Source organism: Pseudarthrobacter sp. NPDC080039, assembly GCF_040702335.1.
GTDB lineage: Bacteria > Actinomycetota > Actinomycetes > Actinomycetales > Micrococcaceae > Arthrobacter > Arthrobacter enclensis_A.
This window is the reverse complement of the sequence record NZ_JBFBKY010000020.1, coordinates 1-57,671: the sequence shown is the minus strand read 5'-3', so window position 1 is coordinate 57,671 and position 57,671 is coordinate 1. Positions and strand designations below refer to the sequence as shown.

Annotated in this window: 45 protein-coding genes and 6 pseudogenes; 41 read left to right on the top strand and 10 right to left on the bottom strand. The window is 62.7% G+C overall.

Annotated features, from left to right (window positions below; all coding sequences use genetic code 11):
- Positions 1-56: 56 nt before the first annotated feature.
- Positions 57-2,033: an amino acid transporter gene (locus tag AB0313_RS17415; RefSeq protein ID WP_366307092.1), complete on the bottom strand. Its 1,977-nt coding sequence runs from the start codon at positions 2,031-2,033 to the stop codon at positions 57-59.
- 396 nt (positions 2,034-2,429) lie between these two features.
- On the opposite strand from AB0313_RS17415, the gene AB0313_RS17410 reads away from it, so the two are divergent.
- The 7 genes from AB0313_RS17410 to AB0313_RS17380 all read left to right on the top strand — a co-directional run bounded on the left by AB0313_RS17410 (position 2,430) and on the right by AB0313_RS17380 (position 8,925).
- The gene (locus tag AB0313_RS17410) at positions 2,430-2,810 is read left to right on the top strand and encodes a nuclear transport factor 2 family protein (protein ID WP_366307090.1); all 381 of its coding nucleotides are present in this window, start codon (positions 2,430-2,432) and stop codon (positions 2,808-2,810) included.
- A gap of 371 nt (positions 2,811-3,181) precedes the next feature.
- Positions 3,182-4,006 (top strand): hypothetical protein, encoded by an 825-nt coding sequence (locus tag AB0313_RS17405; RefSeq protein WP_366307088.1) that lies wholly within the window; start codon positions 3,182-3,184, stop codon positions 4,004-4,006.
- Positions 4,007-4,241: 235 nt separating this feature from the next.
- Positions 4,242-4,505 (top strand): hypothetical protein, encoded by a 264-nt coding sequence (locus tag AB0313_RS17400; protein WP_366307086.1) that lies wholly within the window; start codon positions 4,242-4,244, stop codon positions 4,503-4,505.
- A 431-nt stretch (positions 4,506-4,936) separates the two neighbouring features.
- Positions 4,937-6,340 (top strand): FAD-binding oxidoreductase, encoded by a 1,404-nt coding sequence (locus AB0313_RS17395; RefSeq protein WP_366307084.1) that lies wholly within the window; start codon positions 4,937-4,939, stop codon positions 6,338-6,340.
- Between the two features lie 536 nt (positions 6,341-6,876).
- On the top strand, positions 6,877-7,053 hold the full coding sequence (locus AB0313_RS17390; RefSeq protein WP_366307082.1) for a DUF1059 domain-containing protein: 177 nt from the start codon (positions 6,877-6,879) through the stop codon (positions 7,051-7,053).
- 2 nt (positions 7,054-7,055) lie between these two features.
- Complete coding sequence (locus AB0313_RS17385) at positions 7,056-8,222, top strand: EAL domain-containing protein (protein WP_366307080.1); 1,167 nt, start codon at positions 7,056-7,058, stop codon at positions 8,220-8,222.
- A gap of 388 nt (positions 8,223-8,610) precedes the next feature.
- Positions 8,611-8,925 carry a response regulator gene (locus AB0313_RS17380; RefSeq protein ID WP_366307078.1) on the top strand — a complete coding sequence of 105 codons (315 nt, stop codon included), beginning with the start codon at positions 8,611-8,613 and terminating at the stop codon, positions 8,923-8,925.
- 604 nt (positions 8,926-9,529) lie between these two features.
- Here AB0313_RS17380 and AB0313_RS17375 read toward each other — a convergent pair.
- Genes AB0313_RS17375 through AB0313_RS17365 form a run of 3 tightly spaced genes read right to left on the bottom strand, consistent with a single transcriptional unit; the run spans position 9,530 to position 12,246 of the window.
- Positions 9,530-9,742, bottom strand: a complete 213-nt coding sequence (locus tag AB0313_RS17375; RefSeq protein ID WP_366307076.1) for a hypothetical protein — start codon at positions 9,740-9,742, stop codon at positions 9,530-9,532.
- A gap of 45 nt (positions 9,743-9,787) precedes the next feature.
- A complete protein-coding gene (gene uxaC / locus AB0313_RS17370) occupies positions 9,788-11,203 on the bottom strand; it encodes a glucuronate isomerase (RefSeq protein ID WP_366307074.1) in 1,416 nt (471 codons plus the stop codon).
- Positions 11,200-12,246 (bottom strand): LacI family DNA-binding transcriptional regulator, encoded by a 1,047-nt coding sequence (locus tag AB0313_RS17365; RefSeq protein ID WP_366307072.1) that lies wholly within the window; start codon positions 12,244-12,246, stop codon positions 11,200-11,202. The genes uxaC and AB0313_RS17365 overlap by 4 nt, the downstream gene beginning before the upstream one ends.
- Positions 12,247-12,433: 187 nt before the next feature.
- Here AB0313_RS17365 and AB0313_RS17360 point away from each other — a divergent pair, with 187 nt between their 5' ends.
- The 22 genes and pseudogenes from AB0313_RS17360 to AB0313_RS17255 all read left to right on the top strand — a co-directional run bounded on the left by AB0313_RS17360 (position 12,434) and on the right by AB0313_RS17255 (position 37,596).
- Positions 12,434-13,798, top strand: a complete 1,365-nt coding sequence (locus AB0313_RS17360) for an extracellular solute-binding protein (RefSeq protein ID WP_366307070.1) — start codon at positions 12,434-12,436, stop codon at positions 13,796-13,798.
- A gap of 5 nt (positions 13,799-13,803) precedes the next feature.
- Positions 13,804-14,757: a sugar ABC transporter permease gene (locus tag AB0313_RS17355; protein ID WP_366307068.1), complete on the top strand. Its 954-nt coding sequence runs from the start codon at positions 13,804-13,806 to the stop codon at positions 14,755-14,757.
- Positions 14,758-14,906: 149 nt separating this feature from the next.
- A complete protein-coding gene (locus AB0313_RS17350) occupies positions 14,907-15,695 on the top strand; it encodes a carbohydrate ABC transporter permease (protein WP_366307102.1) in 789 nt (262 codons plus the stop codon).
- Between the two features lie 29 nt (positions 15,696-15,724).
- Positions 15,725-16,570 (top strand): sugar phosphate isomerase/epimerase family protein, encoded by an 846-nt coding sequence (locus tag AB0313_RS17345; protein ID WP_366307066.1) that lies wholly within the window; start codon positions 15,725-15,727, stop codon positions 16,568-16,570.
- Positions 16,567-17,766, top strand: a complete 1,200-nt coding sequence (locus AB0313_RS17340) for a Gfo/Idh/MocA family oxidoreductase (protein ID WP_366307064.1) — start codon at positions 16,567-16,569, stop codon at positions 17,764-17,766. Before AB0313_RS17345 ends, AB0313_RS17340 begins: the two co-directional genes overlap by 4 nt.
- A gap of 9 nt (positions 17,767-17,775) precedes the next feature.
- On the top strand, positions 17,776-19,197 hold the full coding sequence (locus AB0313_RS17335; protein WP_366307062.1) for a mannitol dehydrogenase family protein: 1,422 nt from the start codon (positions 17,776-17,778) through the stop codon (positions 19,195-19,197).
- Positions 19,194-20,423 (top strand): D-mannonate dehydratase ManD, encoded by a 1,230-nt coding sequence (gene manD / locus AB0313_RS17330; protein ID WP_366307060.1) that lies wholly within the window; start codon positions 19,194-19,196, stop codon positions 20,421-20,423. The genes AB0313_RS17335 and manD overlap by 4 nt, the downstream gene beginning before the upstream one ends.
- A 51-nt stretch (positions 20,424-20,474) precedes the next feature.
- Positions 20,475-21,065, top strand: a complete 591-nt coding sequence (locus AB0313_RS17325; RefSeq protein ID WP_366307058.1) for a gluconokinase — start codon at positions 20,475-20,477, stop codon at positions 21,063-21,065.
- 315 nt (positions 21,066-21,380) lie between these two features.
- Positions 21,381-23,267: a glycogen debranching N-terminal domain-containing protein gene (locus tag AB0313_RS17320; RefSeq protein WP_366307056.1), complete on the top strand. Its 1,887-nt coding sequence runs from the start codon at positions 21,381-21,383 to the stop codon at positions 23,265-23,267.
- 11 nt (positions 23,268-23,278) lie between these two features.
- The gene (locus AB0313_RS17315) at positions 23,279-24,211 is read left to right on the top strand and encodes a polysaccharide deacetylase family protein (protein ID WP_366307054.1); all 933 of its coding nucleotides are present in this window, start codon (positions 23,279-23,281) and stop codon (positions 24,209-24,211) included.
- A gap of 187 nt (positions 24,212-24,398) precedes the next feature.
- Entirely contained in the window at positions 24,399-25,142 is a 744-nt protein-coding gene (locus AB0313_RS17310; protein WP_366307052.1) for an HAD-IA family hydrolase, read from the top strand.
- A 197-nt stretch (positions 25,143-25,339) separates the two neighbouring features.
- Entirely contained in the window at positions 25,340-25,906 is a 567-nt protein-coding gene (locus tag AB0313_RS17305) for a recombinase family protein (protein WP_366307050.1), read from the top strand.
- A gap of 380 nt (positions 25,907-26,286) precedes the next feature.
- The gene (locus AB0313_RS17300; RefSeq protein ID WP_366307048.1) at positions 26,287-27,312 is read left to right on the top strand and encodes a substrate-binding domain-containing protein; all 1,026 of its coding nucleotides are present in this window, start codon (positions 26,287-26,289) and stop codon (positions 27,310-27,312) included.
- A 48-nt stretch (positions 27,313-27,360) separates the two neighbouring features.
- Positions 27,361-28,446: a galactitol-1-phosphate 5-dehydrogenase gene (locus AB0313_RS17295; RefSeq protein WP_366307046.1), complete on the top strand. Its 1,086-nt coding sequence runs from the start codon at positions 27,361-27,363 to the stop codon at positions 28,444-28,446.
- A gap of 7 nt (positions 28,447-28,453) precedes the next feature.
- Positions 28,454-29,977: an FGGY family carbohydrate kinase gene (locus AB0313_RS17290; RefSeq protein ID WP_366307044.1), complete on the top strand. Its 1,524-nt coding sequence runs from the start codon at positions 28,454-28,456 to the stop codon at positions 29,975-29,977.
- Between the two features lie 5 nt (positions 29,978-29,982).
- A complete protein-coding gene (locus AB0313_RS17285; RefSeq protein WP_366307100.1) occupies positions 29,983-30,921 on the top strand; it encodes a sugar-binding transcriptional regulator in 939 nt (312 codons plus the stop codon).
- A 1-nt stretch (position 30,922) separates the two neighbouring features.
- Positions 30,923-32,413, top strand: a complete 1,491-nt coding sequence (locus AB0313_RS17280; RefSeq protein WP_366307042.1) for a sugar ABC transporter ATP-binding protein — start codon at positions 30,923-30,925, stop codon at positions 32,411-32,413.
- Positions 32,406-33,398 (top strand): ABC transporter permease, encoded by a 993-nt coding sequence (locus tag AB0313_RS17275; RefSeq protein ID WP_366307040.1) that lies wholly within the window; start codon positions 32,406-32,408, stop codon positions 33,396-33,398. Before AB0313_RS17280 ends, AB0313_RS17275 begins: the two co-directional genes overlap by 8 nt.
- Entirely contained in the window at positions 33,395-34,393 is a 999-nt protein-coding gene (gene deoC / locus AB0313_RS17270) for a deoxyribose-phosphate aldolase (RefSeq protein ID WP_366307038.1), read from the top strand. The genes AB0313_RS17275 and deoC overlap by 4 nt, the downstream gene beginning before the upstream one ends.
- A gap of 16 nt (positions 34,394-34,409) precedes the next feature.
- Positions 34,410-35,861 (top strand): aldehyde dehydrogenase family protein, encoded by a 1,452-nt coding sequence (locus tag AB0313_RS17265; protein WP_366307036.1) that lies wholly within the window; start codon positions 34,410-34,412, stop codon positions 35,859-35,861.
- Positions 35,858-36,745: an aldehyde dehydrogenase family protein gene (locus AB0313_RS17260; RefSeq protein WP_366307034.1), complete on the top strand. Its 888-nt coding sequence runs from the start codon at positions 35,858-35,860 to the stop codon at positions 36,743-36,745. The genes AB0313_RS17265 and AB0313_RS17260 overlap by 4 nt, the downstream gene beginning before the upstream one ends.
- A 230-nt stretch (positions 36,746-36,975) precedes the next feature.
- A pseudogene (locus AB0313_RS17255) lies at positions 36,976-37,596 on the top strand (recombinase family protein).
- Positions 37,597-37,809: 213 nt separating this feature from the next.
- Here the strand turns inward: AB0313_RS17255 and AB0313_RS17250 are convergent.
- Both AB0313_RS17250 and AB0313_RS17245 read right to left on the bottom strand, forming a co-directional pair.
- Positions 37,810-38,514 (bottom strand): FadR/GntR family transcriptional regulator, encoded by a 705-nt coding sequence (locus AB0313_RS17250; protein ID WP_366307032.1) that lies wholly within the window; start codon positions 38,512-38,514, stop codon positions 37,810-37,812.
- Positions 38,515-38,582: 68 nt separating this feature from the next.
- Positions 38,583-40,367: an IlvD/Edd family dehydratase gene (locus tag AB0313_RS17245; protein ID WP_366307030.1), complete on the bottom strand. Its 1,785-nt coding sequence runs from the start codon at positions 40,365-40,367 to the stop codon at positions 38,583-38,585.
- Between the two features lie 192 nt (positions 40,368-40,559).
- Between AB0313_RS17245 and AB0313_RS17240 the strand changes: the two genes are divergently transcribed.
- From AB0313_RS17240 to AB0313_RS17220, 5 genes and pseudogenes are all read left to right on the top strand, one after another.
- The gene (locus tag AB0313_RS17240; RefSeq protein WP_366307028.1) at positions 40,560-41,873 is read left to right on the top strand and encodes an MFS transporter; all 1,314 of its coding nucleotides are present in this window, start codon (positions 40,560-40,562) and stop codon (positions 41,871-41,873) included.
- 41 nt (positions 41,874-41,914) lie between these two features.
- Complete coding sequence (locus AB0313_RS17235; protein WP_366307026.1) at positions 41,915-42,853, top strand: acetaldehyde dehydrogenase (acetylating); 939 nt, start codon at positions 41,915-41,917, stop codon at positions 42,851-42,853.
- Between the two features lie 2 nt (positions 42,854-42,855).
- Positions 42,856-43,887, top strand: coding sequence for a 4-hydroxy-2-oxovalerate aldolase (gene dmpG / locus AB0313_RS17230; protein WP_366307024.1), 1,032 nt, complete (start codon positions 42,856-42,858; stop codon positions 43,885-43,887).
- A 192-nt stretch (positions 43,888-44,079) separates the two neighbouring features.
- Positions 44,080-44,247 carry a hypothetical protein gene (locus AB0313_RS17225; protein ID WP_366307022.1) on the top strand — a complete coding sequence of 56 codons (168 nt, stop codon included), beginning with the start codon at positions 44,080-44,082 and terminating at the stop codon, positions 44,245-44,247.
- Positions 44,248-44,786: 539 nt separating this feature from the next.
- Positions 44,787-45,065, top strand: a pseudogene (locus tag AB0313_RS17220) (transposase); the annotation flags it as partial.
- 20 nt (positions 45,066-45,085) lie between these two features.
- On the opposite strand, the gene AB0313_RS17215 reads toward AB0313_RS17220, so the two are convergent.
- A complete protein-coding gene (locus AB0313_RS17215; protein WP_366307020.1) occupies positions 45,086-46,135 on the bottom strand; it encodes an IS110 family transposase in 1,050 nt (349 codons plus the stop codon).
- A 265-nt stretch (positions 46,136-46,400) separates the two neighbouring features.
- Between AB0313_RS17215 and AB0313_RS17210 the strand changes: the two are divergent.
- The 4 genes and pseudogenes from AB0313_RS17210 to AB0313_RS17195 all read left to right on the top strand — a co-directional run.
- Positions 46,401-47,261, top strand: a pseudogene (locus tag AB0313_RS17210) (IS3 family transposase); the annotation flags it as partial.
- Between the two features lie 332 nt (positions 47,262-47,593).
- Positions 47,594-48,193 carry a PepSY domain-containing protein gene (locus AB0313_RS17205; RefSeq protein WP_366307018.1) on the top strand — a complete coding sequence of 200 codons (600 nt, stop codon included), beginning with the start codon at positions 47,594-47,596 and terminating at the stop codon, positions 48,191-48,193.
- 425 nt (positions 48,194-48,618) lie between these two features.
- A complete protein-coding gene (locus AB0313_RS17200; RefSeq protein ID WP_366307017.1) occupies positions 48,619-49,524 on the top strand; it encodes an Abi family protein in 906 nt (301 codons plus the stop codon).
- 409 nt (positions 49,525-49,933) lie between these two features.
- Entirely contained in the window at positions 49,934-50,080 is a 147-nt protein-coding gene (locus AB0313_RS17195; protein ID WP_366307015.1) for a hypothetical protein, read from the top strand.
- Positions 50,081-50,342: 262 nt separating this feature from the next.
- On the opposite strand, the gene AB0313_RS17190 is transcribed toward AB0313_RS17195, so the two are convergent.
- Positions 50,343-52,985: an AMP-binding protein gene (locus AB0313_RS17190; protein WP_366307013.1), complete on the bottom strand. Its 2,643-nt coding sequence runs from the start codon at positions 52,983-52,985 to the stop codon at positions 50,343-50,345.
- 96 nt (positions 52,986-53,081) lie between these two features.
- Positions 53,082-53,375 (bottom strand): annotated as a pseudogene (locus AB0313_RS17185) (multicopper oxidase domain-containing protein); the annotation flags it as partial.
- Between the two features lie 192 nt (positions 53,376-53,567).
- Here AB0313_RS17185 and AB0313_RS17180 point away from each other — a divergent pair.
- Both AB0313_RS17180 and AB0313_RS17175 read left to right on the top strand, forming a co-directional pair.
- Complete coding sequence (locus AB0313_RS17180) at positions 53,568-55,094, top strand: HD domain-containing phosphohydrolase (RefSeq protein WP_366307011.1); 1,527 nt, start codon at positions 53,568-53,570, stop codon at positions 55,092-55,094.
- Between the two features lie 89 nt (positions 55,095-55,183).
- Positions 55,184-56,011, top strand: coding sequence for an alpha/beta hydrolase (locus AB0313_RS17175; protein WP_366307009.1), 828 nt, complete (start codon positions 55,184-55,186; stop codon positions 56,009-56,011).
- 32 nt (positions 56,012-56,043) lie between these two features.
- Here AB0313_RS17175 and AB0313_RS17170 read toward each other — a convergent pair.
- A pseudogene (locus tag AB0313_RS17170) lies at positions 56,044-56,255 on the bottom strand (recombinase family protein); the annotation flags it as partial.
- A 985-nt stretch (positions 56,256-57,240) separates the two neighbouring features.
- Here AB0313_RS17170 and AB0313_RS17165 point away from each other — a divergent pair.
- Positions 57,241-57,671: pseudogene (locus AB0313_RS17165) on the top strand (hypothetical protein); the annotation flags it as partial.

Here is a 57,671-nt window from a genome sequence, read left to right as displayed (position 1 = left end):
TCCCGGTCCCACCCGGGTGACCGCCGGGTTCCGCGGGCCATGGTCAGGGGAAAGGGTCAGCCGACGTGGACCCAGGGTCGCCTGGTGACGTCCGGTTCGGCTTCGCGGAGCACCTCCCGGGTCACAGGGGCGATTTCGCCTTCACCAAGGAACAGGAAGCGAAGCAGGTTAGTGACGGGGTTCCCTTCAGTCCAGCGGAAGTAGATGTGAGGCATCAGGCCGGTGACGTCCCGGATGTGCAGGAGTACCGAGGCGATGGTGTTCGGCACCACCGGTCCGTGGACTTCCAGGATCCGGTACCCGTGCCGGACCACACCTCTGATTTCGAGGGCGGTTTCGAAGTCAGACGAGTCATCGACGATGACTTCCAGGAACAGGGCCTGCTGGTCCAGGGGCAGGTGGCTGACCTCGATCGCCGAGGTCAGCTTCTCCCGGTACGCCGCCTCGCTGAGCCGGAGCGGTTCGTGGGAAATGATGGCCAGCGGCCCGTCCAGGACCTCCGACATGAATTCGAGCGCTTCACGGTCCATATGGACATGGGTCGCGTGCAGTTCAAAGGACCGCCGGACCCGGGAGAGCAGGGAAATGACGATGATGCCCAGGATGAAGATGGCCGCGATCCGGATGCCTTCGGGACGTTCAAAGATATTCGCGACCGTCGTGTAGATGAAAACCACAGCGATGACCCCAAACCCGATGGTGCGTTTGGCCTGCCTCGCACGCCGGGCCGAGAGCGTCACCGCGACCGCTGCAGAGGTCATCAGGACCAACACACCGGTCGCGTACGCACCGCCCTGGGCATCGACGTCAGCGTTGAAAAGGAACGTGATCAAAAAACCGATCACGGTGAAGACCAGAACCAGCGGACGTACGGCCTTCGCCCACGCGGGTGCCATCCCATAACGGGGCAGGTAGCGGGGCACCAGGTTCAACAGGCCCGCCATCGCGGAGGCACCGGCGAACCAAAGGATCGCGATCGTGCTGATGTCGTACACGGTGCCGAAACCCACACCAAGGTACTCGTGGGCCAGGAACGCCAGGGCACGCCCGTCAGCCTGGCCGCCGGGCTGAAATTCCTGCTCCGGGATCAGGACCACGGTGATGAAGCTCGTCGTAATCAGGAAAGCGCTCATGATCACCGCCGCCGTTGTCAGGAGCCTGCGGGCGCCCTTGATCCGGCCGGCCGGATTCTCCTCGGTATCGCCGGCGGCGCCGCGGATCTGCGGCATGACCGCGACGCCGGTTTCGAAACCTGACAGTCCCAGGGCGAGTTTAGGGAAGACAAGCAGGGCAATCCCGATCACCATGAACGGGTTCCCGTGCGAGGTCGAGAGGGCGTGCCACCACTGGCCGACGGCAACGGTATGGGTAAACACCTCCGACAGGGTCACGACCACGACCACGGCATTGAGGCCCAGGTAGAGGGCGACCAGGGCGACGGCGACGCCGATGGCCTCCTTGAACCCGCGCAGGAACACCGCGGCCAGCAACGCCAGCAAAAACAAGGTGATCGCGATGTTCTGCCCCTGCAACCAGCCCGGAGCGATCGGGTTCTGAATCAGGTGCGCGGCCGCGTCGGCGGCGGAGAGGGTCATGGTGATCATGAAGTCCGTCGCGGCGAAGCCCAACAGGACCAGGACAAAGAGCTTCCCACCCCACCGCGGCATCAGCCGCTCCAGCATCGCGATCGAGCCCTCACCCCGATGACTTTCCCCCGCAACCCGGCGGTACACAGGGAGCGCACCGAGCAGGGTGACGGCGACCAGCACAATCGTGGCCAGCGGGGAGATCACCCCGGCCGCGAGGGCCGCGATCGCCGGCTGATAACCCAGGGTCGAAAAGTAATCCACACCCGTCAGGCACATCACCTGCCACCACGAATGCTTCTTCACGTGGGAGTCACCGACCGCGCCCGGCCCCTGATGGCTGCCCTTGCTATCCTGGAGTCCAAACAGCAACCAGCTCTTCAATGCCGCCCTCGCACCGCGCCTGGGAGCCGAAGGGTCCACCGGGGGCCTGCTCAACGTCGTCATGTAATCCTTTCCGCCCGACACACCGCACCGGGACCACAGCCGAACATAACACCCGCCACGCGCGGTTCCCCCCGATCCCCACCGATATTTGCGAATCCTTAACACCGGCCCCCAACAACCAGGCGAAGCGGACACGGCGGGGTCTACAAGACCTGGCTTGCGCCGCCCGGCCGGACTATGGAAATAACGACGGGGTCGAGGCCCGGATACACCGTTATTTCCACAATCCCCAAACCCTCATGGCACCAATGCCACACCGCAAAACCGGTCCGATGCCATTGACGACAACAAGGAGACCGGCAATGCTGACTACCACCCACGGGTGGTCCCATACTCCTGGCACCACAGTGGTCCCTGATCGCTGGCAAGCGACTGAACAATTGAAAGGAATGGACGATGGAGAACAAGGACGTCATACGCAGGGTGTATGACCTCTTCCCCGAAGGGAAGCTGGCCGAGATCATCGATCTCTTCGCCCCGGACGCAGTGTGGAGCATTCCCGGTCAGAACACGGTCACGGGCCAGTGGCAGGGAAAGGACGCCATCGCGAACGAACTCCTGCCCAAGCTCGCCACGTGCTCGACCTTCCAAGCAAGCCTCATCGACGTCGCTGACGGCGGCGAGCACACCTTCGCGCTCCGGCGCAACCAGGCCGAACGCGCGGGCCAATCCATCGACTACCTCGTCTGCGACGTCCTTAAAATCCAGGACGGCCTCATCCATGCGATCCACACCTACCCCTGGGACGCGCGCGCCGTAGACGCCTTCTGGCGCTGAAGACACGGCCCTTGGAAAGACGCCCCCGCCGGCACCAACGGCCGCCACCGCAGCGCGGCTCCGCGAAACCCCACCAGCCACAGCCAAGGGCGCGTCCTGGAAAACGTTCCGGGCCTGATGCGCACCGGAACCTGATAAACCACCTGCCGTGGCCTCTAGCTTGAATTCCAGAGGTGGTTGCAACACCCCTGGAATTCACGCGAAAGCCAATCGGTTTTGCCGACTCCCGTCAGTTCAGAGTTGCCACTTACAGGCAGGCGAGCCGCCCCGTACCGCGGGCACTATAGATGACTCTCATCAAGTTCTTGCCAGAGATACGGCAGGGGAGCATACTGGCCGAAGCCAGCGGCATGCCGCTCTAAGGAGGGATCATGCCAGAGGACGCTCCGCCGGCCGGGACGGCCACCCCAGCCCTGAAAGGGCCTCGGGCCGCCATCATTATTTCTGCCCTGATTTCCCTCGCACTGATCTACTCGAACATTCGTTCATTCATGGGCCCACCAACCACCATGATCAACGTCGATGTTCCCTGGCTCGGCCTCACCGAAGCAGGCACCATACTTCTAGTCATGCGGCCCGCCTGGAGGGGCCAGCTCTGGGCTGTCACAGTCCAGGCGGCAGTCCTTCTCCTGGTAGCCCTCCATTCCTACTGGCTCCTGAGTACCGACCGCTGGATGAGCGGCGGCGGTAACTTTGTCGACGGCAACGCCGCCCTCTGGAGGACCGGCTTCGGCGAAGCCTACCTTGTCGTCATGCTGCCGTATTTCTTCGTGATTGTGTCCGAGGCAACGTTTATCATCCGCCAGCTCACGGGCCGGAAGCGCACCCCGACCAGGACCCCCATATGGTTACGGGTCACCGTAGCAATCACCGGCCTCATTGCCGTCGACATGATCGGGCTGCTGATCGGCCCATTTTGGCAAGGTTTTCCCGAAGGCGTTGTCCTGCTCGCTCTACTGTGGCCCGCGTGGAACGGCCGGCTCTGGGCCGTCTCAGCCCAGGCGGCCGTGCTGCTCATCTCAGTCTTCCACTCCTACGCCTATTACTCGCAGCTGAACCCCTTGTCAGATCCGGCGGGCCACCGCCTCGTCTTCCTGGCACCAGTATTGTTCATCCTGATTCTGTTCGACGCCATCTTCGTCCTCCCCCAACTGCAAAGCAAACGGCTGCCAACACACCGCACGGTCACCCACTAACCACCGCGACCATGGCAGCAACTCGCCGACACCGAGGGTCACCCCACGCCGTATGGGCTGAACGCACTGCCTCGTGGCAGGTTTCAGGCGTAATTGGAACCCCATCCGCCAGCAGGTCCGTCCGGTTCCGGAATTCTGGATCACGGCGCAGTCGCAGACTCCGGACCCCAGGCTTCCGCTTCCCCCTGAAAACCCCGTCCAGGCCGAGTGCAGGCCGAAGGTCTGCACTCCGTTAATGCCCGACTTGAATTCCTGGCCGACCCGCCGCCTCCTATCGACCGCAGCCACCCTGGTCGAGCATTCCTCGAATAAGAAACTGGCCGGCGCCGGACCCACCCACGCCGGAGTGATAGCCCTCGATGTTCTATCCACACCCGAGGAGCCCATGAGCACCATGGCCGTCTGCCAAAGCCGTGACCCCGGACCAGGCCGGGAGTACTACCTGGAGAAAACCGTCGAAGGAAAAACACCCCGCGAAGCCCGCAGGGCACTCAAATGACGCCTCTTCAATGTCCTCTACAGGCGGATCCTGCACGACCACCATCAGGCCCAAAAACTGGCTGCTTGACACACAGAGGCGCTATGCGGTCACGTCCGCCCGGGCCGACCAACCCCAAACGAGTGCGACCCCGGCACGCGCCGACCCGTCGCTGTCAGGACAATGCCCGAGAGCACGTCAGTTAATCAGCAAGTCAGACCCGCCCGGAGCCGCAACTCCATCTTCATTGTTATTCAGACAGCCCCGCCAGGTACGCCGATGGTCACTCACCCGAGGGCGTTGTTCCCCTTATGGTGGATCTCTCCCCGTGTCAGGGCTCAGGAGCGGCCGCGTCGGGTCGGTCCCTTCCGGTTTGGGGGAAGCGGGTGTAGATTCCTGCGTATCAATGGTCGACGGTCTCAGAGCGGAGATCTGCTGTGTCCGATTCTGTAGTGACTGATTCTGCGGTATGGGAGAAGTTTCGTGCCTCCTTTGATGCGGAGAGCTTTGTGCCCGGGGACCCCGGGTACGACGAGGCCCGTGCCGTGTGGAACGGGGACATCGATCGGCGCCCCGCCCTGATCGTCCGGCCAACCGACAGGCAGCAGACCGCGGAAGCGATCGGTTTCGCCCGGACGGCCGGCGTGGAGGTCACGGTCCGGGGTGGGGGACATAGTTACGCCGGACACGCCGTCCGTGACGGTGCGATGATGATCGATTTGAGTGCCCTGAACCAGGTGGAGGTTGACCCGCAAGCCCGCCGAGCCAGGTGCGGGGGCGGCACGACCTGGGCTGATCTGGACGCAGCCACGCAGGAACACGGACTCGCTCTGCCTGGCGGCTTTATCAGCCACACCGGGGTCGCTGGCCTGACCCTGGGCGGGGGCATCGGCTGGCTCAGCCCGCGTGCGGGCCTGAGCTGTGACAATCTGGTCAGCGCGGAGGTCGTGACCGCCGACGGGCGCACCGTTACTGCCTCGCCCGGTTCCAATCCCGACCTGTTCTGGGCCCTGCGCGGCGGCGGAGGCAACTTCGGGATTGTGACCACCTTCGAATTCGCCCTGCACGAGGTCACACCATTGGTCCAAATGGGCATGTTCTTCTGGGACGCCGACCACGCCCGGGACGGGCTGCGGTTCAGCCGCGACCTGATCCCGAATCTGCCGGAAACCGCGGGCGTGCTGCTCGCCGGGCTCAGCGCACCGCCGGAACCATTCGTCCCGGAAAAATATCAAGGACAACCCGGGATCGCCCTGGTCATCATCGGCTGGGCCAGCCCCGAAGAACACGCCCGGATGATCGAACCCGTCCTCGCCTCGGCACCGGAACCACAATGGCACCTGATCACCCCGATCCCTTACATCCAACTCCAGCGGATGTTCGACGGCAGCACCCCCTGGGGAATCCTCGCCTACGAAAAAGCCCTCTACCTCGATGAGCTCAGCGACGACGCGATCGACGTGGTCGCCCACTACGTGCCCCAAAAAGCCTCCCCGCTCTCCTTCGTCCCCGTTTTCCCGATGCGGGGCGCCTTCTCACGGGTCGGGGACGATGACACCGCCTTCGGCGGCCGCAGGGACATCAAATGGGTATTCAACATCTCCGCCGAGTGCCCCAGCCCCGAACTCCTGGAACACGACCGCGCCTGGGTGCGCGAGTTCTGGGCTGCGCTGCGTCCACACGCCAGCGGATCCGGTACTTACGTGAACTTCCTCGCCGACACCGACGAAGACCGTGTCAGGTCGTCCTACGGAGACCAAAAATACGAACGACTCGCACGGATCAAGAGCCAATGGGACCCGGATAACGTATTCCGCTACAACGCCAACATCCACCCCGGCACCCCTCCCACCTGACTGTCCAGGCTTAATCTCTTTTCCTTGCAAACAGTCGCTGTCTCCTTGTTCGTCCAAGGACAGAGACAGACGCCGGCTAGCTGAGGACCGCAGACGCGGACAAGCATCCAAGATCAGCGTCCACCGGTTTGACCGACCACTGCCCCCTCCGCGGTCGTTGGGCCAGCGAAACATCTCGTATCCCAAGCGTTTAGAGACAGTCCGGGTGTAGCGTTTAGTGGCTCCTTTTATTGTGGCAGCGTGACTTGCCTGGTGCTCTGAGGTTCCCTCTAGAACCGGACAGTTTGAAAAATGCCGACAGCGATACAACCAGGACGCTTACGGAACTGCCGGATCGAGTGACAGTAAAACGCAATAATGCAGGGGATACCGTCAGAAGAACTCGCATTACCTCACGTCAGCGCTGCCAGTTTCACTGCCAACGGACAACCCGTGAGGGGCTGCCCTACATGCTTATGCTGCCCAATGAGGTCTATCGTTGAATGGGGCAGGTGGGTTAAGGTGGTGCCACTCGTGGATGGGGAGAGGTGGCTGTGATGAAGTCGTTTGCTTGTGGTGATGTGGTTCCGGGCTGCGAGGCTGCCTGGGTGTGCAGCACAGAGGATGAGATTCTTGTGCACGTCGCCGCTCATGCTGCGACAGCACACGCGTTGGCGGAGTTGCCTCTGGAACTCGTCAGGTCCGTCCGCGAGGCCATCATTCCGGCGGCCTGAGATTGATTCAGGCCCCACGGCCTGCCCTTTCATCCGGGGATGGCGCTTCTGGGTGGAACGAGCTGCTGGACGTCGCGTGCCGGGGTGAAGGGCTCTCGACGTTCTATCAGCCCATCGCAGACATCCGTCAGGGTACGGTCGCAGGCTATGAGGCCCTGGCCCGGTTTCCGGGGTTTTCAGAGGGCAGCCCGGAGGTCTGGTTCAAGAAGGCACGTGCTCTCGGCCGGTCTGCGGACTTGGAAGCTGCTGCCCTGCGTACGGCGTTGAATGCCCGGCCGAGCCTGCCGCGCAATTGTTTCCTGAGTCTGAACGTCTCCCCGGACTTACTCTCCTCCGGACGGGTACGGGATGTGTGGGACGGTGAAAAGGACTTGGGTGGCTTGGTCATTGAATTGACCGAGCAGGCCCCGATCGATTGCTATGAGGCGCTCGGGCCGGACCTGGACCGGTTACGTGGTGCCGGGGCGTTCATCGCTGTTGATGACGCCGGGGCCGGATACGCCGGGTTGCGACACCTTCTGCTCCTGCGCCCGTCCATCATTAAGATCGACCAGGAGTTGGTCCGGGATGTTGACCGTGATGAAGCGCGCCGTGCTCTGATCGGTATGCTGGGGAGCTTCGCGGACCGGATCGATGCGTGGGTGCTGGCCGAGGGGGTTGAGCGCGGTGAAGAACTTGACGCTCTCGTCTCGCTTGGTGTTCCGCTCGCGCAGGGCTATCACTTGGGGAGGCCAGCCCCCGTCTGGGCGCCCTTGGCGCCCGGGATCGCTGACCGGCTCAGCGAAAAAAGCAGGACACAGATGCCGCCGACCCGGGCGCCGACCGTCCGGGACGTCGCCGAACCGGCAGTGACCATTACGGATCCGGCGGAGGCAACCGACGTATTCGCGGCCGACCCGTCTCTGGGATTCGTGGTCTTGATCGGCAGCCATCAGCGCCCCATAGCTATCCTGCAACCCGGCAGCAGACTTGACGGTCCTGGCACCCCCGGCCTCCGGGTCAACCTGAACACCCCGCTGGAAGAATCGCTGGCACGATCTATGACCCGGGCACCAGCGGAGCGTTTCGCCCCTTTAATCATCACCGACAACGCTGGCCGCTTCGCAGGCGTGGCCCGGATGGAACGCATGATCACCGCGGTAACCGAGACAGAGCCGGGGCCAACCTAAGAACCGGCCACCCCAAAAGCATTATGGCGTGTAACTGACGCTTGTCCGGTGGGTCGGAAGCGACCTCTGCGGACGGGGTGTCGGTAGTCATGGTGATTGCGGGGGTAGGCAGCCTGATTTCCTGCTAGAGGCGGCCGGACTCAGGCACGGCGGCGCGTCTTTCCACCGTTATCGATATGGGCGAAGCCGGCCCGACAGTTGCCTCAGTAGGTTACGATCCACATGCTCGCAGTTGTTGAGAAATTGTGGCAGGCCCGCTGGCCAGAGAGTCCGCCTGAAAGGGAGGATGCACGGGCACGCCCCGGGAATTTCCGTCAGTCCTCGTAGTCGACGATGATCCGGGGTCCCTGCTGGTTGCCCAGGTCGCATTGGAACAGTCCGGGTATGAATGCCTCACCGCGGCAACGACGATATCGGTTGGGCCCTGTACAAGACGCTACGCTCAGACGTCGTGGTCGCCGACCTGCAGATGTCAGGCATGGAAGGGCTGAGTCTGTGCCGCGCAATCCGCGCCGCCGAAGGAGGCGTTTATACGTACGTGGTGCTAGTGACCTCCCACGGTTCGCGGAAGGCTATCCTCGCCGGCATGGATTCTGGAGCAGATGATGACGTCACCAACCCCCTCGATCCTTTCCTCCTTCATCCCCGCCTACTCGATCCCCGCCTACTCTCCGCTGACCGGGTGACGCCCCTGCGCATCTAGGCACGCCAGTTCTCACGCATCCCAGAGTTGTAGTCAAGGGGTTTCGGAGGTCATGGCTGACCGGTCCCATGAAGGCACCCAGCATCTCATTACTGACTGTTGCGGCACCAAAGGAATCAGCGAGGTCGGAGTGCGCTCCCCCTACTCCAAAAACCTCGGAGTACCTGGATATCGTGGATCGAGTGCTCGCAGGATGCTCTCCGGGGTTGGGGGCCTCTCGCATTCGCCTCCATCAATGGATCTTTGGAGAGGACGCAACTTTCGCTGGCGACGCTGGTGAAAGAGGTCGCCGTTGACTTGAGCGAGTGACGCGCGAACGGCATAGCTCAACATTCGCAACCGTTGTGACCGGCCTCAAAAAGGCTTGGAGAGGAAGGTGGTGGCCGCCCCTCCCCCAATGCAGGACGGGTACCTTACGGGTCCTATTTGTAATGATTCTTGAGGAATAGAGCAGGAACAGCCTTGAGCCGGAATGGAAATGTTGTATAGCAAATGCGCCGGGCGGAAGAGCCAAACGCTGGCGGCTCGAAGGTTAAGCCGAACCGGATTCTGGGGACGGACAGGGTACGGCATCGAAGATGTCGCTGGCATCCATCGACGACCGTTACAGCGCCTTTTTCACCCCGTCCTGCTCCATGAGCCGATCGAAACCGACTTTTTGCAGGAGCTTGTCCAGGGCCTGGGAGATTGCCTTGGCGATCATGAGACCAACGATGTGGATGACGAGGAACAGAGCGAGTTTGGAACGAACTCCACGACCGTCGCGAAATCTTCGGAAGACAGGTTCCTGAGTACGGTAGCGTGTGCGCAAATCCAAGTGACGTTCCCCGAAGCGCAGAACACCCAGTGGTTGGCCTTTGGGCTAGAGCCTGAATGCGTCGGTGGGGATGCGCCCGACGAGGTCGCGGGCGAGGGTGTGGGCGTCGGTTTCGGTGATCTGGTGGGTTGTGACGAGAGTGGCCAGGTGGGCGGCATCGGCCCTCCGGGCCATGTTGTGGCGGGCAGGGATGGAGCAGAATGCCCGGGTGTCGTCGACGAATCCGGCTGTTTTATAGAACCCGGCGGAGTCTGTGACGGCTGAGCGGAAGCGGCTGATGGCGGCTGGTGTGTCGAGGAACCACCATGGGGCGCCAACGTAGACGGAGGGGTAGAACCCGGCCAGTGGGGCGATTTCGCGGGAGAAAGCAGTTTCGTCGACAGTGAAGAGGACCATCCGGAAGTTGGGGTGGGTGCCGAAGCTCTCGAGCAGGGGCCGAAGGGGTTCGACGAAGCTGGTCCGGGTGGGGAGGTCGTGTCCGGTGTCGGGTCCGAATTTGTTAAAGGTGGGGCGGTGGTGGTTGCGGAAGATGCCGGGGTGAAGTTGCATGACGAGTCCGTCTTCGGCGGACATGGCGGCCATTTGGTAGAGCATGTTCCGGCGGTATGCGACTGCTTCCCTGTCGGTGATCTGCCCCCGGAGGGCTTTGAGGTGGAGCCTTTGGGCATCAGGGTCGCTGAGGGGTTCGGTTCCGGCCTCGGGGCAGCCGGAATCGGTGGCGGTCGCGCCGTGGTCTTTGAAAAACTGTCTGCGTGCCTTGAGTGCGGCGAGTAGTCCCGCGTAGCTGGATGTATCGATTCCCGAGACGTTGTGTAGGCGGTCGAGTGCCGTGGTCCATCCGGGGGCGGCGGGATCCAGGTAGCGGTCCGGGCGGAAAGTCGGCAGGACACGGCCGGTGAACGAAGGGTCGTCCCGGAGCAGGCGGTGCGTACTGAGGTCATCGACGGGGTCGTCCGTGGTCGCGAGCACGGCGATGTTGAATTTTTTGAACAGCTCCCGAGGGCGGAACTCATCGGTTTGCAGTGCGGTCTGGATGGTATCGAAGATTTCGTCTGCGTTGCCGGCGTCTGGTTGTTCGTTGATGCCGAAGAGTTCGTTGAGTTCCTGCTCCATCCAGTAGCGGACCGGTGTGCCAAGGAACAGGTGCCATTTTTCGCTGAAACTCCGCCAGATGTCCCGGGGGTCTGCTGGATGCGCTCCCCCGTTCAGTGGGGAGACGCCGAGTTCAGACAACGGCACGCCTGCTGCGTGGAGCATCCGGGTGACGTAGTGGTCCGGGGTGATGAGCAGGGTGGCGGGATCGTTGAACGGCTTGTTGTCTGCAAGCCATGCCGGGTCGACATGGCCGTGCGGGGAATAGATCGGGGCGGCCTCGACCTCGCCAAGGAGACTGCGGGCGATGGCACGTGTGGCCGGATCCGAAGGGAGCAGCCGGTCTGGGTGGATGGTCAGCTCGGTCATAGGGAGTTCCTTGGATGCGGGGCGGCTCCGGTGGAGGCGCGGATGGTCAGGTGGGTGGGAAGTTCAACCTGCGAACGCACGACGCCGTTCAAGGACTGCAGCCTGCTCAGGAGCATGTCTGTAGCCACCCTGCCGGCCTGCTCTATCGGCGCAGTGAGGGTGGTCAGGGGTGGAGAGCAGAAGTCGGCTCCGAAGATGTCGTCGCAGCCAATGACGCTGAGCTCTCCCGGGACGTCCACGCCCCGTTCCTGGAACCGGACAAGCATCCCAATGGCGAGCAGGTCATTGAAGGCGATGCATGCGGTGGCACCGCTGATGAGGACGGCATCCGCCGCGGCCGCACCGGAGCGCTGGCTTGGGTGAAAGGGGCCAAGCCGGCGCACCGTGATGTCAAGGGCCTTGGCTCTTTCCTGCAGAGCGGTCCACCGGCGCCCGTCGGACCATGACGTCGGAGGCCCAGCCATGTAAGCAATCTCCCGGTGGCCCAGGGAGAACAGATGCTCCAGTGCCTGCTGAACCCCGTGCGCGGTGTCGATAAGGACGGTCGGGACCCCGGGGCTGGTCCGGTTAATTGTCACGATAGGCATGGCGGCGGCGAGCCTCGCCAGCTGGTCATCGTTCAGCCGGCTCGCGGCCAGGATAAATCCATCCGCTGAGGAGCGCAGCCGGTCCAGGTAGTTGGTCTCAAGGTCGGTGTCCTCCTCTGTGTCGACCAGAAGCTGGGTATATCCGGCGGCGCGCAACTGGCGCTGGGTCCCTCGAATGAGATCGAGGAAAAACCCATTGCTGATGTCGGGAACGAGGAGAGCCACGGTCCCGGTGCGCCCGGACGTCATCCCGCGGGCCGCGTAGTTCGGCACATAACCCAGTTCGGCCGCGGCCGCTTCGACCCGTTCCCGGGTAGCCCAGTGGACCCTGTCCGGCTGGGAAAGCGCCCGTGACACCGTCGAAGCCGCCACGCCGCACAGCGCGGCCACATCCCTGATGGTCGGAGACCGCCGCCCCTGGGATTTCGTTGCCCCTGCGGTTGTGACTTCTTCCATTGAAGGCTCCCTTGGCGACTGCGCTGACGATATGCCCTAAATGTTGCCACCAAACTACGGTATTGGCAATTTTTGGCAACATATTGCCATGTTTTGCATTTGTTGTCATAGTGTTCCACGTAACATCCGGTCTCCATGGCCGAAACCGATGACTTCGTAGTGGACTCGATGAGGAGCAGCAAAGGACATGAACAAAACAAAGTTGAGGCTTATCGGCGTCGCAGCATCGCTTTCTGTCGGCGTGCTGGGACTGACTGCGTGCGGCGGCGGCAGCAGTCAGAGTTCAAGCGACGGCACCGTTAACGGTGCCGGCAAGACCCTGGACGTGCTCGTCGGCGCCGACGCTGCGCATGCGGATCAAGCCAAAGCGTGGCAGGCCCGTATAGCCGACGCATTTAAGAAATCCACCGGAGCGGATGTGAAATTTGAGACGTTCGCCTCCGCCAACGATGAGCTGACTAAGATCCAGACCTCAGTTGTGGCCGGTCAGGGACCGGACGTCTACAGGATCGGAACCACCTTCACGCCAACGGCCTATTCCACTGGCGCATTCGTGAAGTTTGATTCCAAGGAATGGGACAAGGTCGGTGGCCGGGATCGTTTTGTGCCGGCATCCCTTGGTATTTCCGGCCCGGACTCCCAGAACGAGATTGCTGTTCCGTTCTCTTCCCGGCCGTACGTGATGGCGTACAACACCGAGATGTTTAAGAATGCTGGCCTGGATAAGCCGGCAACGACCTGGGACGGGCTGTTGGAGCAGGCGAAGAAACTCACGAACGGCACAACGTACGGCTTGGCCACGGGGTACGCGGATAACTACACGCCGTGGAAGTTTGCCTGGACGATGGCCAACCAGGCGGGGAACCCGATCGTGGACGGCAACAAGGCGCGCATCGATGACCCGGCTGTCTTGAAGGCATATGAAACCTACTTTGGGTGGTTGACAAAGGACAAGGTCGTCAATCCGGCCGCGGTGGGTTGGAATGACAGCCAAGCGGTCGCCGATTTCGCCTCTGGTAAGTCGGCAATTATTCCGATGACAACGGCGTCGTCGAAGGTCACTTTGGACGCTTCCCCGGTCAAGGGCAAGTATGCATACGCCGTGATGCCGTCCGTGCCGCCGGGAGAGACCTCTACTCCTGCGGGCGGAACGCCGGTGAGCTCGATCATTTCCGGTGACAACCTGGTGATCGCGCAGTACTCACAGAATCAGGATCTCGCGGCCGCCTTCGTCAAGCTGGTGACCAGCGAGGAGGAGCAGGTCAATTACAGCCAGCAGTTCGGCGACCTTCCGGCCAATGCTGCCGCTGCCAAGAAGGTCGAGGCGGCCGACCCCGGCCTGGCACCTGTTTTGGACTCGGCGACCAAGTCCAAGTCCACTCCGTTCACGGGTGCGTGGGGCGACATTCAGCTGGCGCTGACCAACATCGTCGTCCAGGCCCGTCCCGGACTGGGCGCCGGCACCTTTGACGAGTCAGCCTTGAAGAGTGCCTTGGCCAAGGCACAGGCGGACGCACAGACTTCACTGGACAGGGCAGCGGCCAACAAATGAGTATCGTGAGCCGAACCGACTCCGAACAGGTGCTGCCACCGGGGCCCTCGGCCCCGGAACGGCGGCGGACCGTCAGTGAACGCAGCCGGCCGTTGTGGCTGCTGACACCCGGCGGTCTCTTGATCGGACTGGTCATCGTCGTCCCGTTGTTGCTGGGAATCTACATTTCGATGCTCCAGCTGGATCAGTACACGATCCGCAAGTGGGTCAGTGCCCCGTTCGTAGGGGTGTCCAACTTCGTGGAGGCATTCACATCCACTGACCTGCTGCACGCGTTTGGGAACAGTGTCTCGTTCTCGGTGATCGCCACGGTCATCACGGTGCCGATCGGGGTGTTTGCGGCACTGACCACGCAGAACGCATTCCGCGGCCGAGCCGTTGTCCGTTCGGTTTATCTCATCCCCTACGTTCTGCCGTCGTTTGTGGTCGGCACCTTTTGGCGGACCATGCTCCAGCCGGATGGAATCGTCAACAAGATCCTGGCCACCGCGGGGATCCCGGCCGGTCAGTGGCTCAGCGGGCCCTCCAGTTACTGGGTCCTGATCCTGGTCGAAGTATGGGCGGCGTGGCCGTTTATCTATCTCATGGCGCTCTCGGGACTGCAGTCGGTGGATCAGGAAGTCCATGAAGCGGCCGCAATCGATGGTGCGTTGTGGTGGACCAAGCTGCGCTATGTGATCTTCCCGTATCTTCGTGGCCCGGTGGCCTTGGCCTGCCTGATCGCCACCCTGCATCACATGAACAATTTCTCCCTTGCGTTCCTGCTCTTTGGCGTGCCTGCGCCGTTTGATATTCAAGTCCTACCGACCCTGGTGTACAGCATGAGTTTCACCAGCCTGCGGTTCGGCATGGGGGCCGCCATGGCCCTCCTGTCACTGGTATTCATTGCGCTCCCGCTGTACTTCTACCTGCGGGCCGTCAAGCTCGACACCGGCACAGAGTCAGGAGCCAAGAAATGACCGACTCAAGCACAGCCGTGGAACAGGAGACCCTCCTGGGCCATCAGCCAGTTTCTCCCCGCAAACCCAGGACCGGAGGACAGTCAGCGGCCGTCAACCGGCTGCTGCCGAAACCTCTGCTGGTGACTGGCGTAGTCGTGCTCTGCAGCATGGTTGCGGTGCCCCTGCTGTATATCGTGTTCGCGTCAATGAACTCGGACGTGGAAGTCGCCCGGGGAGCGTTTTTCCCCACCGATTTCACCCTCGGAAATTACGCGAAAATTTGGAACACCCTCCCCCTCGGGCGGGGGCTGGTCAACAGCATCTTCACCGCCGGCGCGGTGGCGGTGGTCGCGGCCCTGCTGGGCATCATCACCGCCTACGTCCTGGTGCGTTTCGAATTCCGCGGGCGGCTGGCCATTCTCCGCGGACTGATCGGGCTTCAAAGCCTGCCCGGCACATTGTTGCTGCTGCCGGTTTTCGTTGTCTTCGCCTCGGCGGGAAACTACCTCGGCATCACCGTCATCGGGACCAGCTGGGGCCTGTTCGTCGCCTATCTTACTTTTGCCCTGCCGTTTTCGACGTGGGTCATGGTCACCTACCTGCGCGGGCTGCCCAAGGAACTGGAGGAAGCTGCCCGGATCGACGGCGCGTCCTCGGTAGGTGTGTTGTTCCGGATAATCTTCCCGCTCAGCTGGCCAGGGCTCGTCGTCGCCGGTGTGTTCTCCTTCCTGCTCGGGTGGAACGATGTCCTGTTCGCTTCGGTCCTGACGCGCCCGAACACGCAAACGGTTGCCGTGGTCCTGCAGATCTTTGGTTCCTCCTCGGAAGGCGGCACCCTGCCGCTCTACGGCCAGATGATGGCCGCTTCCCTGGTCTGCGCCGCCCCGGTCGTCATCCTCTACCTCGTCTTTCAGCGCTTCCTCGTCGGCGGACTGACCGCCGGCGGCGTCAAATAACGTCCACACACCCATAGGAGAAAAAGAACATGAACGACAACCAGGTCACCTGGGACCTCTCCGGCTTCGGCGACGAAATCAGCCCCGACCCCGTCGTGCAGATCTCTGTCCTGCAGGCCCTCGGCGCCAAACACATCGAAGTCCGCAGCGCGTGGGGAACCAACATCGTCGACCTCTCCGAGGAAGACCTGCAGCGGCTCAAGTCCATCCTGTCCGAGCACGGCATGGGCGTGTCCGCGATCGCCTCCCCGATCGGGAAAGTTGATGTCAGCGAACCGGCAGAGGGCGAAGTCGCCCGCCTGCGTAAAGCCATCCACGCCGCCCAAACCCTCGGAACCCGATACATCCGCATCTTCTCCTTCTACCGCTCCGGGGAAGCCACTGCAGAATCGATCCGCTCCCAGGTGATGGAGCGAATGCGCGCCCTCACCTCAACGGCAGAAGCAGCCGACGTGATCCTGCTGCACGAAAACGAAAAAGACATCTACGGAGATACTCCCGAACGTGTCCTGGACATCATGGAGACCGTCAACTCACCGGCGCTGCGCGTGGCCTGGGACGCTGCCAACTTCGTCCAGGTCGGCGTCAAACCCTTCACAGAGGGGTACACGATGCTGCGTCCATACATTGAATACCTTCAGGTCAAGGACGCCCGACTGGACACCCGGCTCGTCATGCCCGCCGGGGAAGGCGATGGGGAACTCCAGGAGACCATCAACGCCCTGCGCGACGACGGATTCACCGGCTTCGCGTCCCTTGAACCGCACCTTGCCAACACCCACCACCTCGGCGGCTTCTCCGGCCCTGCCGCTTTCGGCGTCGCCGGACGCGCCTTCAACCGCGTCCTCGAAGCAGCAGGAGTCACCACCAAATGAACGCGCACCTCCCCACCACCACTGACACCGGGCTCCCGCCCAGGCTGCGCACCGCCCTTGTCGGCTGCGGCGTCATCGGCCGTCAGCATGCCCAGGTCATCACCTCCGACACGGACCTTGACCTGGTCGCCGTCATCGACGCCGTTGAACCAGCCGCGCACACCCTGGCCGATACGGTCGAAACAGAGTTGAACCGTGACAGGCCGGCCGTGCACGGCTCACTGTCGGCAGCCCTGCGCGCCACGGACATCGACGTCGTCGTGATTTGCACGCCCAGCGGACTGCATTCAGACCTCGCCGTGGAGGCGCTGAACGCCGGCAAGCATGTCATCATCGAAAAGCCCCTCGACGTCGACCTGTCCAGCGCCCGGTCAGTGGCCGCGGCAGCGGCGGACGCCAACTCCCGGGGGCAGGTGATCTCGGTGATCAGCCAGCACCGCTTCGATCCCGCCAGCCGCGCCGTCGCGGGGGCAGTGGCAGCCGGACGATTCGGGCGCATCACCTCGGCCGTCGCCTCGCTCGCCTGGTGGCGGGCACAGGAGTACTACGACTCCGGGCAGTGGCGTGGAAGCTGGGCCATGGACGGTGGCGGGGCAGTGATGAACCAGGGCGTGCACACCGTGGACCTCCTGCTCTGGTTCCTTGGCCGGCCGGTCCAGATCCATGCCCACACGGCGCTGCTGGCCCACGAGAACATCGAAGTCGAAGACACCGCGGTCGCGACCATCCGGTTCGAATCCGGCGCCTTGGCCGTTCTTCACTGCACCACCGCCGCCTTCCCCGGTCTGACCGCCCGGATCCAGGTCCACGGCGACCGGGGGTCGGCAGTGATCGATAACGACCGCCTGTCCTACTTCCATGCGGCAGACAACAACCCGGATGAGTCCTTCGTTCCCTCCTACGGGCTGGCCGGCGCCGGCAACCAGGCCGCGGGTGAAGTCGGTGACCGGGACGCATCAGCCAACCTGGCCGGCGCCGATGACCTCCAAACAGCCCACCACATGCAGTACCGCAACGTCATCGACGCCATCCGCACCGGGGGCCGGCCCGTCGTCGGCGTGGAAGAAGCCACCGACGCGCTGGCGACGGTCCGTGCCCTGTACGTCTCGGCGACCCTGGGAACAGCGGTGAACTTCGAGGACGTCGCAGCCGGCAAATACGATGACCTGCAGCTGGTCACCGGCGGAACGCAATGAGGGATCTCCATGCCTGATCTCAACCGCGCCACGACCGGGAAGCCCGCTCCCCCCGTGCGGATCGTCCACCTGGGACTGGGGGCCTTCCACCGGGCCCACCAGGCCTGGTACACCCACACCGCCAACCAGGCGGCAGCCGCCGCACCCTGGGGGATCGCCGCCTTTACGGGGCGCCGTCCACGGGCCGGGGAGCTGCTCCGCGCCCAGGGCGGGCTCTACACCCTCATCACACGCAGCGCCACGGGCGACAGCGCTGAAATCATTGACAGCATCGCCGAAGCCCATGACGGAAGCCACACCCGCCGGTGGAACGATCTCCTCGCCCACCCCGACACCGCCCTCGTCACGTTGACCATCACCGAGGCCGGATACCGGTACAAGCAGGAAATCGGACTCAACTACGCCGATGCAACCGTTGCCGCAGACATCACCGTGCTGCGGCACGGCCACGCCGATGCCCCTGTCGCTTCAGCGCCCGGACGTCTCGTCCAAGGACTCCGGGCGCGCCGGGCAGCCGGCAGCGGAGACATAGCCATCCTCAGCTGTGACAATCTTTCCCGCAACGGAGAAGTCACCCGCACCGTGGTCCTGCAGATGGCCTCAGCGGTGGACCGGGAGCTCGCCGCATGGATCGACGGCCATGTTTCCTTCGTGTCATCGATGGTCGACAGGATCACGCCGGCCGGCGCCGCCGGCGATGAACAGACGGCCGTTCGGCTTACCGGCTACACCGACCATGCCCCGGTGGTGACAGAACCGTTCACCGAGTGGATCATCGCCGGGGACTTTCCTGCCGGCCGGCCGGAATGGGAACGGGCCGGGGCCCGGTTCGTCGACGATATCGAACCCTACGAACAACGCAAACTCTGGCTCCTCAACGCCGGACACTCCCTGCTCGCCTACACAGGACTCCTGCGCGGACACACCACGATCGCCCAGGCCGTGGAGGATGACATCTGTCGGGACCTCCTGGAAAAACTCTGGGAAGAAGCCGCCGAAGTCCTGCCATTTTCCCCCGGCGAAATAGCGGCTGCGACCGCCGCGCTGCGCGAACGGTTCGCCAATCCCGCAATCCGCCACTTGCTCCTCCAGGTAGCCAGGGACGGATCACAGAAAATCCCGCTGCGATGCATCCCCGTCATCGAACGGCGCCTCGACTCCGGCCGAGACGCCGGTACCGGCCAGACCGCCCTGCTGGCAGCCTGGCTTCTTCACCTGAAGTCCTCACCAGCCCACATCAACGACCCGTCCGCCGCGAACCTCATCGCCTCGCTCGGCCCCGACGTCCACACGGACGCCCTGCGGATGCTCCGTGAAGTCGCCCCCGGAATCAAAGAACCCTCCGTTCTGGCCGCGGCCATTGTCGAACAAGCAACCCGGCTGGCCGGAGCAGACAGCCAGTACGCGCCACTCCTGAAAGGAACCTTGTGAAAATCATTGCCGCGGAGGTCTTCGTGACCAGTCCGTCCCGGAACTTCGTGACTCTGCGGATCACCACCGAGGATGGTGTGACCGGCATCGGTGACGCGACCCTGAACGGCCGCGAACTGGCAGTTGCCGCCTATTTGAAGGAGCACGTAACGCAGTTGCTGATCGGGAAGGACCCGCACCGGATCGAAGACACCTGGCAGTTCCTGTACCGGTCCTCGTACTGGCGCCGCGGCCCCGTCACCATGGCCGCGATCGCCGCCGTCGACATGGCGCTGTGGGACATCAAGGGAAAGCTCGCCGGGATGCCCGTCTACCAGCTCCTCGGCGGTGCGTCCCGCAACGGGCTGCGGGCCTACGGCCACGCCTCAGGGGCCGACCTCCCGTCCCTCTTCGATTCCGTCCGCGAGCACCTGGAGCTGGGCTACAAGTCCATCCGCATCCAGACCGCCATCCCCGGGATCAAGGCTGTCTACGGCGTGGCCGCCCAGGCACAGGCCTCCGGGGAGCGCTACGACTACGAACCCGCCGGCCGCGGAGCCTTCCCGCAGGAAGAAGACTGGGACACCCGCGCGTACCTGCGCCACCTGCCTGGTGTGTTTGAGGCGGTCCGGAATGAGTTTGGTCCGGAGATCCCCTTGCTGCACGACGGCCACCACCGAATGACCCCCATCCAGGCCGCGAAGCTGGGCAAAGCCCTGGAACCCTACGACCTGTTCTGGCTTGAGGACTGCACCCCGGCCGAGAACCAGGAGGCACTGCGCCTGGTCCGCCAGCACACCACCACGCCGCTGGCGATCGGTGAAATATTCAACACCGTGTACGACTACCAGACCATCATCAAGGAACAGCTGATCGACTACGTCCGGGCAGCGTCCACGCACTTCGGCGGGATTTCCCCGCTGAAGAAGGTGATGGATTTCGCGGCGCAGTACCAGATCAAGTCCGGGTTCCATGGGCCCACCGACATCTCCCCCGTCGGTTTCGCCGCGCAGCTGCATGTGGGGCTGGCCATCCACAACTACGGCATCCAGGAATACATGCAACACTCGGACCAGACCAACGAGGTCTTCGAACAGTCCATGACCTTCGTGGACGGGTACCTGCACCCGGGCGACAAGCCCGGGATCGGGGTTGAATTCAACGAGGAAGCCGCCGCGGCCTACCCCTACCAGCAGGCCTACCTGCCCTACAACCGCCTCGTCGACGGCACCGTCCATGACTGGTGAGACCGGCATGACCGCTGAGAACGGCCACGACTGGTAATAAGGACAACGTCGATGAGCATCAACAACCCCGCCCCCGCCAGGCCCCGTGTGGTGGTCATGGGCGTCTCCGGCTGCGGCAAAACCACCATCGGGGACCTCGTGGCCCGTGAACTGGGCGTCCCGTTCCTCGACGGCGACTCCCTCCACCCCGTAGCCAATGTGGCCAAGATGGCCGCGGGCACGCCCCTGACGGACGAGGACCGCTGGCCCTGGCTGGGGATCGTGGGGGGCGAACTGGCCGCCGCCGGTGACGGCGGGCTGGTCCTGGCCTGCTCCGCCCTCAAACGAAGCTACCGCGACGCCATAAGGGAACACGCGCCGGACACCATCTTCCTGCACTTGAACGGCAGCAAGAAAGTCCTCGCCCAGCGTCTGGAAGGCAGATCCGGGCACTTCATGCCTCCCGCCCTGCTGGATTCACAACTGGCCACCCTCGAAGCCCTGGACACGGACGAAAACGGAGCCGTCGTCGACATAGGGGCCCCGGCGGATCAGGTCGTCTCCCACGCACTGGAGGGCATCAACGGCGTTTCGTACGGGCCGGTTCCTGTCCGGATCCGTCGCCCCTCGGCAACTCATCAGGACCATTGCCGCTGCGCCTGAAAGGAGCGCCAGCCACCGACTTGGACGCCATGCCCAGCGAAACCAGTGCAACTCTTCTCCAACACGCCGCCGGCGACTGCGTCTAGTACCTCGAAGAAGCAGCGGCACCCGCACCCGCGGGCGCCGCTGCCACCCCACCTAAAGAGCGTCGGCTACGGACACCTCCACATCCGTTGATGCTCCCCCTGCCCGGCCCGGAAGCGCTTGGACACAGGCCGCAGCGATTCCTCGCGCACCGCGGACGGGCGCCGGACACCTTCCTCCCCCCGATGCGAATCCGCATCCCGCTCGATTTACCCCGAAAAGAACAGGACTATGTCCCACCAGCCGACTCTCCACGAATCCAACATTGCCGTCGCAGCGCCCACCCAGGTCATCTCCACACGGGCCGGTCTCGTCGGCGCGGCGGCCGACGCGTCCGGGATCTATCACGGGGAACTGCGCGCCCTGCGCCGGCTGGAATTATGCATTGAAGGGAGCACGGATTTCATCGGCTCCCACGGGGCCGGCAGCAACACCGAGAGGTACCGCTACATCGTCAGGAACATCGGAGAGCCCACGCAGGACCCGGCCCTGCTGGTGACCCGCACCCGGGTCCTCCGCCCGGGACACGTGACGGACACCTACAGTCTGGCCAATACAGGACTCAAGCCATTGACAGTTCACGCGACCCTCCATCTCGCCACGGACTTCGCCAGCCTGGCAGACATCAAGGCAGAACGCGGAACATCAGACGCAGAGCCCACAAATGCCGGCCACATCACGTCCTGGACCCACCCGAGAATAACCGTCCGCGCCACCACACCCTTTCCGCCGGCGACCTCCACAAAGCTGGTTCTGCCTCCGGGCACCACGCACACTCTCAAGGTCGGGGTCGATATTGAGGACCGTGAAGTTCCTCTCTTCCTCCCGGTAACGGACCCGGCCAAACACTTCCCTGCCGGGCCATCAACCGCAGGTGAACACCCTGAGGACCGGACCCTGGAACAGTCCCTGAACGATCTGCGGGGTCTGCTGCTGGCCGACTCGGCCGCGCCCGAAGACGTCTTCCTCGCAGCTGGCTCCCCCTGGTACTGCACTCTCTTTGGCCGTGACGCGCTCTGGGCTGCCCGGTTCACCCTTTCCCTGGGCACCGGGACCGCCATGGGCACACTCCGCACCCTGGCCCGCCGCCAGGCACTCCACGAAAACCCGGCCACCGATGCCCGACCCGGAAAAATCCTCCACGTGGCACGGGAAAAGGACCGGGTACTCACCGGAGGCGTAGTCCTGCCGGCAGTCTATTTCGGTACCGTGGACGCAACCCCCCTCTGGATATCCCTCCTCCACGACGCCTGGCAGCACGGCGCCCCGGAAGAGGACATCGCAGCGCTATTGCCCACAATGCGCCGCTGCCTTGAATGGATGGCATCAACACCGGACAAAGACGGCTTCCTCCGCTACAAGGACACAACCGGGCGGGGCCTGGCCAACCAGGGATGGAAAGACTCGACCGACGGAATCCGCGACCACGACGGGCGCCCCGCAGAAGGTCCGCTCGCACTCTGCGAAGTCCAGGCCTACGCACACGCAGCCGCCCTCAACGCCGCGACCCTGATGCGACGGTTCAACACCGGCGACCCCGACCGCTGGGAGCAGTACGCCGCGGACCTGGCCCACGCCTTCCGGAAGGCCTTTTGGATCGAGTCGACTCACGGGATACACCCCGCCGTGGCACTCGAATCCGACGGACGGCCCGTCACGGCCCTGACCTCCAATATCGGACACGTCCTCGGGACCGGGCTCTGCACCGCCGAGGAAGCCACCGAGATCGCCGACCGGCTCATGAACCCGGTACTTGACAGCGGATACGGGCTTCGGACCATGGCCAGCGATACTGCCGGTTACAACCCCCTGGGCTACCACACGGGATCCGTCTGGACCCACGACACCATCATCGCCGCCACCGGCCTGGCACGCGAAGGAAAACCGCACCAAGCCGCACGCCTGGCCCAAGGAATCATGGACGCCGCCCAGGCCTTCAACCACCGCATCCCCGAACTCCACGGCGGCTACCCGGCAAGCGAAGGACCCCCCGCACCCTACGCCGCTGCATGTCGGCCCCAAGCCTGGTCCGCAGCCGCCATTATCGCTGCCATACCGCTACTGAACGGCCAAACGAAAAAACCCGAATACAGCCACCCGCACCACTACATCCCCTAGGGCGCCCAGCAATGGACGAAACACCGAGGCACCTCACACCAGGCACGGCAACCCCCAACCGGCGCACGGTGATGCTCGCTGCGGCCATGTCGGTCATGGCAGCTTTCCCTGACCAAGCCGTCCAGTTCAGCACCAACCGGGTCCTCGGCCCAACACCAACCTCTGCGGCCGGCAACGACAGTAATGCGGCCGTGGATACCAATTCGGCGCCCCAGCCGCCCGCGCACTCCGTGCAGGACCGCCCGCTGCCTCCACCAAAAAACGACACCATCAACACCTACACCGGCCGCACCCCCCGCTATTGGGGACTCGAAGCACCCGGGGTCCTTACCAAACTCCCCCAAGGGACGGCCGGGATCGCCGTGACCATCGACTTCTGCGGAGGCCCGGGCGGCAACGGCTACGACCGGACACTCATCGCCGCACTGCGTGCACGTCGCATCCCGGCGACACTGTTCCTAAACTCCCGATGGATCACGGCAAACACCGGGACTGCCCGGGAACTGGCTGCCGAACCACTCTTCGAACTGGCGAACCACGGAACCACCCACCGCCCACTCTCCACCACCGGAAACTCCGCCTACGGGATCACAGGAACCAGAACAGTCGCCGAGGTCTATGACGAGGTCATGACCAACGACGCCCTGCTGACCGAGATGACCGGGTCACGGCCACGGTACTTCCGGCCAGGTACCGCATACCTCGACGATGTAGCCGCCACAATCGTCAGTTCCCTGGGCGTAAGCGCCGTGGGATTCAGCATCAACGCCGACGGCGGCGCCACATACCCGGCAGCTACTGTCACCACGGAGACCGCAAAGGCAAAGCCCGGCGACATCATCCTCTGCCACGGCAACCACTCCGGTGGAGGAACCGCCGACGGACTGGTACGTGCCCTTGACAAACTCGCCACTAATGGCACACCGTTCCTTCCCCTCCCCTAAAAGCAACCCACCCGTGGGCCTTCGCCAGACCCCGCGCACGCCTGCACCGGATCTGTCCCGCTGCGTAGGCTTCCGATTACACGGGGCGGGACGCGCCGATTCTGAGCTCTAAACTTTACGCGGAGGCCTATCAACCCCGCGTTCAGACAGCTGCAAAACTCTCACCCACACCGTCAAGGAGCACGTATTGGCCGCCATCTCAGGAACCGCCCCAGCAGAACCTGACGAAGTAACGTTCGTACCCTGCGAAGCCATACTGTTCGACTGCGACGGCGTTCTGGTTGAATCAGACCAAATCGTCCTCCACTCCTGGACCCGTTGGGCCGAACACATGCAGCTAAATCCCGAGGACGTTATCGCCACGGTGCATGGGCGACGCTCGGCCGACACCGTAGCCGACTTCATCCACGACGACCGCCGCCAAGACGCTGCTGACCTAATCGATGCGATGGAGATCGAGGACGCAGCAGCCGTCACAACCATTCCCGGTGCCGCCGAACTGGTGGCCTCGATCCCTTCCGACCGGTGGGCGACCGTGACCTCAGGTTCCCGTAACCTTGCCACTGCCCGCCTGACCGCCGCCCACCTGCCGATCCCAGCCATATTAGTTACAGCAGGGGATGTCCAGAACGGCAAGCCGCACCCGGAGGGATACCTCGCAGGAGCCCGCGGACTCGCCGTCCCAATCGGGGATTGCGTCGTTATCGAAGATGCGGCCGCCGGCATCCGTGCCGCGCGGGCTGCAAAGGCCGGCTACATCATCGGCGTTGGCAACCGCGAAGTGGGAGAGCACACCCCAGACATCATGGTCACAGATCTTCGCTCCCTCCGCTGGACCGGCGCAGGCCTGGAAATCCAAACGAGGCGTGCCACTGCAGGCCCCGGAGTGGTTCGCGCCCGGGCATCACTACGGCGGTCTTCGCCCAGCTAATCCAGGCCACGAGTACCGGCAGGCAGCGCCTAGTCAACAAACGAAATGTACGGAAAACAGGGTCAAAAGACGTAACGCCGCCACACTTCTATTCTGTTGACGTGCACCCCAACCTGACAACGCTGCATCTACGTCTTGACTTGATCGTAAGACAAGCCTAGAACTCAACCTCACAGGCACCCGGGTTGGAGGTTACAGTGGGCGGACAGCGGATCGGATATGTACGGGTAAGTACGCTGGAGCAGAACGAGAAGCGCCAGCTCGACGGCCAGGTTTTTGACCGGGTCTTCACGGATAAGGCCTCCGGCAGGGACACGGCCAGGCCACAGCTCGCCGAGCTGCTTCGCTTCGCCCGTGACGGGGACACCGTGGTCGTGCACAGCATGGACCGGCTGGCCAGAAACCTTGATGACCTGCGTGCCCTCGTCCAAGGCCTTACTCGCAAAGGGGTCCGCGTCGAGTTCGTAAAGGAAAGCCTGGTCTTCACCGGCGAGGACTCGCCTATGGCCAACCTCATGCTCTCCGTCATGGGTGCTTTCGCCGAGTTCGAACGTTCCCTGATCAGGGAACGGCAGCGCGAAGGCATTGCCCTTGCGAAGCAGCGCGGAGCCTACAAGGGGCGGAAGAAGACTCTCTCACCTGACCTTGCCGCCGAGCTCGTGCATCGTGCTGAGAACGGTGTTCCGAAAGTCGTCCTCGCCCACGACTATGGCATTAGCCGTGAAACGGTCTACCAGTACCTTCGTCAGGCCAGGGCCATCTAAAGATCTTTGGCAGGGAAGGTTCAAACACGCTCTTATGGCAACGCCAAGACGACCAGTCTTCCGCCCCACCAGACTGACAGAATCACCACTATCGGCTCGTTGGAACCCCGCGCGGGGAGTGGTCGGGAAACGCGCTTCTTATTGGCTGCCGGGATGACTAGGGATCGCCACAGCAGGGAAACATCCATTACCGGTGTCGCTGGTTTAAGTGAACCCGGCAGGTTACGACGCCGTACACCCGCCTACGTTCTCGAGCATTGATCTGGTCGGTCCCCGGGGGCGACACCCGTGACGGGAAAGAATGGCTCTGCTCACATGAGCAAACTTACCGACACATGTTGACTGTGCTTTATGTCACTTCTAGCTTGGGATGAGTCCCGTTGGGACAACCCCAAACTTTGGAAGGATCTCCCATGAAGTTTTCAACGACGATGAAGTCTGTTGGTCTGGCTGCAGCAGCCGCCCTGATGCTGGCTGGTTGTTCGACACCCGGTACCGCTGCAACTACAGGTAGTGCGGCCCCTGTGACGGGCAAGCTGAAGATCGGTTTTAGTCAGGCGACGCAGCAGAGTCCCTTCTACGTCTCTCTGAGTGATGCGGCGAAGGCGGAAGCGACTGCAAAGGGCGATGAGTTGCTGCACGTTGACGCTAACGGTGACGTGACCAAGCAGAACAACGATGTGCAGGACCTTATTACGCGCGGGATCAACGTGCTCATTATCAATCCGGTTGATCCTAAGGGCATTGCTCCCGCCCTCGCTGCCGCCAAGGCTGCCGGGATCAAGGTGATCACCGTCGACCGGCCCATCGACTCCGGATCCGAGTCCTTTGTTGGACGGGACAACAAAGCGATGGGAAAGCTGGTCGGCGAACAGATGGTGAAGACCCTTGGTGCCGGCGGTGGCAAGGTTGTTGAGATCCAAGGGGATGCCGGCGGCGCCGTGGCCAAGGACCGCCATGACGGCTTCCATGAAGCGGCAGCGGCAGCGCCGAGCATCAAGATCGTTGAAGGTCCGTACGCGAACTACATCCGGTCCCAGGCTGTAACGGCGATGCAGGATCTCCTGCAGGCCAACCCCGACGTGAAAGCTGTCTACGCGCACAACGATGACATGGCCCTGGGTGCGTTGCAGGTGCTGAAGGAAAACAACCGCATGGATGTGAAGGTTTTCGGTGTCGACGGCCTGATGGAGGCCGTCAAGGACATAGCCGACGGTAGCCAGTTCGTCGCGACGGCGTCCAATGACCCGGGCACAGAAGGCCAGCAGGCTGTCGATACCGCCATCAAGGTTGCCGGGGGCGAATCCGTGGAGAAGTTTGTCGACGCCGGAACGGGCCTTGTCGACAAGACCAACGCAAAATCCCTTGTTGGCGACACCATCTTCGCCAAAGCGGCAGCAAAATAGCGCAGCCCTCGCTGGCGCACTATTACCTATTCTGAGAGTTGATTCCCCATGGTTTCTGAACAGTTGGATATTTCGTCGTCCAGTACATTCGGTGCTTCGCTGATGACGGCGGCAGTGATGCATTCCCCCGGCGACATCAGGGTGGAGCAGGTTGACATCCCCAGCCCCGCGGCGGGCGAGGTACTCCTGAAGGTTGCGGCGTGTGGGGTCTGCGGCTCCGACATTCCCCGGATGCTGCGTAACGGCGGATACGTGATGCCTATCATCTGTGGGCACGAGTTCTCCGCCTATGTCCACCAACTGGGCGAGGCAGCGGCCGGCTTCGAGGTGGGCGACCTCGTCTCTGTGCCGCCGCTGATCCCCTGCTATAAATGCGATTACTGCCTCAAGGGCGAGTTCGGATTGTGTGAGGACTACGATTATTTCGGTAGCCGCAGCAATGGGGCCTACGCCCAATACGTCACCGCCCCCGTCGGCAACCTGCTCAAGATGCCGGCCGGCATGGATCCGCGCGCGGCAGCCATGCTTGATCCTGCGGCCATCGCCTTGCACGCGCTGTGGAAGACCCATCTCCGCACGGGGCACCGTGTGCTCGTCGTGGGGGCCGGACCCATCGGACTGTTCGCCATCCAGTGGGCCAAAATGGCGGGGGCAAGCCAGATCGTGGCCCTGGACCTGAGCCCGGAGAAGGCTTCGATGGCCCTGGAGGCGGGCGCCACCCATGCCATCCAGACCCCGGACGAGGCGCGTGAACTGGCCGGTCGGGGCTTCGACGTGGTTCTTGAATCAGCAGGCGTGGCCGCCACCGTTGACCTCGCTGCCTGCATGACCGGACCGCAGGGCCACGCCACCTTCATCGGGATCCCCCATGGCCCCGTTACCCTGGAAAAGGAAACTTTCAATAGCTTCCTGCGTCAGGAAGCCACTCTTCATGGCTCCTGGAACTCCTTCTCTGCCCCCTTCCCCGGCGCAGAGTGGCAGACTGCTGCACAGAAGATGGCCGACGGGTCGCTCAAGTGGGAGTTCATGATCACCCATGAGCTGCCCTTGTCCGAGCTTCCGGGGATGATGAAGGCGCTGGGAGAAAGGTCTGTCTTCAGCTCCAAGGTCATCTTCATGCCAAACGGGAGCTGACGCAGCGATGGGAATTCTGCTCAGTGTCGACTTGGGCACTGAAGGGGCCAGGGTGGGCGCCTTCACCCAGGACGGAGCCGCTCTCGGCTCGGTGCACAAGCCGTACACAACGACGTTCCCGCGTCCGGGCTGGGCAGAACAGGACCCGGCTCAATGGTGGGAGAGCTGCGTCTCGGCGACCCGTGAACTGTTAGCCGGCGACGCCTGCCGGAACGTCGGTCCCGTTGTGGCACTCGCCTCGTCGACGACGGCCTCCACCGTCGCCGTTGTCGACGAGGCGGGCACCCCGCTTCGCCCGGCCATCTTGTGGATGGACTCCCGCGCCTCCCACGAGGCTGACTCGACCGCCGCCGCCGCCAAGGATCACAAGATCCTGGCATGGTCAGGCGGGTCAGACGCCGCCGAGTGGCTGCTGCCGAAGGCGATGTGGCTCAAAGCGCATCAGCCGGAGGTATTTCACCGGGCGGACCGGATCGTGGAGGCCATCGATTACATCACCTTCAAGCTAACCGGGCGATGGATCGGCTCCCAGATGAATGCAGTCTGCAAATACAACTACGATTCCGTTCAGCGCCGCTTCCCGCAGGAACTCTACGATGCGCTGGGAGTTTCAGAGCTTTCGGATAAGTTGCCAGACAGCATCCTGCCCGTCGGCACCGCCGCCGGGACCATTAACCCCGTTGCAGCCCACGAGCTCGGCATCTCCCCCACCGCAGTCGTCGCCGTCGGGGGAATCGATGCCCACGTGTCCCTGTTGGCCTGCGGGGGCCAGCCTGAAGGACTGGTGTCCCTGGTCTCGGGGACCTCGACGGCCATCATCGCTGAAGTAGCGGACCCCTGCTACACAACCGAGGTGTGGGGCCCGTATCCGGGCGCACTCCGCCCGGACCGCTGGCTGATCGAAGGCGGCCAGACTACCAGCGGCTCAGTCCTTAAATGGGCAGGCGAAGGCATCATGGGCGTTCCACGCTCGGAAATCGGCCGACTTATCGAGGGCGCATCGCAGGTTCATCCTGCTTCCCACGGGCTGCTCGCCCTGGACTTCTTCATGGGCAACCGGACTCCGTACCGGGACGCACGGCTGCGCGGCGCCGTCATCGGCCTCAACCTGGGCACCACCCGGGAGGAACTCTACCGGGCGGCTGTTGAGGCGGTTGCCTGCGGGACGAAGAGCGTACTTAACTCATTCGCCAAGGCCGGGGTTTCTTGCGAGAGGCTCGTCTTCTCCGGCGGAATGGAGAAAAACAAGCTTTGGCAACAGATCACCATCGATATGCTCGGCAAAGAAGCGGAAATAGTTGAAGGTGACAACCTCACCCTGCGGGCATGCGCCGTCATCGCCGCCACGGGCGCCGGTCACGTCAAGGACCTGGACGAAGGCGCCGCCCTCTTCGCACCCCGCACCCGGACGCTGACTCCCGACGATAGTGTCCAGGGACACTATCAAGACACCTATGAGCAGTACGTTCAGCTGGCGAAAGCGCTGACACCGATCATGCATCGCTCCGTCGAAGCCCTGGAAAAACAGTGAGCGTGATGGACGAGGATCGAACACCGCAGCTTCTGCGGGTGGCCCAGCTGTACTACGAGCAGGGACGCACCCAGGATGAAATTGGCAAGGAACTGCACCTCACCCGCTGGAAAATCGGCAGATTGCTGGAAGAAGCCCGCAGCGTCGGAATTGTGCGGATTCAGATCGTGCACCCGCAGGCCCGCCGCACAGACATCGAGAACGAACTGCAAAAAAGGTTCGGCCTGGTCGAATGCATCGTGGTCCCCACGGCCGAGGGCGTCCTGGACTATCGGGGCCCTGTGGCCAAAGCGGCAGCGGACTTTCTCAGGAACCGGGGAACGACGATCCGCACGCTCGGCGTTTCGTGGGGAAACACGTTGCAGGACATCGCGGCAGCGCTGCCGTCAGGCTGGAACAAGGGGGTAGAGGTCATTCAGATCAACGGGAGCATCAGCCGTTCGGTCCGCCCGACAACGGCTGCCAGCGTCGCCACAAGCATTGCACACAGCGGCGAAGGCAGGGAAACGCTGCTCCCTGTCCCGGCCATTGTGGAACAGATAGCCACCAAGTCCGCCCTGGACCGAGAGCCCTTCGTCAAGGAAGTCCTGAATAAAGGCCGGGCAGCGGACGTCCTTTTGTTCTCGCTCGGCGCGCTGGACAGCGAATCCGTGCTGGTGGAAAGCGGGGCCATCACCGAACAAGAACTCACGCGGCTGCAAACGGCCGGCGCCTGCGGTGATGTTCTCGCTCATTACATCACCGCAGAAGGACACGTCGCGGACGCGGACCTTGAAAGCCGGACCATGGGCCTTTCTCTCGATGACCTCCGCCAGGCCCGCTGCGCCGTAGCAGTGGCATCGGGACCCCGCAAAACCGGCGTCATCTCCGGGGCACTCAACAGCGGCCTCTGCTCAGTGCTGATCACAGACGAACTAACTGCCCGCCGGATATTGGAGAACTGACATGACACCCGCACTACGCATGGAAGGAATCATCAAAGCCTTCCCAGGAACCCTGGCATGCAACGAAGCGTCCCTCGAAGTCGCTAAAGGCGAAGTGCACTGCCTTCTGGGAGAAAACGGCGCCGGCAAAAGCACCATGATGAAGATCCTGTCCGGGTCCTACCAGCCGGACGCAGGAACGATCCACATCAACGGGGCCCAAAAAACGTTCCACAACCCCCTGGACGGAGTTCACGCCGGCATCAACACCATCTACCAGGAGCTCGACCTCGTCCCCGATATGACCGTCGCGCAGAACCTGTTTCTCGGCCATGCACCAACCCGGGGCCCGTTCGTCAACATCCGCAAACGAGACGAGCTGGCAGCGTCGGCCATACGTCGCGTCGGAGGCAAGTTCAGCCCCAAAGCAACCGTCGGATCCTTGTCAGTCTCGGAACAACAGCTGACCGCCATCGCCCGAGCCCTCACGTCCGACGCCCAGATCATCATCATGGACGAACCCTCGGCGACCCTCACCGACCACGACCTGCGGGCTGTGTTCGACGTCATCCGGGAACTGGTCGCCGAAGGGAAATCCATTATCTACATCTCCCACCGGCTCGATGAGATTAAGGAAATCGGTGACCGCGCAACCGTCATGCGCGATGGTCAGACAGTGGGCGTCTTCAAGGTCAAGGAGACCACGAAGGCACAAATGGTGGACGCCATGATCGGCCGCAAGGTCGATTCCACCGGATCAACCAGACCCGTCTTCACCGGCGAAGGCAACCTTCTGGAGATCAGGCGTGCCACTATTCCCGGGATCATCGACGTATCCGGCATCTCCGTCCGGCCAGGAGAAATTGTCGGTCTCGCCGGGCTCGGCGGCGCAGGACGGACCACGCTGCTATCGGCCGTATTCGGCATCAACAAATGCGAACTGGACATGGATCTCAACGGACAATCACTCAAGGCCATAACACCCGAACAGGCCGTTCGGCTCGGCGTCGGCCTCGTCCCGGAGGACCGAAAGAAGCAAGGCCTGCTGCTGGAAATGTCCGTTGTCCGCAACGCAGGACTCGCTGCGCTCAAACCCTTCGGCACAAATCCTGCCGCACGCGCCAAGAAAGTCGCCGCCGGGCCGCTGGCCCAGCTGGGCGTACGCTACGCATCCCTCCACCAAGCCGTTGGGCAGCTCTCCGGAGGCAACCAGCAAAAAGTCGTGCTGGCCAAGTGGATGGCCAAGGGAATCAGGCTACTGCTGCTGGACGAGCCGACACGTGGCCTGGACATTGGCGCCAAGGCCGATCTCTTCGAGCAGGTCCGCGCCCTGGCCGACACCGGGGTCGGGATTCTGATGGCCAGCAGTGAGCTCTCCGAGCTCACCGAGAACTGCGACACGATCTGGGTCCTCCACGAGGGCACAAACGTGATCCGCTACGACCCCAGAACCACCGATCCGGCCGAAATCGCCCGCTCCGTCGTCACAGGAAGCACAACGTCCAATGTCTAATACCGCAGTCATCACACGCGAAGCACCCTCAACCGAAAAGGAACACCGACAAAACCTTATTGTCCGGTTCAACCTCCTCTTCATCTTTATCGCACTGTTTGTTATCTCCTCCATAGCCGCACCGCAGTTCCTTACACCCCAGAACCTGGCAAACCTCCTCCAGCAATCCAGCCTGATCGGCATCGTCGCCGTCGGCATGACGCTGGTCATCCTGACGGCAGGAATCGACCTTTCAGTTGGCAGCGTCGCCGCACTGGCCGGCATGCTCGTTGCCATCCTGATCGGCGTCGGAATTCCTTGGCCCGTCGCGCTCATTCTTGCCATCGCGGCCGGAGCGACCTCGGGGGCGATTGTTGGCAGCCTCAGCGCATACCTCCGCCTACCTGCCTTCATGGTCTCCCTGGCAGCCCTGCAAAGCGTCAGGGGCCTGACCTATCTCACCACCAACGGGACACCCACCACATCGGAGATTCCCACCGGGCTGCGTTTCCTCGGCGCCGGTTCGGTAGGTCCCATCCCCACCGTCGGAATCATCTTCATCGTCGTTGCCGTTCTCGCCGGCCTCATGCTGAAGAAGACCACCTACGGCGAATACATCTACGCCGTCGGAAGCAACAAGGATGCCGCACGGCTCTCGGGCCTTCCCGTCCGGCGCATCCTGACCAGCGTCTACATCATCTCGGGGGCGTTGGCCGCATTCGCTGGTGTGCTGCTCACCGCAAGGCTCACCATCGGACAGCCAACAGCAAACCAGGGCCTGGAACTGGATGCCATCGCCGCCGTGGTCCTCGGCGGAACCAGCCTCTTCGGCGGAAAAGGCGGGATCTTTGGAACTTTCATCGCCGTGCTTCTTCTCTCGGTACTGCGCAACCTGTTCAATCTCCTTGGCCTTAGCTCCTTCTTCCAGATGCTGGTCACCGGATTGATCCTCATCGCCGCCCTCATTCTCAACCACTTCCTGGACCGCAGAGGAAAAATCGCATGAGCAAGTCCCCCGCCGTCGCCAGCCTCACCCCCGTAGACTCGGAAAGCATTCCGGCTCTGCCAGCGGCCCTTGCAACCGCAGGCAGGTCCAGCGAATCGCTCACCGCATTTCTGCACGCACTTCCCGCAGTAGATCCCGTCGGCCTGGAAGCCAGAATCGCCGGCCTCGGCACCCGCTCGATCAAGAAAGAGACTAAGGCCCAGCTCATCGACCTGGCCATCAGCATGGTCGATCTGACCACGCTGGAAGGCGCGGACACCCAAGGCAAGGTCCGCAGCCTTTGCCGCAAAGCAATGCTCCCGGACCCGGAATACCCGGACACGCCGCGGACCGCGGCAGTCTGCGTCTATCCGGACCTGGTGGCTACAGCCGTAACAGCCCTGGCCAGGTCAGGCGTCAAGGTGGCATCCGTTGCAACCGCCTTCCCGGCAGGCCGTTCATCCCTGGAGGTGAAGCTCGCCGACGTGGCCCTGGCGCTGCAGGCCGGCGCGGACGAAATCGACATGGTCATCGACAGGGGTGCATTCCTGGCCGGCGACTACGCCAAAGTCTTCTCCGAGATCGCCGCAACGAAGGCTGCATGCGGAAAAACCACTCTCAAAGTCATCCTCGAGACCGGTGAGCTGGGCACCTATGACAACATCCGCCGAGTATCCTGGCTCGCCTTGCTTGCTGGCGCGGATTTTATCAAGACATCAACCGGAAAGATCTCCCCGGCCGCGACCCTGCCGGTGACCTGTCTGATGCTCCAGGCCGTCAAGGACTGGCATCGTCTGACGGGCCAGTACCGATCAGTGAAGGCAGCCGGCGGAATACGCACCACCAAAGATGCACTGAAGTACCTCGTCATGGTCCACGAAATCGCCGGGCCCGAGTGGCTCCAACCCGACTACTTCAGGTTCGGCGCCTCCGGCGTAGTCAACGATCTGGTGATGCAACGCCGGACACAAAAAGAAGGCCACTACTCCGGTCCCAACTACGTGACCGTCGACTGAACAGGGAATCAAACTCATGGAACTTCAGTACGCCCCCGCACCCGAAAACGCTGCGACCGGCCGGCTGGCAACCCGCTACCAGATGTTCGTCGACGGCAAATTCATTGACGGCCAGGGCGAGGACATCGTTTCCATCAATCCGGCCACCGGTGAGCAGTTGGCAACCGTATCCAGCGCCTCCAGCACCGATATTGACACCGCTGTGGAAGCAGCCCGCCGCGCGTACACCAACGTCTGGTCGAAGATGCCGGGCAGCGAAAGGGGGAAGTACCTGTTCCGGATCGCCCGGGGCATCGCCGAACGCGCCCGCGAACTGGCCGTCCTCGAAACCCTGGACAACGGCAAACCGATCCGCGAAACCCGGGACTTCGACGTACCCACCGCGGCCCAGCACTTCTTCTACTACGCGGGATGGGCCGACAAACTGCACCACGCAGGGTTCGGCCCCCGGCCCGGCGCCCTGGGCGTCGCAGCACAGGTCATTCCCTGGAATTTCCCGCTGCTCATGGCGGCGTGGAAGATAGCACCAGCCCTCGCGGCAGGAAACACCGTCGTGATTAAGCCCGCAGAGACGACGCCCCTTTCCATCCTCGTGCTCGCCGAAATCATCGCTGACGCCGGCCTGCCAGCCGGCGTCGTGAACATTCTCCCCGGTGCCGGCGACATCGGATCCGCACTGGTCAACCACCCCGGAGTCGACAAGGTGGCCTTCACCGGATCCACCGCAGTCGGCAAAAAAATCCAGCAAAGCCTCGCCGGAACCTCCAAAAAGCTCACCCTGGAACTGGGCGGCAAAGGCGCAAACATTGTCTTCGCCGACGCAGCCCAGGACCAAGCCGTGGAAGGGATCGTCAACGGCATTTTCTTCAACCAAGGCCAGGTCTGCTGCGCCGGTTCCCGGCTGCTGATTCAGGAATCCATCGCAGATGAATTCCTCGAACGGCTCAAAGCACGGACCAGTTCCTTGCGCGTCGGTGACCCCCTGGACAAGAACACCGACGTCGGGGCCATCAATTCCGCCACACAGCTCGCTAAGATCAACGAACTTTGCACGGCTGGCACCAACGAAGGCGCCGCACAATGGACCAGCCCAGTGGCCCTCCCCGAAAAAGGATTCTTTGTCGCGCCGACCATTTTTACGGAGGCCACCGCCTCCATGCGGATCAGCCGCGAAGAAATCTTCGGCCCCGTCCTGTCAACAATTACATTCCGCACCCCCGAAGAAGCCATCGCCAAAGCGAACAACACCCCTTACGGACTCTCCGCCGGGGTATGGACAGAGAAAGGCTCCCGCGCCATGGGTGTCGCGGCAGCCCTGGAGGCGGGCGTCGTATGGGACAACACCTTCAACAAGTTCGATCCCGCAGCAGCTTTCGGCGGCTACGGGGAATCAGGCTTCGGCCGCGAGGGCGGACCGAGCGGACTGGCCGCATACCTGGAAACCGACGATGAAGGAGTGCTCCAGTGACCAGAATTACAGTGCAAAAAACCTACAAGCTTTACATCGGAGGGGCCTTTCCCCGCTCCGAATCAGGACGTACCTATAGGGTCGCCGACAGCAAGGGGAACTTTGTGGCTAACGCTGCGCTGGCTTCACGTAAGGACGGCCGCGACGCCGTGACCGCAGCCCGAAAAGGACACACTGTCTGGGCTAACGCCACCCCCTATAACCGCGGTCAGGTGATTTACCGGATCGCGGAGATGCTCGAAGGCCGACGTGAGGACTTCTCGGCAGCCTTGATCCGCACTACGGGGATGCTCAAGGCCGGCGCCGAAGAAGAAATCGACGCGGCCATAGACCGGCTCGTTCACTACGCAGGATGGACCGACAAGCTTGCCGCAGTCTTCGGCAGCGCAAACCCAGTATCCGGCCCGTACTTTTCATACTCAGCCCCCGAACCAACGGGTGTCGTAGCTGCTGTTGCCCCCAATGACAGCCCTCTGCTGGGACTCGTGGCAGCCATCGCCCCGGTCATCTGCAGCGGAAACTCGATCGTACTGATCGCCGGCAGAGACACCCCCAACATCGCGGTACTCCTTGCCGAAACCCTGGCAACCAGCGATCTGCCAAGCGGCGTGGTCAACATTCTCACCGGACAAGCCTCAGAAATCATGCCCTACCTCGCCTCGCACGCCGACGTAAACGCCCTCGATCTTTCCGCGACTGGCCCGGAACTCCGCACTACTCTGGCAGAAGCCGCTTCAGGAACCGTCAAAAGAGTTTTCTCCCCTCGGGGCGAGCTCAACCCCAGGGCATTCCCGGGAACTGCCCGAATCCGGGCCTTCATGGAAACTAAAACAGTCTGGCACCCCGTTGGGGCCGTCTCCCTGACCTCGGGAGGAAGCTACTAAAACCGGAGGATAACAAGCGGAAACAGATGACGGAGTAATCTCTCACTAGCCGTACGGGTCGTGAGACAGTCCCTGAGACAGCTGTTAGGAGCTCTGTTCGCATGACCGATCGTAAGAAGTTCATGTAGCAGTTCAGGGACGAGGCTGTTGCGCTGGTCATCTCGTCGGGCAGCCAGTCGCACAGGTATGCCCGGATACAAGTGTCCTTGTAGGCACGTCGGCAAAACCGGGTGAGTAGGTTGGGAGGATCATACGAGCTCGAAGGTCAGGTTTTGGACTGGGTCTTCACGGATGCGGCTTCCAACAGAGAGACAGCCAGACCACAGCCCACAGAATTGCTGCGGTTCGCCCGAGAAGGGACAGCGTGGTCATGCACGCATGGACCGACTCGCCCGCAACCTCTATGACCTGCGCGCGGTGGTCCAGAGTCTCACCCACAAAGGGGTGCGGGTGGAGTTCGTTAGGGAGAACCTGGTTTTCACTGGCGAGAACTCCCCCGTGCCAACCTCATATTCTCCGTCATGGGCGCCTTCGCGGAATTCGAACGCTCTTTGATTGGAGAACGCCAGAAGGAAGGCATGGCCCTGGCCGCACAGCGCGGAGCCTGCAAAGGACGGAAGAAGGCCCTCGCACCGGAACGTTCGGCCGAACTGGTCCAGCGCTGGCAGCGGTTCCCAAAGGCCGTCCTCGCCCGTGACTACGGGATCAGCCGCGAGACCGTCTACCAGTACCTGCCCCACGCCAAGCTGGACAGAGCCTCTCCCCCTGCCGGCGTGGCCTTAATTCCGGACCCAAGGCGGCGATTACTGGTAAGCGTGCATATTCGGGTTCGCACTATTTGCTGCACCTGAAGACGCTATTCGTCGGGTTGGGGCACACCCCAACCTGACGCCAGGACGGCCGGACCTCGCATTCCTTGCCAGTTCGGCGGCCCGTGGGTTGGGCGGCTAGCTTCTTGAGCCGCGGGCTGCCCGGCGACAACTCTACCAAGAGGAATTCAATGTCTGATCTGCCGGGGCAGGCGGGTTCCGAGGCTCCTTGAATGGAGTCTCCCAGGTTGCCTGTTAGCGGGAAGAACGGACAGCTGAGGCGGTGTCTTCCAGCTGGACGAAGGAGGCTGTCTTGGCAGCCAGTTCGTCGCCATCTTTGATGGCTGTCAGGATGGCCTTGTGCCGCGGCAGAGTGAATTGCGCGTCATTGGGCCGCTGACTCGAAATCTTGATCGATTCGCTGATCGGCAGCAGGAGCATTTTGCAGAGATGAACCATGAGTTCGTTGTGTGTAGCTGCGGCAACGCTGCTGTGAAAGTCAGTGTCGGCCTGGACCCTTTGTTCCATCGAGGACGCCTCCTCCAGGCGGTTGTAGGCGTCCTCGATGGCCCTGATGTCGTGTACGTTGGCCTCTGCCGCAGCTACGGCGGCCATTTCCGGTTCCATGATGCGCCGAAGCGACACCAGCGAAGTGAAGAAGTCCCGGCTGGCGTCGCTCTTGATGAGCCAAAGCATGACGTCGGGGTCCAGCAGGTGCCATTCGGCACGCGGGCGGACGAGAGTTCCGGTTCGCGGCTTTGATTGCACCAGCCCTTTGGCACTGAGGACGCGGACTGCTTCCCGGACGACAGGACGGCTGACCCCGTACTTGTCGATCAGTTCCTTCTCTTGGGGGATCCGTGAGTCGGGAGCGAGTCGGCCGGAGACAATTTGGCTGCCCAGCTCGTGCACTATCTGCCCGTGCCTGCTCTTGCTGTCGCCGAGCTCTTGATAGTCCATCACCAATGCGGTCCTCTGCGGTCTCGTCAGCGATCCGCCCGTCCGCCATGCCGCTGGGCCAGAGCTACTCAGTGGGACAGCTTCGGAACGGCTGCTCTCCTACATCCTAGTAGGAAGCCGAAGTCACACCCCTGATCGGCCTGCAGGACATTGTCGACGTACAGCTTCTGGTAGCCGCCGGCCATGGGCGTCTCCCGGGAAGGCGCAATGTTTTGCAGCCGCAACTGGAGCTCCTGGTCGGAGATGTCGAGGTGAAGGGAGCCGTTGTCGCAGTCCAGTTCGATCCAGTCACCGTTGTGCACAGCGGCCAAGGGCCCCCCTGCGGCAGCTTCCGGGGCGACGTGCAGTACCACCGTGCCGTACGCCGTGCCACTCATCCGGGCATCCGATATCCTCACCATGTCCGTGACGCCCTGGGCGAGAAGCTTTGGCGGGAGCCCCATGCTGCCCACTTCCGGCATTCCCGGATATCCCTTTGGACCACAGTTCTTGAGAACGAGGATGCTGTCGGCGTCGCAGACGAGTTCCGGATCCTGGATGCGTTCTTCGTAGTCGGCGAAGTCTTCGAAGACGACCGCTTGGCCCCGGTGTTTCATCAGGTGCGGGGATGCGGCTGAGGGTTTGAGAACTGCACCCAGTGGAGCAAGGTTTCCCTTGAGGACGCAGATGCCGCCGTTGTCCACGAGCGGATTAGTGATCGTACGGATGCATTCCTCATCGTAGAGGGGGGATGCCTGACAGTTTTCCCAGAGGGAGCGCCCGTTGACCGTGAGGGCCTGCGGATGTGGAAGGAGTCCGTTTTCGCCCAGTCTCCGAATCAAGGCAGGGAGGCCACCGGCATAGTAGAAGTCCTCCATGAGCATGCGGCCCGATGGCTGGAGGTCAACGAGCGTCGGGGTACCCGCGCCCATCCGGGTCCAGTCGTCCAGATCGAGCTTGACCTCAATCCGTCCGGCGATTGCTTTCAGGTGGATGACAGCGTTGGTGGATCCGCCGATTGCAGCGTTGATGCGGATGGCGTTCTCGAAGGCCTCTTTGGTCAGGACTTTGGAAAGCTTCAGGTCCTCGTGGACCATTTGGACGATCCGGGAACCGGACAGGTGCGCCAGAACGTAGCGCCTCGAATCGACTGCGGGAATGGCGGCGTTGTGCGGCAGTGACGTTCCGAGCGCCTCCGCCAGGCAGGCCATCGTCGATGCCGTTCCCATGGTGTTGCAGGTACCCGCGGAGCGGGACTGGCCGGCCTCGGCGGACAGGAACTCGTCGAGGCTTATTTTTCCGGCATTCACGTCTTCGCTCATCTGCCACACCATGGTTCCCGAACCGACGGACTTACCGTTGTGCTTTCCATTGAGCATTGGACCGCCGGAGACAACAATGGTTGGAATGTCGCAGCTGGCGGCTCCCATCAACAGGGCCGGGGTCGTCTTGTCGCATCCAGTCAGGAGCACGACGCCGTCGATCGGGTTCCCGCGGATGGCTTCCTCCACGTCCATGCTGGCCAGGTTACGCGTCAGCATCGCCGTCGGCCTCAGGTTCGATTCTCCGTTGGAGAAGACCGGAAACTCCACGGGAAAGCCACCGGCTTCATAAATTCCGCGCTTTACATGTTCAGCGAGCTTGCGAAAGTGAGCGTTGCAGGGTGTCAGTTCCGAGAAAGTATTGCAGATACCGATGACGGGGCGCCCATCAAACTCATGGTCAGGGAAACCCTGGTTCTTCATCCAGCTCCGGTACATGAAGCCGTTCTTGTCTGCCGTTCCGAACCAGCCATGGGAACGAAGTGGTTTTTTCTCTTCGGGCATCTTTGCCACCTCCGGTATCAGAGCCACCAGGTGAAGCAGCTCACTCATATAGTCATACTATATAGCCCTTACGCGCGCCAGGCGAGTCGATTATTTCCTACAAGAGCGGAATCTTGACGCCAAAATAGTCATACTATACTGTTCCTTCAGTTCCCCTTCTTGCCTTTTGGAGGGGCCGTCACGGCCGGCAATCCGCCCGCCCTCTTACGAGTTCAAAGCCTCAATGAGGAGACGCTTGACATGAACCTTGAAACCGCCACGCTCCGCCGGGTCACCGGCAGACTTGTCCCGTTCCTGATCCTTCTTTACGTCGTCGCGTTCATCGACCGTTCCGCGGTCGGGTTCGCCAAGCTTCAGATGGGCACCGATGTAGGGATCGGAGACGCCGCCTACGGGCTCGGCGCCGGTCTCTTCTTCATCGGGTATTTCCTCTTTGAGGTGCCAAGTAATTTGGCTTTGGACCGGTTTGGTGCCCGGCGTTGGTTCGCGCGGATTCTCATAACCTGGGGAGTCATCACCGTGGCGATGGCGTTCACCAATGGCCCCGAGATGTTTTACACATTGCGCTTCCTGCTCGGAGCTGCCGAGGCCGGCCTGTTCCCGGGCATCATTTACTACATCACCACTTGGTATCCCGTCAGGCACCGTTCCAAGATCCTCGGATACTTCATCCTGGCTCAGCCCGTTGCGCTGATGATTACCAGCCCGCTTTCCGGCTGGGCAATGAGCGCAGCACCGTTTGGCCTGCGCGGGTGGCAGTGGCTGTTTATCGTCGTTGGCGTACCCGCGATATTCATGGCATGGCCCACCCTGAAGGTCCTGCCCGAGGGACCGAAAGAGGCCCGGTGGCTGAACGAGGACCAGAAGAACTGGATCGCGCAGCAACTGGAGAATGACCGCATCAAGTACGGCCAGAGTACTCATGGAAACCCACTGCGGGCGCTCGGTGACCGACGCGTACTTATGCTCTGCCTTCAGTACCTTCCCGCTTGCCTTGCTGTATACGGCCTGAGTCTGTGGATGCCCACGATCGTGAACGCCTTCGGAGGCTCAACGCTGCAAACTGGTTTCGTCTCCGCTGTTCCGTACCTGTTCGGCATCGCAGGCTTGCTGTTCATCCCCCGCTACGCCGGCAAGCTGCGGGAGAACTACGCCGTCATGAGCGTTCTTTACGCGTTGGGCGGCATGGGCCTGTACGTCACGGCCACGGTTCCGGATCCTGTCCTGCAAGTCGCTGCATTGTCCCTGACGGCCCTGTGCCTGTTCTCCGTCATCGCTGTCTTCTGGACCATCCCTGGCACATTCCTGCTGGGAACTTCCGCCGCCGCGGGCATCGCCCTCATCAACTCGGTGGGTAACCTGGGCGGCTATATCGGACCGTTCGCGATCGGTGCGATCAAGGAGGCCACGGGTTCCCTCGCAGGGGGAATGTATCTCCTGGCCGGGGCTATGGTCTTCGGCGCTGCCATCACCTGGGCAACGCGTGTGATCATTCGCCGCTCCAATCCGACCACAGGCGCCGCGAGCATTCCGACGGAAACCCTCAAGGTTTGACGCTGAATTTCCCCCTTCCCCCCACTATCTGAGGATCAACCATGGCAAAGAAAACAGCCGCGATCGTCGGCTCCGGCAATATCGGCACCGACTTGATGTTCAAGCTGATGCGCCGCAGCAACAACATCGAAGTCAAGTACATGATCGGCGTGGACCCTGCCTCTGACGGGCTCGCCCGAGCCGCCCGTCTCGGCATCACCACGTCCGCCGAGGGCGTCGACTGGCTCCTGGCCCAGAACGAACTGCCTGACTTCGTCTTCGAATGCACCTCAGCGAAGGCCCACGAAGCCAACGCGCCCAAGTACAAGGACGCCGGCATCCACGCGATCGACCTGACTCCTGCCGCCGTCGGCCCCTACCTGTGCCCTGTGGTGAACCTGGACTCCCTGGAGGATGTCCTGAACGTCAACATGATCACGTGTGCTGGCCAAGCAACCACCCCAATCGTCGCCGCGGTGTCTTCCGTGGTCCCCGTGGACTACGCGGAAATCGTCGCTTCGATCGCCTCGAAGTCCGCAGGCCCCGGCACCCGGGCCAACGTCGATGAGTTCACGGAGACTACGGCCAAAGCGCTGGAAGAGGTCGGCGGCGCCAAGCGTGGCAAGGCGATCATCATCATCAATCCGGTGGAACCGCCCATGATCATGCGCAACACCATCTACGCCGCGATCCCCGCCGCAGCGGCCGAGCCCGGTGAACTCCAAGACAGGATCCGCGCCGCCATCGATGAGGCCGTCGCCCGGATCCAGTACTACGTCCCCGGCTACTCGCTTCGCGTGGAGCCCCAATTCGATACGGCCCGCGAGGACTGGAACGGCAACGGCCGCGTCGGCATCTGGGTTCAAGTCAAGGGCGCCGCCGACTACATGCCCGAATACGCCGGCAACCTGGACATCATCACCGCGGCAGCCGCCCGGACAGCAGACCTGCTCGCAGAGCGCATCGACGCCGCCACGTCGGCAGCAACCGTAGGAGCATGACCATGACCCGGACACAGGACCTCAGCATCCGGCTGACAGACACCACCCTGCGCGACGGCTCGCACGCCATGAGCCACAAATTCACCGAAGAGCACGTCCGCTCCGTGGTCCGCGCCCTTGACGACGCAAAAGTGGAGGTCATTGAAGTCACCCACGGCGACGGCCTTGGCGGCTCATCATTCAACTATGGGTTCTCGCTGACCCCCGAGCTGGACCTCGTCCGCGCCGCGGTGGACGAGGCCCGGAATGCCAAAATCGCGGTGCTCATGCTCCCCGGGCTCGGAACCATCCACAACCTCAACCAGGCACACGACGCGGGCGCATCGCTGGCCCGCATCGCCACGCACTGCACCGAGGCCGACGTCTCCATCCAGCATTTCCAGCACGCCCGCCAGCTCGGCATGGAAACCGTCGGATTCCTGATGCTCTCGCACCGCGCCACTCCGGAAAAGCTCGCCGAACAGGCGCGCATCATGGCCGACGCCGGCTGCCAGTGCATTTATGTTGTCGACTCCGCCGGAGCCCTCATCCTGGAGGACGTCTCCGAACGGGTCGCCGCGCTCGTCGCGGAACTCGGCAACGACGCCCAGGTCGGGTTCCACGGGCACCAGAACCTAAGCTTCGGGGTGGCCAACTCGGTGTATGCCGCACGCGCCGGAGCCAAACAGATCGACGGAACATTACTGGCTCTCGGCGCCGGAGCGGGAAACTCACCCACCGAGGTGCTCGCAGCCGCTTTCGAACGCGTGAACGTCCACACCGGAGTCGACGTTCACGGCGTCATGGCCGCCGCAGAGGACGTCGTCAAGCCCATCGTCACCCGGATGCCGGTCATGGACCGGGCCTCCATCATGCAGGGCTACGCCGGCGTCTACTCCTCCTTCCTCATCCACGCCGAACGCGCCGCGGACCGTTATGGTGTCCCCGCCTGGCAGATCCTCGAGGAAATCGGCAAAGCCGGCTACGTCGGGGGCCAGGAAGACATGATCGTCGACGTCGCAGTTCAGCTCGCCTCAGGTGCACGGGTCGCCTAAGGTTCAACACCCGGGGCGTCGGACTCTACTTCGTCCGGCGCCCCGCGCACCTCCCGCCACCTTCCACCTTCCACCTTCCAAGAGAGCAAAATGACCGCCTACCGGCACAACTAATGGAGCCAGCTCGTCGGGGCCTTTGTTGAAGTTCACAAGAATCATGAGCTGTTCCGTACGGGGTTCGTTGATGATGCCATGCCGAACTCAAGCGCCCTGTGGCTCGCTGCCGACGAAGACCACGGCCGGATGATCATCGAGGCAGGAGAGGGATACGACGTGTGGGTCGAATCCCGGGAACTTGAAGGCAAGCACCGCTACAGAATGACCGCATCAGCGCTGCACCTTGGGAGCGGGCACAGATAGAAGAGAAACAGAGCCCGCCATTGGGTTAGGAGACGCGTCCTAACTCCCTTAGGTGTGAAGGTTCCAGCCAGGGCAGAGAACACCTTCGCGTTGACGGCCTGTATCGGCAGGTCAGAACGGTCGATAGGTTCAAAAGCAAGCGCGAGGCAAAGTTCGTCGGGCGGTAAAGCCAAACAACCACGCCGAGCGGCCGCGCCCGGAGTGTTTGCAGATGAAGTTCGGCCCCGGCCAACGGCGAAGGACCGAACTTCAGCCGTATCACGGCTGCGTCCCCTCTGTGTGCGTTGCTCGTTCGGTTGGGCTTTGGCCCATCAGTGATCCTCTTGATCGCCAGGCTGAGGTACACACCACCTGACACCGTGTGATTCACACTAGGACGATAGACATGCTGAAGTGTGGACCGAAAGCTGAGACCACCAGGGCGCAACTCGCACGGAGCTGTTGCGGTTCGCGAGCGATGGGGACATTGCCCTGGGACTGCCCCCGGTTTTGTTGACTCCTTGACCTAGCGAGCATGTGCTCGTGGAAGGATGTTGACCATGCCCACGCCTTATGGGGCGGAGTTCCGCCAGGATGTGATTGATGTGGCCCGCAAAGGCGAGGCGCCGCTGGCACAGATCGCGAAGGACTTCGGGCTTTCGGTCACGACGCTCAAACGCTGGATCGCGATCGCCGAACGTAAAGATTCCGGTGCCGGCCCAGCTGCGGCGGAGTCGGCTGAGATGCGGGAACTGAAGAAGCGGAACCGCCTGTTGGAGCAGGAGAACGAGATCCTGCGCCGGGCAGCTGCCTATCTGGCCCGGGACATCAACCCAAAATGACTCTTCTATGGGTGCTGTCAAGCCATGATGGTTTGTAGTTGGCGGAAGATGGAGCGGCAGACGTAGCGTTTGAGGTTTCGGCGGATCTCCCGGTTTGATTTCCCTGTTGCTCGGCTGCGGGCCACGTAGTCCTTGGTTGCGGCGTCGAAGCTCATGCGGGTCCGGACGATGACATCGAAAGCCCGATTGAGCTGCCGGTCGCCCGAACGGTTGAGCCGGTGCCGGGTGGTGTTCCCGGAGGACGCCGGGCGCGGGGCGACGCCGCCGAGTGCAGCGAAAGCAGCTTCTGACCGGATCCGGCCGTGATGAGAGTACGCGCAGATGATGATCGCTCCTGTTACGGGCCCGACGCCGGCGACGGACTGGAGTCCCGGCGCCAGTTCTTCGGTGAGCTGCGCCAGTTCCTTGTGGTTTTCGGCGAGCCGGCTGGTGAGGTCTTGGATGGCCAGGGCCAGTCGTTTTGCTTCGACACGGGCGATGCGGCTCACGGGTTCGATGCTGGTTGAGGTCCGCCAGGCTGCGATGGTGGTGATCTGCGCGTCCCGCAGGGATGACCGGGCGTCGATTCCGAGGTCTGTGCCGCGGAGCAGGGCCGTGAGGGCATTGCGGTTCGCGGTGCGTTGGTGATCCAGGAGGGACCGGGAGGCCAACAGAATCCTGACGGCGGCCCTGGTGCCTGCAGCGCGCGGCTCGATCACCTGGTGACGAGGACGCCCGAGGACCGAACGTGCTGCGGCTTCGGCGTCAATCGGGTCCGATTTGCCGGTGAATGCCCGCGAGGAGCGGGTGGGTGGCCTGACCTCGCCGACTTCGATGTCAGCGGCAATCAGTGCCTGGGTAAGCCTGGCACCGTAGGAAGACGTGCCCTCGACGGCCGCGAAGACCCTTTCCCCGCCCGTGCGTCTCCGGATCCAGGTGATCGCACGGTTCATTCCGGCGGAGGTGGTCGGGAACGCGGCTGTGTCGACCACGGCACCGGTTGAGGCGTGAACGGCTGTGTAGGTGTGGGTGCGGGCGTGAGTGTCGACCCCGACGACGAACTCGAATTCTTCGGCGATGATCGCCATAGTGCTCTCCTTTTATCATGAACCGGACAAGTGGCAGGAGCCTGCCTGGGTCGCTTCGGAGACGCATCTGTAACGGGTCACACCAAAGTGGACAGTCTTCTGATCAGGTCATCCGCGGCGGGCAGACCGGTGCCCAGGACACGGGCGCGGACGCGTCATTTTCAAGACACCGCGGGTCGCGGGTCGGATATACCCTGAGTCACACGCCGTCCCCCGGGACCAGCCTGCCAGCTGGCCTCTGGCCGGCACATGACCATTACAGACCTACCCGCTGGTCACGGATCTTGCCGCCGACGGTGTTCCCGTGGCGGTGACCTGCAGGGTGTTGGGCTTCAGCAAGCAAGGCTACTACCGGTGGAAGGCAAATCCGGTGACGGAACGGGACTGGGCGGATGCGCACGTGGTCAACGCCGCGCGGGACATCCACGCCGACGATCCTGCTTTCGGATACCGCTTCATCGCCGACGAACTCCCCGAGAAGGGCATCACCGCGGGTGAGAACAGGGTCCAGCGCTTATGCAGGGACCACGGCATCTGGTCCGTGTTCTCCAAGAAGCGGGGCCTGAACCGGAAGCCCGGGCCGCCGGTCCATGACGACTTGGTGAAGCGGGACTTCACCGCTGACTCACCGAACGAGCTGTGGCTAACCGACATCACCGAACACCCTACCGCTGAGGGCAAGCTCTACCTCTGCGCTGTGAAGGACGTCTACTCCGGAAGGATCGTCGGCTACTCGATGGATGCACGGATGAAGTCCTCGCTGGCCGTCGCCGCACTGGAGAACGCGGTGCGAGCCCGCCAGCCGGCAGGAACAGTGGTCCACTCGGACCGTGGCTCTCAGTTTCGGTCTCGCCGCTTCGTTGAAGCGCTCCGGCACCACGGGCTCACAGGATCAATGGGCAGAATTGGTGCGTGCGCGGACAACGCCGCGATGGAATCGTTCTTCTCGCTGCTGCAGAAGAACGTCCTGGACCGTCAGCGCTGGCTCACCAGGCAGGACCTGCGCCTCGCCATCATGACCTGGATCGAGAGGACCTACCACCGCCGGCGACGGCAAAGACGGCTGGGAAAACTCACGCCCATCGAATATGAAACAATCAACCGGACCGCGCTCACAGCGGCCTAAGACCCCGAGTCAACAGAAGCCGGGGCAGTCCCCCTCGTCCGGAGCATGGAGCGAGCGGTTTAACGCAAGCTCGACGACCTTCGCGCTCTCGTCCATGGTGGAGGCCTAGGCAAGATGCCGGAACTTCACGCGGTGAGATGAGGCTATTGCCGAGGTGCTTCATGTGATGCCTATTAATGCACGTTGGACGGGGCTGACCGGTGGAGGGCGGGCATTGACGCTGGCCAGACAGTCACAGCCGGTGCACAGCAGGATGAAGGTAGTCCGACAGGGTTCTCTCGGAGGATAAGAACAGCTTCGAAAGCCGGAGTGGAACCAGCAAGGAGAAAACTGTGAACAACGTCCGAAAAATCGCGGCAGGTGCCACCCTGATCGGCGCCCTCGTCGGCGGCGGCGCACTCGCCGCCAACGCCGCCACCACCACTCCCTCCCCGTCCACCACCTCAACGGCAGCGGCCGACGGTACCGGCCACGGCAACGAAACGGCCCTCACCGGCGACATTGCGGCGAAGGTCAAGGACGCCGTGCTGGCAGCCAACACCGGCGCGACCGTGGAGAACATGACGACCGAGGATGACGGCAGCGCAGCCTACGAAGCCCACATCACCAAGGCCGACGGCACCCACGCCACCGTCAAACTCGACGCCAACTACACCATCACCGCCACCGAAGCCGGCGGCAAGGGCGGCCACGGCGGCCACCACGGGACCGAAACCGATCTCACCGGTGACACCGCCACCAAGGTCAAGGACGCGGTGCTGGCAGCCAACGCCGGCGCAACCGTCGAGAACATGACCACCGAGGACGACGGCAGCGCAGCCTACGAAGCCCACATCACCAAGGCCGACGGCACCCACGCCACCGTCAAACTCGACGCCAACTACACCATCACCGCGACCGAAGCCGGCGGACAGGGCGGCCACGGCCACTAATCCTGCTGCACTCCTTCGGGCGGGCCCCACACTGCGGGGCCCGCCCGACGACCACCTAGCCGGAACGACCCCGGTCATGGGCACTCGGCCCTGGCGGATCCGCCCCACCCAGCCGCCGCGGGGTCCCTAAATACTCGAGATGCGCGCTTCGCTACTTGCAGTTCCTTTGGGAGATTTCGATTGTTCGCGAGCGTCATCAGGCTGATTCGCCGTCCCCGATGCTGTCAGTATGAGATCTAAGAACGTCATGGTCCGTTGTCATTGAATTGGAATCTCACGCTATTCTGACGCTGGCGCACGCTGGCAGCTGTTGCCTCGACTGGAGCCACATTCGGAAAACCGATATAGTCGAAGCACTACGACCGGTTCCGCCTACTTCGGTAGGTCCAGGGCCGGTCTTCACTTTCCCTGAGCAGGAGGCTCAGTTGACCGCACCCGTTAAGGCCTACAAGACCTACACGGAGCAGGTCGACCTCCTAGCCTCCCGAGGGATGGGCATTGCCGATAGGGAAGCTGCCATCCAGCAGCTACAGCACATCAACTACTACCGCTTGAGCGGGTATTGGTATTCATTCAGGCGCCAAGGACCTGCAGGCCGGGACGACAGCTTCTACACTGGAACAACATTCGCTGACGTAGTCAGGCTTTACAGCTTCGATGCCAGTCTCCGAACAGCAACCTTCGCCTCCCTCACACCGATCGAGCTGGCATTGCGAGCATTACTCGGGCATGCGTTGGGGACGATCGACGAATGCGCCCATCTCAAGCCAGCGCTTCTTGGGCCGAGGGCAGGCCAGGGCACCTCCTATGTGACGTGGATGCAACGGTACAAGAAGAGCCTCGCCGATTCTAAGGAAGACTTCGTCAAGCACCATCATGCCAAGTACGGGGGAACTCTTCCCGTTTGGGCAGCCGTTGAAATTCTCGACTGGGGAGCACTCACCTACCTGTACGGTTTCTCACCTCGACAGATCCAAGACGACATCGCGGACACGTTTGGCCTCACCGCCCCGCAGCTCGAATCCTGGATGAAATCACTTAACGTCCTGAGGAACATCTGCGCCCACCACGGGAGACTCTTTAATAAGGTCCACGCACTAAAGCCCAAACTTCCAAACGTGGGCCGACTGCCTGAACTTGATCATGCCCGCCAAGAAATGAACCGGACCTTCGGGCAGCTCACCCTCATCCAGTACATGCTGCAGGCACTCAATGTAGGTCGCCTCCAGCTCCTCCCGGCCGTCTTGCGCTCATATCCTGATGTTCAGTTACTTCCCATCTCGCATATTGGAGCCCCGCGCGACTGGTCCACATCCCCGCTCTGGAGCTAGCTGCCCGACGGGCGCCCGAGGTGTGGGAATTCAAACACGCAGCTTGACGGAATCGCAACTATCGGCTCTTCGGATTCGACGGGGGAGTGTATCTAAGAGAGCGGGCCTGCGTTAGGGAACGCGTCCGCGGAGTGTTGGACTTGCCTGGGCGCCAGCACGAGGAGTGTTTATGAGGAACCCTCGGTCGCCGGGAGTATCCCAGCCGCCACAGGCCGTTGGCCTCGCGATGAACGGCAATTGCGGCGGCAGCGTCCGGCTCCTCGAGCAGGCAGGGCACCACGCTGGGTGAATATTGACGAAGTCCTGCGAGGACTATGCACGTAATCATTCTGAATCTTGATCAGAGGTTCGCATCATTAGGTCAGGAACGATAAAACCCCAATCGCAAATGAAAGAGCAGGTAGTAAAGGTGGCAACCAAGGCAGAAAAAGCTAAGTTCAGGTACAGCGACTTTTATTGCTTCATGTCGCTTGCCGACTTCACCGCATACATTTCAACCGATGACCGTGACGAGGACCACAGCATCCCGATCAGCCTCACCCGCCCAGAAGCCTGACCCTCCTGAGGCCAAGGGTCATGATGCTTCAGTCGGGTTGTTGTGGGAGCTCGTGCTCAGGAAAGGCGGAGAAAGGCCCAATATGCTTTCAGGGTCCCTTTTCTCGTACTTTGGCGTCTCGGCCGGCCGCTCGGTTGTTCCAAACTTCAGCCCGCTCCCGGGGATCAAAAGACCCAATTCTTTGACGTAAGTACGCAAAGCCCTGAGCCGGCACCTCAGCTGTCTCGGATCCGTCCCGGTATCGCCGGCCGCCTGTCAGCGTCTACGGGGTCAATGCCGGGTTCGCCGCTGGTGCTCCACTTCGGGGGCGAGAAAGGGCTTTGATTTGGCGGTGCGCACTCGTCACGCGATTACAGAGCGCCCAGTACGCAATCCCGGCGGTCAGTGACGCGGCCACCGCGAGGGGACGGTTGATGTCTGCTACCGGCGGGTAGACCAGCCAGTGAACGAGGTAGATGTGCAGTGAGGCGCTGGCCAGGATGGCGGCAGGTCGGGCCAGGGCACGCGGCACGGGGAGGGCGGGCAGCCAGGTGAGCAGCAGGATGCCGGCCATGATCGTGGATTCGCGGTGGGCGTCGCCGTCGAAAAACCCTGGGATCGTTACGACAGCCAAAACTGAGACCAGCAGGCGCTGCAGGAGGTTGCGCGAGCGGGCCACGGCCCAACCCAGGGCGAAGAGCCACAGTGCAGGGATGGTGTGAGGCACTCCCGGTTCCACGATCTCGTAGCGGGTGAGCAACCCGGCGCCGAACAGTATCAGCGGGTAAAGGAACGGGAAGCGGCGTTCGCTGCGGTGGACCCAGGGGATGGCGAGCAGGGCGGCCATGGCCAGGAGGATATAGACAATGTCTTCGATGAACCAGAAATGCCATTGGGTCGTGACTTCCACAGGCCCGAGGATGGCGTTGAGGAGCACGACGTTGGCCAGGCTGTAGCGGTCGGTGACCAGATATGCGAAGGCGATGAACGCCATCGCGGGCAGCGCGATCCGGGCAACGCTGGCGAGCTGGCGTCGAAGGCGGGGTATTCGTTGGCCGGAGAGCTGGAAGCGGGCGAAGTTGTACCCAGCGGCGGCGATCAGGACATGGGCCATGCCCTGCCAGTCGAAGAGTCCAATGTGTGTGCTGACGATGAAGACGATGCCGACGGCGCGGAGGACGATGCTCGTGTCGACCGGCGCCAGCCTCCGCTTCATGCTCGATGCGCGGGAGGGGTCTCTGGGTTTCGGTCCGGGTTCGAGCCTGCCCACCGGTGTGATATGCCAGTCAGGGGGTAGGTGGCCGAGTATCTGTTCCAGCCGGACGGATGCGGCCACGAAGGAGAGGGAGTCGCCGCCGAGCGAGACGAACGTGTCGGTGTCCTCTACCTCGGTGACCTCAAGGGCGTCTTTAAATATCTGCTTCACCGTGGCGGTTTTAGGAGTGCTGCGCAGGGCGTCGTCCGGCGGTTCAGTTGATTCGTCGTGGCTCTCCGCGAGGGTTGGCCTTGGGGCGCGAGTATCGGGGAAGGACCCCGCCGCCGGGGTCCTGTGGGCAGCGAGGTCGGCGACGGCAGGGTAATCAAGTTTGCCGCTGCCCAGTCGGGGTAGTTCCTTGACGGCGTAGAGGCTCAGGGCGGCGCGGGGAAGTCCCACGCCCTGTGCGAGGACCTTGGACAGAAGTTGGGTGTCATGCTCACCCTCGACGGCTACGACCAGGTGGTCGTCGGTGCCGGTGCTGGCCGCGGCCACTCCGAGGTCTGCCAGGATGCGTTCGACCTGTCCGAGGTCAACGCGCAGGCCCACGATCTTGACGAAGCGGCTGCGCCGGCCCACAACTTCGTAGAGGCCGGCGGCGTTCTTCCGTGCCAGGTCGTCGGTGCGCAGTTCTGTGATGGTCCGGCCCCGGGACAGGTCGTCCGGGGTTTCGGCGTAACCGAGCATCACGTTCGGTCCGCTGTACACCAGCTCGCCGCCGTCGGGCAGGCCATCGACGGGATCGATGCGGAAGGCGCCTCCGGGCACGGGGAGTCCGATGGCTTCCGGATGCTCTGCGGCAAGGTGCGGGGGCAGGTAGGCCATCCGGGCGGTAGCCTCTGTTTGTCCGTACATGACAACCAGTTCCCACCCCCGCCGCCCGCCCAGTAGTGCGTATTGGCGCACCTGGTCTGGGGCCAGGCGCCCTCCCGCTTGGGTGATGTAACGCAGGTCCGGCAGGTGCATGTCGCCGAAACCCACCCGGTCAAGAAGCTCGAACGTGTAGGGAACGGCAGCGAACGACGTGCAGCGCTGCTGTCGGAACAGCTCCCAGAAACATGGGTCGACCACGGACAGTGCGGTCAGCACCAGCGTGGCGCCGCGCGTCAGGTGGCTGTTGATCACCGAGAGTCCGTAGCAGTAGGACATCGGCAACGTGGTGGCGGCCCGGTCCTCCGCCGTAATGCCAAGGTACGAGGCAATGGATTCGGCATTCGCCTGGAGGTTGGCGTGGGAAAGCCGCACCAGCTTCGGCGAACCCGTCGACCCTGAGGTACTCAGGAGCAGGGCAAGGTCCGGGTGCAGCTCGTGCCGGCTGCCCCGGCGCCGCTCAACCAGCGAAATTTTCCCATTGCCAGGACGAAGCACCACGTCCGGATCGTACGCGGCCACCAGTGATTCCAGGGCTGGTGGCTTGTCTTCCGGAAGAAGAATCAACGGGTGCCCGCCCGCCAGAGCAGCCAAATACGCGATCAGCGACTCAACACCATTGGACGCCGCCAGGGCCACCAGGCGCCGTCCTGTGCCAAGCTGTCGGGCAAGAGCGTCAACCCGCTCCGCCAAGTCACGGTAAGTCAGGGTTACCCGGTCGGTGATGATGGCAGGGGTATCTCCGAAGTCCGCCAGCCCCCAAGCGAAAGGTACCCCCGCGATTTCAAGCTGCGTGGTCATTTCACCGAGCTTATTAGGTGAGCCTTGCCTAAGTACAATCCGCCTTGCGAAGAGGGATGGGGAGAGGCCTGTGTCGCATGGGTTGACGGGTGGTTGTCAGGGGTTGACCTGGATGTATCCCATCATGCCGTGGTCTTCGTGTGCTGCGATGTGGCAGTGGAACATCCATAGACCCGGGTAGCCGGAGAATTGCTGCCGGATGACCACCCGGCCGGGGGTGCCGCTTACCGCGTGGGGAACGATGACGGTGTCCTGCCGGTGCGGGGAGAGCGCCGAGATGCCGTTGATCGAGGTGACCTGGAAGGCGTTGCTGTGCATGTGGAACGGGTGATCTTCACCGCTGGTGTTCGTGATGGTCCATTCCTCGACTGTTCCGGGTTTTGCTGGCGTGCCGAAGGTCGGGGAGCCATTCGCTAACGCGAGTGACGTCGGTGTCTGTTTGTACTGGCGCGTTGATGCTCGCTGCGTAGCGGCGCAGGTAGTCCACTACGTCTTCGCGCAACATTAGGCCTCTGGGTCCGGCCCGGTGTAGGGCCCGGTGTAGAAGAAAAAATACCGGTCGTCCCGCGCTAAGATTGCCCTGTGCAGATTCGGCTGGCCGAGCCGCTGATCGCGCTGTCCGGCGTGGGTGATTTGGGTCGCGAACGCCGGGCAGGTGCAGCGGCCCGAAGTTGTTTCGTCGCGAGTCGGCTCGCCCGGGCCATGGGCCTGACGGACGCCGGGATCCACGACGTGTTCTACGCGGCTCTCCTCCAGCACGTCGGATGCGTGGGGTATGCACAGGAGACGGCCGCCATCTTCGCCGGCCGGGACATCGAGATGAATCACGCCGGCTCTTATACCGATTTCGCCGATCCTGCAGACTTCTTCAGGACGTTTATCCCAGAGCTCACAGCGGGTACCGATCTCCCGACCAAGGTCCGTCTCCTTGCCGCTGCACTCATCAAGGCTCCGAAACTCGGGCCCGTCATCCACCGGGCCTCCTGCGAGATCGCCTCCAGTACGGCGCAACGGATAGGTTTGGGGTCCGGCGTGGTCGAAGCACTGCGCACGGTAGAGGAGTGGTACGACGGTCACGGCGGCTTTCAAGGTCTGTCCGGCGAAGACATCCCTCTCACGGCCCGGGTGGTCCTTACGGCCATGACCGCCATGACCTTCCGCGAATTGAGCGGGGCCGCCGCAGCGCTGCAGGTGGTTGCTCAGCGCGCCGGCAAGCAGTTGGACCCCGCGGTGGCAGAGGCGTTCGCAGCTCACGGCCGCGACATCCTAGAGGCTCTCGACGCCGCTGACGTCGAAGCGGAGCTCTCCGCCGAGGAGCCTCGGCCGTTCGTCCTTGTGGACGAGGACCAGCTGGATGAGGTGGCCCTGGCCTTCGGTCAGATCGTGGACCTCAAGACCCCGACGTCGTACGGCAACTCGCGGGCAGGGTTCGAGATTGCGGGCCGGGCCGCCAAGGTCATGGGCATCGACAGCGGTCCCGTCCGCAGGGCGGCAGCGCTCCGGGACATAGGCAAGGCTGCGGTTTCGAACGGAATCCTCGGGAAGCCGTCCGCCTGGACCCGTGCGGAGCAGGAAGAGTATGACCTTCATCCCCTGCACACTCACCGAATTCTTGCTCGCTCGCAGACCCTTGCGGCCGAGGCCGAACTCTGCGCCGTGCATCACGAACGCGAGGACGGATCGGGCACTTTCAAAGGCCTGCGCGGAGAGAACATCCCCGCCGGGGGTAAGCTGCTGGCCGCTGTCGACGCTTATCTGGAGGTGACTCACCCTCGTCTCGGAGAGCCGATGACGCCTCAGCAGGGGTGCGAACAGCTCGGCCGCCTCGCACGGCAGGGAGCCTTGCATCCTGCGGCGGTGCGTGCCGTCGTCGTCGCCGTGACCGGTGTGGAAGCTCACTTGTGCCGCGATCTGCCCGCAGGCCTTACCGAGCGGCAAGTGGAAGTCCTCCGGCACCTCGCCAATGGGGACAGCAACAAGCAGATTGCCAGGACATTGGTGGTTTCGCCCCGCACCGCTGAGCACCACGTCCAGGACATTTACCGGAAGATCGGGGTCTCCAGCCGAGCCGCCGCCGCCCTTTTCGCGATGCAGCACGGTCTCCTCTGACGTCACCAAAGACTGGTAGTTCTGCCGATGCGTTCCACGTCGCAAGGGACGAAGCTAACTTCATCGGCACGAATACCAAGGAGGCAGCCATGAAAACACAAGAACATGCAGTTACACGGACCCCCATCACGGACCTCTACTGCGAAGTCCGTGGCGACGGCCCCGCCGTCCTCATGGTCCCGGGTGCGACCGGCGACGCGGGGCATTTCACGAAGACTGCGGAGATCCTCAGCGATGAGTTCACCGTCATCACCTACGACCGGCGCGGCAACTCCCGCAGCACCGAAGGCGCCGACCGCGACGGTAGTGCGACTATGGGCGCCCAGGCCGACGACGCGGCGGCACTGATCGCCGACTGCGGGCTGGAGAAGGCCCTCGTCTTCGGCACGAGCGGCGGGGCCATCATCACGTTGGAACTCGTTACCAGGCATCCGCAACGGGTAAGCGCGGCGGTCATCCATGAACCGCCGCTCGTTGGCCTCCTGCCGCCGAGCGATGAACCGAATCCCTTGGACGCGGTGTTCCGGCACGCGGAGACGAACCCTCGTGGCGCATTGCAGGAGTTCATCGCCCTCAACGCGAGCCCCACCGCCTTGAACGGCGTGGATCCCGCCACCCGTGAACGGCTCTTCGGCAACGCGGAGCACCTGTTCGGCAAGGAAGTGATGGGCTTCCTCGGCTACCAGCCGGACGCCGACGCCCTCCAGCGGTCCGCGGTTCCGCTCACCCTGCTCCGGAGCATCGACGGGCTTCCATTCGCACCGATGACCAACGGTTGGCTCGCCGCTCATCTCGGGCTTGAGGAACACCTCATCAACCTTCGCGGCGGAACTCCGGCCGTTCCTCCGGGCTCTGGTCGAGTCCTGACGATGGTGGGAGGAGAGCAGATGAAACCTAGAAGGGTCTCCACCACCTGAACACTGCTACCTCGCGGAGCCCGCCCGGATGGCATGGACCGGGCAAGCCCGGTCCATGCTGTGAACCACGACGGTGTCCCCGTCCCAGGGGAACCGCAACAGCTCGGTGAGTTCTGGCCTGGACGTGTCCCTACCCCGAAGCCTTATCCGTGAAGACCCGGTCCAAGACCTGACCTTCGAGCTGATGTTTCTCGTTCTGGTCCAGCATGCTGACGTGCACGCACCCAATCCGCTGTCCGCCCACCACTACTGCCTCCAAACCTCCGCCTGTGAGGTTGAGTTCTAGGCCTCTCCGACTTAGGAGTCAAGGGCGGCGACGGTCCCCTGTTCGAATGTGTACCCCAACCTGACAACACCGCAGTCAGGCATGGTTTTGCGGGCTGAATAGCCCGATCCGCTTCAGTCAAAGCGTTGGATAATTGACTACGCAACGAATTTTTAGGTCCTGTTGTGTCACGACTAGCAAGGGCAGTCGGCGGTTCTAATCGACCGCCTCGAAATTCGAGTCCTCGACAGATCCTACGGCCCCCTCATACGGTGGGTCCCAGGGTTCCTCGGGAAAGGTGATGCTTCCCCCACAACCGGGGATTCGTGGGGGTTATTCACCGCTACGACTGCGGCAAGGACCTTCCCTCCGCTCCCGAAAATCTATCCATGGATAACCCGAACTGTCCCCAATCGTGGACAGACGGGGGCGGGCCAGGGTTCAGCGCGACGGGGAGTGGCGCCGCGCCCTCACGACGCCGCCTGGGTGCCCGTCGTTAAATTGACTCGGCCGGCAGCAGCAGGCGCCCGGTGCGGGTGAGGGAAGTGGACTGGCTTAACTTGGATGGGTAACACAAGCTGGACGGGTGCGTGGCCGACTGAATCGTTGATCGAGTTCTGCCTTGCGTGATTCCGGACAAATCGGGCGCGTGAGACCGGAGGCTGTCTGATCGATGAGACGTCTCATACCCCAAAGGTTTCGAGGCGATCTGGGGAATAGCGCCGCTTAGACGGTGTAACCGTTGTAGTCGCAAGATCCGCGGGGCTAGACTATCGATGACCCGCTGTGGTATTGCGGGTGTCACGCTTGGTTCGGCGAGGTCTCGGCACGAAGCGGCACAGGGCCAAGGCGATGATTGTCGCCCGGGCTCCGTCCGCTCAACGGCTTCCCGCGCGGGAGGCCAGTTCACGCCGTTGTCTGCACTGGAGGACGCGGCCAGCCTCCGTCCAGGAAGCAGTCCCACATGTCCATCCATCCCTCCCCTAAGCGTTCCCTTTGGGCCATCACGGCCCTTGTCGGGCTCATCGTCGGCCTCTTCGGTACTGCTCCGGCCCAGGCGTCCGCCACGGAGGACCCCCATGCCGTCACCTGGAAAGTACTGGTCGGTGAGCAGTCCCCGGATATGGCGATCCAGGGGATGCGTTTCCTTCCCGGTGAAATCTGGATTGATCAGGGAGACTCCATCTCATTCCTGGCCAACAGTGCCGAGATCCATACCGTGAGCTACGGGACACCCCCGCTCCCGCCCACGAGCGTCGATAACGTCCTGGCGGACGCGGTCCCGCGGGTCGGCGGTCCCGTGTTCGACCCGGCAGCGACCTGGACCAATTCCGGGATCCTTACGACCATGCCGTCCCCTGAATTCCCCTCGACAACTTCTTACGACCAGAAGTT

Excerpts from the sequence above, each read along its gene's own strand:
- AB0313_RS17415 (WP_366307092.1), bottom strand. The coding sequence starts at position 2,033 with ATGACGACGTTGAGCAGGCCCCCGGTGGACCCTTCGGCTCCCAGGCGC.
- AB0313_RS17410 (WP_366307090.1), top strand. The coding sequence starts at position 2,430 with ATGGAGAACAAGGACGTCATACGCAGGGTGTATGACCTCTTCCCCGAA.
- AB0313_RS17405 (WP_366307088.1), top strand. The coding sequence starts at position 3,182 with ATGCCAGAGGACGCTCCGCCGGCCGGGACGGCCACCCCAGCCCTGAAA.
- AB0313_RS17400 (WP_366307086.1), top strand. The coding sequence starts at position 4,242 with ATGCCCGACTTGAATTCCTGGCCGACCCGCCGCCTCCTATCGACCGCA.
- AB0313_RS17390 (WP_366307082.1), top strand. The coding sequence starts at position 6,877 with ATGAAGTCGTTTGCTTGTGGTGATGTGGTTCCGGGCTGCGAGGCTGCC.
- AB0313_RS17380 (WP_366307078.1), top strand. The coding sequence starts at position 8,611 with ATGCCTCACCGCGGCAACGACGATATCGGTTGGGCCCTGTACAAGACG.
- uxaC (WP_366307074.1), bottom strand. The coding sequence starts at position 11,203 with ATGACCGAGCTGACCATCCACCCAGACCGGCTGCTCCCTTCGGATCCG.
- AB0313_RS17365 (WP_366307072.1), bottom strand. The coding sequence starts at position 12,246 with ATGGAAGAAGTCACAACCGCAGGGGCAACGAAATCCCAGGGGCGGCGG.
- AB0313_RS17360 (WP_366307070.1), top strand. The coding sequence starts at position 12,434 with ATGAACAAAACAAAGTTGAGGCTTATCGGCGTCGCAGCATCGCTTTCT.
- AB0313_RS17350 (WP_366307102.1), top strand. The coding sequence starts at position 14,907 with ATGGTTGCGGTGCCCCTGCTGTATATCGTGTTCGCGTCAATGAACTCG.
- AB0313_RS17345 (WP_366307066.1), top strand. The coding sequence starts at position 15,725 with ATGAACGACAACCAGGTCACCTGGGACCTCTCCGGCTTCGGCGACGAA.
- AB0313_RS17340 (WP_366307064.1), top strand. The coding sequence starts at position 16,567 with ATGAACGCGCACCTCCCCACCACCACTGACACCGGGCTCCCGCCCAGG.
- AB0313_RS17335 (WP_366307062.1), top strand. The coding sequence starts at position 17,776 with ATGCCTGATCTCAACCGCGCCACGACCGGGAAGCCCGCTCCCCCCGTG.
- AB0313_RS17325 (WP_366307058.1), top strand. The coding sequence starts at position 20,475 with ATGAGCATCAACAACCCCGCCCCCGCCAGGCCCCGTGTGGTGGTCATG.
- AB0313_RS17320 (WP_366307056.1), top strand. The coding sequence starts at position 21,381 with ATGTCCCACCAGCCGACTCTCCACGAATCCAACATTGCCGTCGCAGCG.
- AB0313_RS17315 (WP_366307054.1), top strand. The coding sequence starts at position 23,279 with ATGGACGAAACACCGAGGCACCTCACACCAGGCACGGCAACCCCCAAC.
- AB0313_RS17295 (WP_366307046.1), top strand. The coding sequence starts at position 27,361 with ATGGTTTCTGAACAGTTGGATATTTCGTCGTCCAGTACATTCGGTGCT.
- AB0313_RS17290 (WP_366307044.1), top strand. The coding sequence starts at position 28,454 with ATGGGAATTCTGCTCAGTGTCGACTTGGGCACTGAAGGGGCCAGGGTG.
- AB0313_RS17285 (WP_366307100.1), top strand. The coding sequence starts at position 29,983 with ATGGACGAGGATCGAACACCGCAGCTTCTGCGGGTGGCCCAGCTGTAC.
- AB0313_RS17280 (WP_366307042.1), top strand. The coding sequence starts at position 30,923 with ATGACACCCGCACTACGCATGGAAGGAATCATCAAAGCCTTCCCAGGA.
- AB0313_RS17275 (WP_366307040.1), top strand. The coding sequence starts at position 32,406 with ATGTCTAATACCGCAGTCATCACACGCGAAGCACCCTCAACCGAAAAG.
- deoC (WP_366307038.1), top strand. The coding sequence starts at position 33,395 with ATGAGCAAGTCCCCCGCCGTCGCCAGCCTCACCCCCGTAGACTCGGAA.
- AB0313_RS17265 (WP_366307036.1), top strand. The coding sequence starts at position 34,410 with ATGGAACTTCAGTACGCCCCCGCACCCGAAAACGCTGCGACCGGCCGG.
- AB0313_RS17250 (WP_366307032.1), bottom strand. The coding sequence starts at position 38,514 with ATGGACTATCAAGAGCTCGGCGACAGCAAGAGCAGGCACGGGCAGATA.
- AB0313_RS17245 (WP_366307030.1), bottom strand. The coding sequence starts at position 40,367 with ATGAGTGAGCTGCTTCACCTGGTGGCTCTGATACCGGAGGTGGCAAAG.
- AB0313_RS17240 (WP_366307028.1), top strand. The coding sequence starts at position 40,560 with ATGAACCTTGAAACCGCCACGCTCCGCCGGGTCACCGGCAGACTTGTC.
- AB0313_RS17235 (WP_366307026.1), top strand. The coding sequence starts at position 41,915 with ATGGCAAAGAAAACAGCCGCGATCGTCGGCTCCGGCAATATCGGCACC.
- dmpG (WP_366307024.1), top strand. The coding sequence starts at position 42,856 with ATGACCCGGACACAGGACCTCAGCATCCGGCTGACAGACACCACCCTG.
- AB0313_RS17225 (WP_366307022.1), top strand. The coding sequence starts at position 44,080 with ATGCCGAACTCAAGCGCCCTGTGGCTCGCTGCCGACGAAGACCACGGC.
- AB0313_RS17215 (WP_366307020.1), bottom strand. The coding sequence starts at position 46,135 with ATGGCGATCATCGCCGAAGAATTCGAGTTCGTCGTCGGGGTCGACACT.
- AB0313_RS17190 (WP_366307013.1), bottom strand. The coding sequence starts at position 52,985 with ATGACCACGCAGCTTGAAATCGCGGGGGTACCTTTCGCTTGGGGGCTG.
- AB0313_RS17175 (WP_366307009.1), top strand. The coding sequence starts at position 55,184 with ATGAAAACACAAGAACATGCAGTTACACGGACCCCCATCACGGACCTC.